45 protein-coding genes and 1 pseudogene (2 of these 46 cut by a window edge) are annotated in these 57,671 nt (G+C 67.0%); 26 read left to right on the forward strand and 20 right to left on the reverse strand.

Going from position 1 to position 57,671, the window contains the following annotated elements; all coding sequences use genetic code 11:
• Nucleotides 1–154, reverse strand: partial view of an AI-2E family transporter gene (locus tag J2X41_RS04405; RefSeq protein ID WP_310079924.1) — the start only. The gene continues 1,004 nt to the left of window position 1, outside the view; only the first 154 of its 1,158 coding nucleotides appear in the window; the start codon lies at nt 152–154; its stop codon lies beyond the left edge, outside the window.
• Nucleotides 155–270: 116 nt separating this feature from the next.
• Between J2X41_RS04405 and J2X41_RS04410 the strand changes: the two genes are divergently transcribed.
• Nucleotides 271–1,815, forward strand: coding sequence for a helicase HerA-like domain-containing protein (locus J2X41_RS04410; protein WP_310079925.1), 1,545 nt, complete (start codon nt 271–273; stop codon nt 1,813–1,815).
• Nucleotides 1,816–2,052: 237 nt separating this feature from the next.
• The gene (locus tag J2X41_RS04415; protein ID WP_310079926.1) at nt 2,053–2,217 is read left to right on the forward strand and encodes a hypothetical protein; all 165 of its coding nucleotides are present in this window, start codon (nt 2,053–2,055) and stop codon (nt 2,215–2,217) included.
• A 69-nt stretch (nt 2,218–2,286) separates the two neighbouring features.
• Here the strand turns inward: J2X41_RS04415 and J2X41_RS04420 are convergent, their stop codons facing one another.
• The 3 genes from J2X41_RS04420 to J2X41_RS04430 all read right to left on the reverse strand — a co-directional run bounded on the left by J2X41_RS04420 (nt 2,287) and on the right by J2X41_RS04430 (nt 6,360).
• Nucleotides 2,287–4,710: an EAL domain-containing protein gene (locus J2X41_RS04420; RefSeq protein WP_310079927.1), complete on the reverse strand. Its 2,424-nt coding sequence runs from the start codon at nt 4,708–4,710 to the stop codon at nt 2,287–2,289.
• A 91-nt stretch (nt 4,711–4,801) separates the two neighbouring features.
• Nucleotides 4,802–5,587, reverse strand: coding sequence for a metallophosphoesterase family protein (locus tag J2X41_RS04425; protein ID WP_310079928.1), 786 nt, complete (start codon nt 5,585–5,587; stop codon nt 4,802–4,804).
• A 179-nt stretch (nt 5,588–5,766) separates the two neighbouring features.
• A complete protein-coding gene (locus tag J2X41_RS04430) occupies nt 5,767–6,360 on the reverse strand; it encodes a polysaccharide biosynthesis/export family protein (RefSeq protein ID WP_310079929.1) in 594 nt (197 codons plus the stop codon).
• A 207-nt stretch (nt 6,361–6,567) separates the two neighbouring features.
• Here J2X41_RS04430 and J2X41_RS04435 point away from each other — a divergent pair, with 207 nt between their 5' ends.
• The 11 genes from J2X41_RS04435 to J2X41_RS04485 all read left to right on the forward strand — a co-directional run bounded on the left by J2X41_RS04435 (nt 6,568) and on the right by J2X41_RS04485 (nt 20,089).
• Nucleotides 6,568–7,149: a hypothetical protein gene (locus tag J2X41_RS04435; protein ID WP_310079930.1), complete on the forward strand. Its 582-nt coding sequence runs from the start codon at nt 6,568–6,570 to the stop codon at nt 7,147–7,149.
• 190 nt (nt 7,150–7,339) lie between these two features.
• On the forward strand, nt 7,340–7,816 hold the full coding sequence (locus J2X41_RS04440; protein ID WP_310079931.1) for a hypothetical protein: 477 nt from the start codon (nt 7,340–7,342) through the stop codon (nt 7,814–7,816).
• Nucleotides 7,782–9,188, forward strand: coding sequence for an outer membrane beta-barrel protein (locus J2X41_RS04445; RefSeq protein ID WP_310079932.1), 1,407 nt, complete (start codon nt 7,782–7,784; stop codon nt 9,186–9,188). Before J2X41_RS04440 ends, J2X41_RS04445 begins: the two co-directional genes overlap by 35 nt.
• A gap of 10 nt (nt 9,189–9,198) precedes the next feature.
• Nucleotides 9,199–10,563, forward strand: a complete 1,365-nt coding sequence (locus J2X41_RS04450; protein WP_310079933.1) for an O-antigen ligase family protein — start codon at nt 9,199–9,201, stop codon at nt 10,561–10,563.
• Nucleotides 10,564–11,007: 444 nt separating this feature from the next.
• Nucleotides 11,008–11,772 (forward strand): WecB/TagA/CpsF family glycosyltransferase, encoded by a 765-nt coding sequence (locus J2X41_RS04455; protein WP_310079935.1) that lies wholly within the window; start codon nt 11,008–11,010, stop codon nt 11,770–11,772.
• Between the two features lie 44 nt (nt 11,773–11,816).
• Nucleotides 11,817–12,905: a glycosyltransferase family 4 protein gene (locus J2X41_RS04460; protein WP_310079936.1), complete on the forward strand. Its 1,089-nt coding sequence runs from the start codon at nt 11,817–11,819 to the stop codon at nt 12,903–12,905.
• Between the two features lie 48 nt (nt 12,906–12,953).
• On the forward strand, nt 12,954–14,276 hold the full coding sequence (locus tag J2X41_RS04465; protein WP_310079938.1) for an O-antigen ligase family protein: 1,323 nt from the start codon (nt 12,954–12,956) through the stop codon (nt 14,274–14,276).
• A 14-nt stretch (nt 14,277–14,290) separates the two neighbouring features.
• On the forward strand, nt 14,291–15,610 hold the full coding sequence (locus J2X41_RS04470; protein WP_310079939.1) for a hypothetical protein: 1,320 nt from the start codon (nt 14,291–14,293) through the stop codon (nt 15,608–15,610).
• A complete protein-coding gene (locus tag J2X41_RS04475) occupies nt 15,607–16,623 on the forward strand; it encodes a glycosyltransferase (protein WP_310079940.1) in 1,017 nt (338 codons plus the stop codon). The genes J2X41_RS04470 and J2X41_RS04475 overlap by 4 nt, the downstream gene beginning before the upstream one ends.
• Nucleotides 16,616–18,562 (forward strand): acyltransferase family protein, encoded by a 1,947-nt coding sequence (locus tag J2X41_RS04480; protein ID WP_310079941.1) that lies wholly within the window; start codon nt 16,616–16,618, stop codon nt 18,560–18,562. Before J2X41_RS04475 ends, J2X41_RS04480 begins: the two co-directional genes overlap by 8 nt.
• A gap of 81 nt (nt 18,563–18,643) precedes the next feature.
• The gene (locus tag J2X41_RS04485) at nt 18,644–20,089 is read left to right on the forward strand and encodes an oligosaccharide flippase family protein (protein WP_310079942.1); all 1,446 of its coding nucleotides are present in this window, start codon (nt 18,644–18,646) and stop codon (nt 20,087–20,089) included.
• Nucleotides 20,090–20,095: 6 nt separating this feature from the next.
• On the opposite strand, the gene J2X41_RS04490 is transcribed toward J2X41_RS04485, so the two are convergent.
• Both J2X41_RS04490 and J2X41_RS04495 read right to left on the reverse strand, forming a co-directional pair.
• A complete protein-coding gene (locus J2X41_RS04490; RefSeq protein ID WP_310079943.1) occupies nt 20,096–21,124 on the reverse strand; it encodes a glycosyltransferase family 2 protein in 1,029 nt (342 codons plus the stop codon).
• A gap of 72 nt (nt 21,125–21,196) precedes the next feature.
• On the reverse strand, nt 21,197–21,958 hold the full coding sequence (locus J2X41_RS04495) for a polysaccharide lyase (protein ID WP_310079944.1): 762 nt from the start codon (nt 21,956–21,958) through the stop codon (nt 21,197–21,199).
• Between the two features lie 239 nt (nt 21,959–22,197).
• Between J2X41_RS04495 and J2X41_RS04500 the strand changes: the two genes are divergently transcribed.
• The 4 genes and pseudogenes from J2X41_RS04500 to J2X41_RS25250 form a co-directional block, all read left to right on the forward strand.
• Entirely contained in the window at nt 22,198–23,370 is a 1,173-nt protein-coding gene (locus J2X41_RS04500) for an acyltransferase (protein ID WP_310079945.1), read from the forward strand.
• Between the two features lie 58 nt (nt 23,371–23,428).
• Nucleotides 23,429–24,499: a glycosyltransferase family 4 protein gene (locus J2X41_RS04505; protein ID WP_310079946.1), complete on the forward strand. Its 1,071-nt coding sequence runs from the start codon at nt 23,429–23,431 to the stop codon at nt 24,497–24,499.
• Between the two features lie 166 nt (nt 24,500–24,665).
• Nucleotides 24,666–26,693 (forward strand): acyltransferase family protein, encoded by a 2,028-nt coding sequence (locus J2X41_RS04510; protein WP_310079948.1) that lies wholly within the window; start codon nt 24,666–24,668, stop codon nt 26,691–26,693.
• A 691-nt stretch (nt 26,694–27,384) separates the two neighbouring features.
• Nucleotides 27,385–27,849, forward strand: a pseudogene (locus J2X41_RS25250) (O-antigen ligase family protein); the annotation flags it as partial.
• A gap of 240 nt (nt 27,850–28,089) precedes the next feature.
• Here J2X41_RS25250 and J2X41_RS04515 read toward each other — a convergent pair.
• Nucleotides 28,090–29,172, reverse strand: coding sequence for an acyltransferase (locus J2X41_RS04515; RefSeq protein ID WP_310079949.1), 1,083 nt, complete (start codon nt 29,170–29,172; stop codon nt 28,090–28,092).
• 251 nt (nt 29,173–29,423) lie between these two features.
• Between J2X41_RS04515 and J2X41_RS04520 the strand changes: the two genes are divergently transcribed.
• Nucleotides 29,424–30,563, forward strand: coding sequence for a glycosyltransferase family 4 protein (locus J2X41_RS04520; RefSeq protein ID WP_310079950.1), 1,140 nt, complete (start codon nt 29,424–29,426; stop codon nt 30,561–30,563).
• A 12-nt stretch (nt 30,564–30,575) separates the two neighbouring features.
• Here J2X41_RS04520 and J2X41_RS04525 read toward each other — a convergent pair whose 3' ends face one another.
• The 3 genes from J2X41_RS04525 to J2X41_RS04535 form a co-directional block, all read right to left on the reverse strand.
• A complete protein-coding gene (locus tag J2X41_RS04525; protein ID WP_404979873.1) occupies nt 30,576–31,109 on the reverse strand; it encodes a glycosyltransferase in 534 nt (177 codons plus the stop codon).
• Complete coding sequence (locus J2X41_RS04530) at nt 31,052–31,507, reverse strand: glucuronosyltransferase (RefSeq protein ID WP_310079953.1); 456 nt, start codon at nt 31,505–31,507, stop codon at nt 31,052–31,054. Before J2X41_RS04530 ends, J2X41_RS04525 begins: the two co-directional genes overlap by 58 nt.
• 203 nt (nt 31,508–31,710) lie before the next feature.
• The gene (locus tag J2X41_RS04535; protein ID WP_310079954.1) at nt 31,711–34,023 is read right to left on the reverse strand and encodes a hypothetical protein; all 2,313 of its coding nucleotides are present in this window, start codon (nt 34,021–34,023) and stop codon (nt 31,711–31,713) included.
• Between the two features lie 438 nt (nt 34,024–34,461).
• Between J2X41_RS04535 and J2X41_RS04540 the strand changes: the two genes are divergently transcribed.
• The 5 genes from J2X41_RS04540 (at nt 34,462) to J2X41_RS04560 (ending at nt 40,858) form a co-directional block, all read left to right on the forward strand.
• Nucleotides 34,462–36,666, forward strand: a complete 2,205-nt coding sequence (locus J2X41_RS04540; protein WP_310079955.1) for an AAA family ATPase — start codon at nt 34,462–34,464, stop codon at nt 36,664–36,666.
• Between the two features lie 162 nt (nt 36,667–36,828).
• Complete coding sequence (locus J2X41_RS04545) at nt 36,829–37,308, forward strand: hypothetical protein (RefSeq protein WP_310079956.1); 480 nt, start codon at nt 36,829–36,831, stop codon at nt 37,306–37,308.
• Nucleotides 37,309–37,530: 222 nt separating this feature from the next.
• Nucleotides 37,531–38,400 carry a transglutaminase-like cysteine peptidase gene (locus tag J2X41_RS04550; RefSeq protein ID WP_310079957.1) on the forward strand — a complete coding sequence of 290 codons (870 nt, stop codon included), beginning with the start codon at nt 37,531–37,533 and terminating at the stop codon, nt 38,398–38,400.
• Nucleotides 38,401–38,557: 157 nt separating this feature from the next.
• Entirely contained in the window at nt 38,558–39,865 is a 1,308-nt protein-coding gene (locus J2X41_RS04555) for a UDP-glucose/GDP-mannose dehydrogenase family protein (protein WP_310079958.1), read from the forward strand.
• Nucleotides 39,866–39,889: 24 nt separating this feature from the next.
• Nucleotides 39,890–40,858 (forward strand): NAD-dependent epimerase/dehydratase family protein, encoded by a 969-nt coding sequence (locus J2X41_RS04560; RefSeq protein WP_310079959.1) that lies wholly within the window; start codon nt 39,890–39,892, stop codon nt 40,856–40,858.
• An 82-nt stretch (nt 40,859–40,940) separates the two neighbouring features.
• On the opposite strand, the gene J2X41_RS04565 is transcribed toward J2X41_RS04560, so the two are convergent.
• The 4 genes from J2X41_RS04565 to J2X41_RS04580 all read right to left on the reverse strand — a co-directional run bounded on the left by J2X41_RS04565 (nt 40,941) and on the right by J2X41_RS04580 (nt 44,250).
• Complete coding sequence (locus tag J2X41_RS04565; protein WP_310079960.1) at nt 40,941–41,828, reverse strand: glucose 1-dehydrogenase; 888 nt, start codon at nt 41,826–41,828, stop codon at nt 40,941–40,943.
• Between the two features lie 107 nt (nt 41,829–41,935).
• Entirely contained in the window at nt 41,936–42,133 is a 198-nt protein-coding gene (locus J2X41_RS04570) for a hypothetical protein (protein WP_310079961.1), read from the reverse strand.
• Complete coding sequence (locus J2X41_RS04575) at nt 42,130–43,047, reverse strand: WecB/TagA/CpsF family glycosyltransferase (protein WP_404979874.1); 918 nt, start codon at nt 43,045–43,047, stop codon at nt 42,130–42,132. The genes J2X41_RS04570 and J2X41_RS04575 overlap by 4 nt, the downstream gene beginning before the upstream one ends.
• A gap of 204 nt (nt 43,048–43,251) precedes the next feature.
• Nucleotides 43,252–44,250 (reverse strand): NADPH:quinone oxidoreductase family protein, encoded by a 999-nt coding sequence (locus J2X41_RS04580; RefSeq protein WP_310079964.1) that lies wholly within the window; start codon nt 44,248–44,250, stop codon nt 43,252–43,254.
• A 71-nt stretch (nt 44,251–44,321) separates the two neighbouring features.
• Here J2X41_RS04580 and J2X41_RS04585 point away from each other — a divergent pair, with 71 nt between their 5' ends.
• Nucleotides 44,322–45,200 (forward strand): isoaspartyl peptidase/L-asparaginase, encoded by an 879-nt coding sequence (locus J2X41_RS04585; RefSeq protein WP_310079965.1) that lies wholly within the window; start codon nt 44,322–44,324, stop codon nt 45,198–45,200.
• Nucleotides 45,201–45,294: 94 nt separating this feature from the next.
• Here J2X41_RS04585 and J2X41_RS04590 read toward each other — a convergent pair whose 3' ends face one another.
• The 6 genes from J2X41_RS04590 to J2X41_RS04615 all read right to left on the reverse strand — a co-directional run bounded on the left by J2X41_RS04590 (nt 45,295) and on the right by J2X41_RS04615 (nt 54,544).
• Complete coding sequence (locus tag J2X41_RS04590; RefSeq protein WP_310079967.1) at nt 45,295–48,159, reverse strand: TonB-dependent receptor; 2,865 nt, start codon at nt 48,157–48,159, stop codon at nt 45,295–45,297.
• Between the two features lie 371 nt (nt 48,160–48,530).
• Nucleotides 48,531–49,331, reverse strand: a complete 801-nt coding sequence (locus J2X41_RS04595; RefSeq protein ID WP_310079969.1) for an IclR family transcriptional regulator — start codon at nt 49,329–49,331, stop codon at nt 48,531–48,533.
• A 97-nt stretch (nt 49,332–49,428) separates the two neighbouring features.
• The gene (locus J2X41_RS04600) at nt 49,429–50,685 is read right to left on the reverse strand and encodes a DUF2264 domain-containing protein (RefSeq protein WP_310079970.1); all 1,257 of its coding nucleotides are present in this window, start codon (nt 50,683–50,685) and stop codon (nt 49,429–49,431) included.
• Nucleotides 50,686–50,693: 8 nt separating this feature from the next.
• The gene (locus tag J2X41_RS04605) at nt 50,694–51,905 is read right to left on the reverse strand and encodes a glycoside hydrolase family 88 protein (protein WP_310079972.1); all 1,212 of its coding nucleotides are present in this window, start codon (nt 51,903–51,905) and stop codon (nt 50,694–50,696) included.
• A 70-nt stretch (nt 51,906–51,975) separates the two neighbouring features.
• Nucleotides 51,976–52,827 carry a 5-dehydro-4-deoxy-D-glucuronate isomerase gene (kduI, locus tag J2X41_RS04610; RefSeq protein ID WP_310079974.1) on the reverse strand — a complete coding sequence of 284 codons (852 nt, stop codon included), beginning with the start codon at nt 52,825–52,827 and terminating at the stop codon, nt 51,976–51,978.
• 346 nt (nt 52,828–53,173) lie between these two features.
• On the reverse strand, nt 53,174–54,544 hold the full coding sequence (locus J2X41_RS04615) for a BNR repeat-containing protein (RefSeq protein ID WP_310079976.1): 1,371 nt from the start codon (nt 54,542–54,544) through the stop codon (nt 53,174–53,176).
• Between the two features lie 559 nt (nt 54,545–55,103).
• Between J2X41_RS04615 and J2X41_RS04620 the strand changes: the two genes are divergently transcribed.
• Together J2X41_RS04620 and J2X41_RS04625 are read left to right on the forward strand one after the other, a co-directional pair.
• Nucleotides 55,104–57,311, forward strand: coding sequence for an ATP-binding protein (locus J2X41_RS04620; RefSeq protein WP_310079978.1), 2,208 nt, complete (start codon nt 55,104–55,106; stop codon nt 57,309–57,311).
• 33 nt (nt 57,312–57,344) lie between these two features.
• A protein-coding gene (locus J2X41_RS04625) for a lysine--tRNA ligase (RefSeq protein WP_310079980.1) crosses the window boundary here: on the forward strand, nt 57,345–57,671 show its 5' portion. Its footprint extends 1,329 nt past the window's final position; the window shows 327 of its 1,656 coding nt (coding positions 1–327); the start codon lies at nt 57,345–57,347; its stop codon lies off the right edge, out of view.

The raw sequence follows: 57,671 nt of genomic DNA on the forward strand, positions 1-57,671 counted from the left end.
GCACGCGGGCGAAGCTGTCGATCATCACCGCCAGGAACGCGGCCATGGCCAGGGGCGTGAGGATGCCGCGCATCCAGTACAACGCGGCGGCTCCGGCGATGACCGCCAGGAACACCAGGGCGTTGCGGCCGGTGATCGACGGGGAGATGGACATCGGCGGGGTCTCTTTCCTGGAAGGTCTGTAAAAGACTGTCGCCACATTGCGCGAGGCGATTGGCGCGGCGCAAGGCCGGGTCTAGGCTTAAGCTCTCAAGGCAAAGGACGTTGCGTATGACCCTGACGATCGGCGAAGGCGAAATCCTCATCGGGCTGGCCCAAGGGAGCGTGGAGAGCGGACCGGTGACCCAGCGTCTCGATCGATCCAACCGTCACGGCGTGGTGGCGGGCGCGACGGGAACGGGCAAGACCGTCACCCTGCAGGTCATGGCCCAGGCCTTCTCAGACGCCGGCGTGCCGGTGTTCGCCGCCGACGTGAAGGGCGACCTCTCGGGCGTCGGCGCGATCGGGGTCCCCAATGACAAGATGCTGGCCCGCGCCGCGTCCATGGACCTGACCCTGACGCCGGCCGCCCCGCCGGTGGTGTTCTGGGACCTGTTCGGCAAGAAGGGCCATCCGATCCGCACCACCATCTCCGAGATGGGCCCGCTGCTGCTGTCGCGGCTGCTGGAACTGAACGACGTGCAGGAAGGCGTGCTGACCGTGGTCTTCCACGTCGCCGACCAGGACGGCCTCCTGCTGCTGGACCTGAAGGACCTGCAGGCGGCGCTGAAATATGTCGCCGACCACGCCGCCGAGATCGGCACCCAGTACGGCAACGTCGCCCCGGCCACGATCGGTTCGATCCAGCGCAAGCTGCTGACCCTGCAGAGCCAGGGGGCCGAGAACTTCTTCGGCGAACCGGCCCTGAAACTGGCCGACCTGATGCGCACCGACGCCGCCGGCCGCGGCTACGTCAACCTGCTGGCGGCCGACCAGCTGATCCAGTCGCCCAAGCTCTATTCGACCTTCCTGCTGTGGCTGCTGTCGGAGCTGTTCGAGGAACTGCCCGAGGTCGGCGATCCCGAAAAGCCCAAGCTGGTGTTCTTCTTCGACGAGGCCCACCTGCTGTTCAACGACGCCGAAAAGCCGCTGCTGGAGAAGATCGAGCAGGTCGTACGGCTGATCCGATCCAAGGGCGTGGGCATCTATTTCGTCACCCAGAACCCGGCCGACATCCCCGATGCCGTCCTGGGCCAGTTGGGCGCGCGGGTGCAGCACGCCCTGCGGGCCTACACGCCGGCCGACCAGAAGGGCCTGAAGGCCGCCGCCCAGTCGTTCCGGGTCAATCCGGCCTTCGACACCGCCGAGACCATCCAGGCCCTTGGGGTCGGCGAGGCCCTGGTCTCGACCCTGGACGCCAAGGGCGCGCCCTGCGTCGTCCAGAAGACCTTGGTCCGACCGCCCGCCTCGCGCCTGGGCCCTCTGACCCCCGAAGAGCGCGCGGCCCTGATCGCCAAGAGCCCTGTCGCCGGTCTCTACGACACCGCGCTGGATCGCGCCTCGGCCTACGAGACCCTGCAAGGACGCGCCGCCCAGGCCCAGCAGCAGGCCGACACGGCCGCCGCCCAGGCCGAGGCCGAGCGCCAGCGCGTCGCCGCCGAGAAGGTGCGCGAACGGGAGGAGGCGCGGGAGACGCGCGCCGCGCCGCGTCCACGCGCGTCCAGCCGCCAGTCGATGGGCGAGGCCTTCGCCACCTCGCTGCTGCGGACGATCGCCAACCAGGCTGGCCGCGAGATCATGCGCGGCCTGATGGGCGGCATGAGTCGGAGACGCTAAATCAAAGGCAAAGCTTGCGGCGAACCGGGCCGACGCTTCGGATTCGCCCGAGAAAATCGAAGCCTGTCCGCGGGAAAGGGCGACATTCAGCCAGGATTGCGCGAATTTGACGCATTTTTCCACGCCCTATGCGTGTGTATGCCTTGCGCTAGAGCTAATCTGGGCCTCTTATCTATGAGCGTACACGGCGGGCGGGGCAGAGACCCTGGATCAAGCTGGGCGCCGGAGGAAACGCAAATGAAGTTCGGTCCCTCGAACGTTCAAACGCACACTCCTTTTCTGCGCGCGACCCGGCGTACGCCGCCGCGGTACAAGATCCGATGGCCGCTGATCCTCTGCGCCGGCTTCAGCCTGGCGGTTTGGGTGGCGGTGATCTTCGGCTTCATCGTCATGGGCCGCTGAACCGACACGGATCTGTGGTCTCGAATTAGGCTCGCCCGCGCACGAGGTGCGTGAGACGGTCTTCCACGATCAGGCGCGTTTGCGCTTCACAGTCTTCCTGTCCGCCCCGGCCAGGGATGGCTTCGTCGCGGCCTCGCTCGCCAGCGTCCAGGCGGAAAGCGTGTCGACCGGGGCGGGACGACCGATCGCATAGCCCTGCAGCTCCGCGCAGTCCTCGCCGCGCAGGAAGTCGATCTGCTCCTGGGTCTCCACCCCCTCGGCGACGCAGGGGATATCCAGGCTCCGACCAAGGCCCAGCACGGCGCGGACGATCACCGTCGCGCGATCGTGACGGTGGATGTTCTCGACGAAGCTCTTGTCGATCTTGATCTTGTCGAACGGGAACGACTGCAGGGTCGAGAGCGACGAGAAGCCGGTGCCGAAATCGTCCATGGCGATCCGCACGCCCAGGGCCTTCAGCCGGCGCAGGTTGTCGAGCGCCCGCTGGTAGTCCTTGAACAGGGCGCTCTCGGTGACTTCGAGCTCCAGCCGCCGGGGCGACAGGCCGGTCTGGACCAGCACCTCGTGCACCAGGGCCGGCAGGTTCGGCTGGTTCAATTGCAGCGGAGACAGGTTCACCGCGATACGCAGCGGCCGTTCCCAGCTGACCGCGTCGGCGCAGGCCCGGCGCAGGACCCACTCGCCCAGCTGGGCGATCAGGCCGTTCTCCTCGGCGACCGGGATGAATTCCAGCGGCGGAACCATGCCGCGCACCGGATGGTTCCAGCGCACCAGGGCCTCGAAGCCGCAGATCTCGCCGTCGGACGCCCTGGCCAGCGGCTGGTAGTGGACGGTCAGCTCCTCGTCGGTGATCGCCTGGCGCAGCTCCCGCGCCATGGTCCGGCGCTCGCGGATCGACTCGTCCATCTCGCGCTTGAAGAAGCGATAGGCGCCGCGGCCGCCTTCCTTGGCGCGGTACAGCGCCATGTCGGCGTTGGCCAGCAGCGCCTCGGCCGTGCGGCCGTCGTCGGGGAACAGCGAAACGCCCAGGCTGGCGCCCATGGCCAGCTCCTGGCCCTCGTACGTCGCCGGCGTCGACAAGGTCTCCAGCAGTCGGCCCGCCAGTTCGGCGGCGGCGGCGGGCTGGTCGCCGGCCGCCACCTGAACGACGATGAACTCATCGCCGCCGAGACGCGCGGCGAAGGACGAACCGGTCAGGCTATCCTGGAGCCGGCGGGCGGTCTCGACCAGCAGGGCGTCGCCGGCCAGGTGGCCGTGCAGATCGTTGGCTTCCTTGAAGTGGTCCAGGTCGATGCAGATCAGCGACAAGCTCTCGCCTGAAGCCTCGACGCGATCCAGGGCCGCGGCCAGGCGCGCCTGCAGCGAATTGCGGTTGGGCAGGCCGGTCAGGCCATCGTGTTCGGCCAGATAGCGGATCTTCTCTTCGGCCGAGCGACGCTCGCGCAGGTCGCGGACGGCCAGCACCGTCAGGCCCGAGGTTTCGGACCGGGCGCCGTCGTCCATCAGGCGCGAAAACACCTCGACCGGGATCGCGCGGTCACCGTCGGCGGGCTGCAACACGCCTTCGCGTCGCACGCCCTCGCGGGTCGGGGCGTCGCTGTCGAGGGTCAGCAGGTCGGACAGCGGCGTGCGCAGCAGGGCGTCCAGCTCGGCGCCGGCCAGGTCGCAGAAGGCGGCGTTGGCGTCGTTGATACGGCCGTCCTGGACCACCACGATGCCCTCATAGGCAGCGTTGGCCAAGCGGCGGATGCGGTCCAGGGCCGAGCGGCTGGTCGAGGACTCGATGGCCACCGCGCCCAGTCCGCCCAGGATGATCATGCCGGTGATCGAGGTCACGGCCAGGGTCAGGACGCCGCCCGACAGCATCTGGTCGGGCACGTTGATCGACGGGTCGGGCACGATGGTGATCGCGCCCATGCCGATGAAGTGCAGGGCGCAGATCCCGAGGGTGAGGACCAGCCCGCCGCCCAGTTGCTTGGACAGGCTGCGCGCGCGTCCGGCCAGCTGCAGCGCCCCCGCCGCGCCGACGACGCCGGCCAGCACGGAGAGCGCGATCGTCGCCTGCTCCCATTGCACGAAGCCCTGGGTCACGAAGGCGGACATGCCCGTATAGTGCATGGCGGCCACGCCCATGCCCAGGATCAGGCCGCCGGCGAAGTCGTTGGTGCGCGTGCGCTGGGCCGAGGCGACGGCGAAGCCGCCGGCCATGAACAGCACCGAGATCATCAGCGACAACAAGGTGCCCGACGGGCTGTAGCCGGTCTTCAGGCCGGGATTGTAGGCGACCATGGCGATGAAGTGGGTGGCCCACACGCCCGAGCCGGACACTAGCCCGGTCAACAGCAGCCACGCGGCCCGCACCACGCCCTTGGCCCCGCGCATGCGGGAATAGAGGCGGAACGCCGTGAAGCAAGCGGCGAAGCAGATCAGGCCGGCGACCACCACCAGCCGCAGATCATGCTCCGTCGTCAGGCAGGTCAAAACCTTGAGCAAGCGCAGGTCCCCCAGGGCGTCACCTGCAACCTGTAGCGGCCAAGATGCAAAAAAAGGGTTTCGCTCCGGACGTACGAAGAAGAGCGCGCGGCTATCTCGCCGAGCGTTTCGCGCCCTTGCTGGTCTCGACCTCGCTGCGCCAGAGCTCCACGCCCGAACCCGTCATGGCGGTCTGCAGCGCGGCGCGTTCGGCGCCTTCCAGGCGCACGGCGGTCAGCACGCCCGTGGCGTAGGCACCTGTATCCAGGCCGATCCGACGATGATCGGACTGGATGTCGTCGGTCGGCGTGTGGCCGTGAACGACGATCTTCTCAAAGGCCCGGCCGTCGTCCAGGAAGGTCTGCCGGATCCACATCATGTCGTGCCGGGACTGCTGGTCCAGCGGTACGCCGGGTCGCGCGCCGGCGTGCACGAAGAAGTAGTCGCCGACGCTGACGCTGAACCGCAGGTCCCGAAGGAAGGCTCGGTGGCGATCACTGACGGCGGCGTTGAGTTCGGCCGACGCCGCGGCCCAGGCGTCCTTGTCGGCGCGATCGGTCGGCGCCGTCACGCCGTATGACCGGAGCGCCTCGCGCCCGCCGTAGTCGCACCAGGTTGGGCCGATGCTGGGATCCTCAAGGAAGGCCGCCATGCGGTCTTCATGGTTGCCGCGCAGGAAGATGGTCTCGACCGGTCCGTCGTCGGCCAGGCGGCACAGAAGATCGATCACGCCCTTGGACTCCGGGCCCCGGTCGACGTAGTCGCCAAGAAAGATCAGCACCTTTCGGGTCTCGGCGCTGCGGTCGAAATCTTCAAGGATGGCGCTGAGCAGGGGGCGCAGAAGATCCAGCCGTCCATGCACGTCGCCGACCGTCCACACCAGCGTGCCGAGCGGCACGCTGGCGGTTGGGCCGGCGTTCGACGTTTTCCGACGCCCTAACCAGTTACCGATCATCCCCCATCCAATCCGTCATGACCCCATCGAGACGCGCTCGCCCCGACAGGCGACCAGGCGCGTGGCGGGGCGAGACGTTGGTGCGGAGCAAGGGTAACGATCCAAAGTTAAAATGCTGAAGCCTAGAAATAACGCTCGCCGATCCGGATGGTGTCGCCGGGCGCGACCTTCGTCAGCGGCGTCAGCGGATAGGACTGCTCGGCCTGATCCTCGGCGCGCTTGATGAAGACCACGCGCTTGTTGGCGCGATAGGTAAAGCCCTCGGCCGTGGCCACCGCGTTCAAAACGGTGAGATTGTTGGTGTAGGGATACTCGCCGGGCTTGTTCACCTCGCCCAGGATGTAGAACGGGCGATAGGTCAGGACCTCGGCGCTGACGCGCGGCTCCTTGATATAGCCTTTGCGCAGCTCGTTGCTGATCTCTTGCTGGAATTGCGAGATCGTCAGGCCGGCCGCCTGCACCTCGCCGATCAACGGCAGCGAGACCTTGCCGCCGCCGCCGACCAGGAACTCGCCGGTGAGGGCTTCCTCGCCGAAGACATTGACCCGCACCTTGTCCGCCACGCCCAGCCGATATTCCGGCACCACCCGGATGACGGCGTCGGGGCTGGCCGCGGCCGAGGCGGTCGTGGCCGGGGCGGCGGGTGTCTGGGCGCAGGCGACGCCTCCGAAGGCCAGAACAAGGCTCATGGCGAAGAGACGCAAGAAGTGCCGCATTATCGAAATCCTCTTTCCGACCGTCGAAACCATAGCGGTGTGGCGATAGCTTGTTCAAAAGCAGACAGGCCCGACTTTAGCAAGGGGCTGGGCTGCACGGCCACGCCCGCGATATGAATTGCTCGCCGCCGCGAGCCCGCGATCATAATAGAGTAGCAATATTGCGCGACGCAGATGCCGGCGCATCGACCGATGAAGAGGCCAGGAATGGCGTGGATGACGCCCAGGACATTGAAAACGACCGCCATCGCAATCCTGGCGATTGCGACCGCAGGCGGCGCGGCGCTCACCACCGCGGGATTGGCGTGGCCGAACGCGATCAGCCCCGACCTTGCGCCCGTCCACGAGATGCGCGCGGATCAGGCGCTCCTGGCGCAGTATCCCCAGACCATCAAGGCCGACCGGGAAAGCCAGGCGGCGCTGGCGCAGGCGCCGACCGCGGCGAACGCCTGGCTGCGGCGGGCCTATGTGCGGCAGCTCGGGACCCGGACGCTGGACGCCCAGGCCCTCGACTATCTCGACAAATCCTACCAGGCCGCGCCGCTCGGTCCCGACGTTACGCGCTGGCGCCTGCGTTTCATTTTCGAACACTGGACCGAAATGACCCCCGCCTTGAGGATCCGCGCGGTGGGTGAAATGAGGAATTTCGCCCGCTACCATAGTGGCGGCCCCGACATTGTTCGCGCCATCCACAATCCAGCCGGGCGCTGGGCGGCCGCTTTGGTCGAGCGTTCAGGTCACAACGATGCGCTGAGAGATCACGGCCTGCTCGCAAAAGCGGCAGAATAGTCGATTATTCTTCGTGTTCTCTGCTTACTCGTGGATGTTGCGTTGGTTTTGAAGTTATAGTAAACGCCCAAGTCGTAGATTTACACGTTTTGCGGCAGTCGGGCTTACCACTATCGAGAGGGGATTGGCGCCGCCTTTGCTGGTGGGCCGATGAGCCGCGAACTGAGCTTCGCGGTGAGGGGGATTTGGAATGAACAGAAACACATTCGTGGCCATCGCGATGCGTGCGATGGCGGCCACCGCGGCGATGGGCTTCGCAGTCTCGCCGCTTATCGCTGTCGCCCAGGCGCCGGCGCCGGATCCCGGCCCTCTGGCGTCGGCCCTGGCGATCGCGGCGCAGGCCGCGGAAGCCAGCGCCAAGTCGAAGTCGCTGCCGGCCGACGCCACTCAGGCCGTCATCGTGACGGCCCTGGAGCAGACCATCGCCACCAGCGGCGTCGAGCCGCTCACGGCCGTGGCCGCGCTGCAGCTTACCCAGACCAACATGCAGGCCGCGGGAACCCTGACCCCCGCGATCGCCGCCGCCATCGCCGAGGTTCTGGCCAAGGTTCAGGCGGCCATCAAGGTGCAGGAAGGTCCCGGCGCGATCGGCCCCACCGGCGGTCCGCCGATCTCGGCTCCGGGCGCCACGGGTGGCGGCGGCGGTTCGGACTACCGTGCGGCCTAACGGCCGACAAAAAGCTGATCGAGGGTGCAAAGTGACTGAACGGAACGAGGGACTTGGCCACATGCGGGCGACCGACATCAAGACGAACGCCGCCAAGGCCTGCTTCATTCTCGCCGTTGCGGCGAGCGCCTGCCCGACGATCTCGTTCGGCCAGGCGCTCGATTCGGCCCAGGCGCGCACGAGCGACCTGTTCGCCCGGGATCGCAGCGTCGCGGTCCTGGACCGTCCGCACCCCGAATATGAAGCGCTCGGCACGTCGATCGGCACGTTCTCGCTGTTTCCCCGCCTTCAGCTCGACAACGAAAACAGCGACAACGTCTTCGCCGTCGAGACGGGGCCGGTCAGCGACTGGGCCTTTCATGCTCGCCCCTCGGCCACGCTCAATTCGAACTGGTCGCGGCATCAGCTGAACGCCTACGTCCGCGGCGACTTCATTCGCAATGAGAAGTACCACACCGAAAACGCCAACAACTGGAGCATCGGCGGCACTGGTCGCGTCGATGTCCTGCGCGAGTTCAACATCGCGGCGGGCGCGGACTACATCAAGGCGATCGAGCCGCGCACCTCGTCGAACACGGCGGTCTCGGCCCGCGACCCGATCAAGTACGACCAGGCCCAGGCCTACGCGTCGGCCACCCGGATCGTGGGTCGCACCAAGCTGACGACCCGCGCCGACATCCAGTCCTATAATTACAAGGACGGCTTTGACCTTAACGGCGCCGTCATCGATCAGGACGCCCGCGACCGCGTCAACAGCAGCCTGCAGGGCCGCGTGGACTATGCCGTCAGCCCGGCGACGGCGATCTTCGTCGCGGCGACAGGCAACAAGCGCAACTACGATACCAGCACTGCCGCCACGCCATCACGGGACTCGAAGGGCTATGAGCTGCTCTCCGGCGTCAACTTCGAACTGGGCGCCGTCGTCCGCGGTGAAGTGGCGGTCGGTTACATCAGCCAGTCGTTCGACAACGCCGCCTACGGCGACATCCACGGCTTCGGCTCGCGCACCCAGGTGGAATGGTTCCCGACCGAACTCACCACCGTCACGGCCACGGCGGCGCGGGGCATTGAAGACGCCGGCGTCGTCGGCGCGGGCGGCTATCTGTCCACCGACTTCGGCCTGAGCGTCGACCACGAACTGCTGCGCAACGTGATCCTGAGCGCCAGCGTGAAGCACGCCAACGACGATTACAACGGCATCGACCGCAAAGACAACCGGACCGAGTTCGCGCTCGGCGGCAACTATCTGGTCAATCGCAATCTGGGCCTCACCGTCCGCTATTATCGCACCAAGCAATCGTCCGACGGAACCAGCAGCGGCCCCAACTATACGGTCGATCGGGTCGCCCTTTCGCTGACGACCCAATTCTAGCCGATTCGCCATGGCCTCCTGGCAAGCGCGGCGTCGCCATCGGCGCCTCCTGGCTCCGCGCGCGCCCGCCTCGGCGGGGACACGGTGGCGGAGGCTGGCCCTGGCCGCGGCGCCCGCCGGGCTCTACCTGACCCATCTGGCGGCCGGAGCGAACCAGACCGCCATGGCTCAGGGGTTCTCCCTGATGCTGGCCTTGGCCCTATGCGCCGTTCTGACCCGGCCGCGCGTCCGGAACGAACTGGTCGAGTTGGGCTTCGTCTGGCCTCTGCTGGGGCTGTTTGCGACCGTCCTGGCCGTCGCTCTCTTGACGCTCTATCTCCCGGCCTCGCCGGCCTCCGCCCCCGTGTGGGCGCTGGCGGGCGCCCCCGGGGTCCTGACGATCAACCGATCGGCGACCTGGCTTGAAATCGTCAAGCTCTGCGGCCTGGCCTGTGTCTTCGCCGTGGGCTGCGTTCACGGCGCGCGTGGCGAACGGGCTCGTACGAGCATCGATTGGATCGTCCTGCTCGGCGGCGTCTACGCCGCCTTGTCGATCGCCTTCTTCCTGGCCGGTCTCCAGGTCAGGGGTCGGCTATCCGGCGGCTTCCTGAGCGCCAACAGCGGAGCGACCGTCTTCGGCATAATGGCGGTGATCACCACCGCTTTCCTCCTTCGGCAGCTGCGGCGAACGGCGCGGCTGGACCAAGGGGACCGGCTGCGCAAGCTGGCGACGCCGGCCGGAAGCCTCCTATTCATCGCCACCTGCCTGGTGCTGACCGCCTCCCGCATGGGCCTGGCCGCGACGGGCGTGTCGATCCTTGTCCTGCTGGCGTGGGATCTCGCCTCGCAGCGCAAGATCCGCATCACGATTCGTCCGCGCGACCTCGCTCTGGCCGCGGCGGCGTTGGCGGTCGTCGGCGTCGCTTCGATTCCCATGTGGACCCGCGTGGACGAACTGGATTCCGACGCCACGATTCGCGGCCTGATCTTCTCCACCCACTGGAACGCCTTCCTGGCCTCGCCCGTGTTCGGACATGGGCTTGGATCGTTCAACGACGTCAACGGCCGGGCCCTGACGACGGAGAACTATTCGGTCCTGTGGTCGATCCGCGCCGCTCACAACGTCTACATCCAGTGGCTGGAGGAAGCGGGCGTCGCCGGAGCCTTGCCGATGTTCGCCCTGGTGGCCGCGATCACGCTGATCTCCGCCCTCCATGTCTCGAAGATGCGCTCCGGCAAGACGCTGGCGCGGGGACTGGTGGCCTCCAGCGCAGTCGTGCTGCTTCATGGAACCACCGACTACGCGCTGCAGGTGCCCTCCATCGCCGCGTTCTGGGCCTTTCTGCTCGGCCTGCAGTTCGCGTTCACGCAATGGCGAAGCGAGCCTCGGCGTTGATAAGGCTTAACCATTGCCTGATAGGTTTGGTTTAATCTGACCTCTTGAGCGGCGCCTGCAAATCTCCGACAAGGTCTTGGATTTGGGAACGCGGCCAAGGCCCGCCCGAGTGCGCTCCGAACGCGTCGGGCGTTATGAGGTGGCAAAAAATTGATCGAGACCACAAGGACATATCAAAAACGACACGATACGCTTGTGTATGGGGCGGCCTTTCGGACATGTAGATCCGGCGACGTCGTCTCGGAAGTGTTGGTCTCGAAAGCCTTTTGATTTCACTCGCTCTGTCTTCGCGATTGCGCGTCAGAGTCGTGATCCGGACAGAAAATGCGACCTCCGAGCGGACGCAAAGGATATCGACCGAAGTCATGGCGTTGAGTCTGTTCAGGATTGGCGAACTGCATGCCAGATAGGTCGGGGGCGTTGCGCACTCTCCTGGTGGGCGGAGTGCCCACCACGCGCCTGACCCGCGCGGAACTCGCGGCCGTGATGCTGGAAGACAGCCGGGCGGCGCGGGCGGGCAGGAAGGGCTATCCACGCATAGTGGTCTCTTCGAACGGCGCGGTCATTGCGGACTTCCATCGTAGCCCCGCGTTTCGCGACCTGATCCTCGAGGCCGACATTGTCGACGCCGACGGCATGCCGCTGGTCATGGCCACGCAGTTGCTCTGCGCCGAACCGTTGAGGGAACGCGTGGCCACCACCGATTTCATCAACGACGCCGCGGATGTCGCCGCACGCGAAGGCCTGAAGTTCTATTTTCTCGGGGCCAAGCCCGGCGTCGCCGAAAAGGCCGCCGAACACTTTCGCGCGCTTTATCCGGAGCTGGAGATCGTCGGCGTCCGCAACGGCTACTTCACCCAGGAAGACGAGGCTGAGATTTGCGCGGAGGCCGTGGCCCTGAAGACCGACGTGATGTGGGTCGGGCTCGGCAGCCCGCTGCAGGAAGCCTTCGCCCACAGGAATCGCGAGCGCCTTTCGGGCATCGGCTGGATCCGGACTTGCGGCGGAATGTTCGACCACTATTCCGGCAAGTTCAAACGCGCGCCGCGTTGGATGCAGATCATCGGCCTGGAGTGGCTGCACCGGACGATCAACGAGCCCCTGCGTCTGGGCGGGCGGTATTTCAGAACCAACTTGCCGGCGCTCTTCTATCTGGCGACCCAGACCACCGATAGCGCGCCAGCCTTGACGGACGCCAAGACGCCGTGACCGCGAGGCCGATCGAAAACGTTTCTTCCGGGGCCCGCCGGATCGTGCTCCTGGTCTCGCATTCGACCTCCGGCGGCGCCCAGGAGATCTGGGCCAATCTGGCGGAGGGCCTGCGCGCGCGCGGCCATCAGGTCATGCTCGCGGCGCTCTATCCCGGCGACTCTCCCGCCCAGGAGCTCGCGCCTACGGCCGCCTGGACCTACGCCGTGCCCGAAAGGCCGGCGTCGCTCGGCGCCAAGCTGGCCATGGTCCGCGACCTGGCGCGCCTGTTCGACGGGTTCGAGGCCGACATCGTGTTCACGGCCCTGCCGGCCGCCAATGTCCTGGCGCCGGTCGCAGCCACCCTGGCCCGCCGCCGGGTTCGCGTGGTCACCTCCCACCATTCGCCGTCCGAGACCTACAATCGCGTCCTCAACCTCGTCGACGGCCTGACCGGCTCCCTTTCCAGCGTCGCTCACATCGTCGGGGTGTCCGAAGCGGTGCGGCGCACGCACCAGGGCAAGCCGGCTGCCTATCGCGGCAAGTTGACGACGATCAAGAACGCCCTGCCGCCCGATGTCGAGGCGCGGATCGCCCGCCTGGCCAAGGCGCGCCTGGGTCGGCGGACCGGGCGCCAGGTCGTCGCCATCGGCCGCCTGGCCGAGCAGAAGAACTATCCGGTCCTGATCCGCGCCGCCGTTCACATGCCGGACGTGGTCGTGCGCATCGTGGGCGACGGATCCGAAGGGCCCGCCCTCAAGGCGCTGGCGGCCGAACTCGGCGTGACCGACCGCGTGCAGTTCCTCGGCTTCCATCCCCGCACCGAGACGCTGGAGATCCTGGCCGGCGGCGACGTCTTCGTTCAGCCCAGCCTGTTCGAAGGCCATAGCCTGGCCCTGATCGAAGCCGCCAAGCTGGGCATGCCGTTGGTGGTCTCGGACGCACAGGTCCAGATCGAGGGCGTCACCGCGCCCGACGGCGCGCTTTGCGGCGTGGTCGTGGGCTTGCACGATGATCGTTCGCTGGCGCGCGAAATCCTGCGGCTGCTGGACAACCCCGTCCACTACGCCGCCGCCGTCTCGCAAGCGACCGCCCTGGGCGCCGCGGCGACCTACGACGCCATGATTACGTCTTACGAACAGCTCATGGGCTGAGCATGGCCTGCATTCATCGAAACCCCAGCCGCAACAGGAGGGCGTGACATGACAGAAACCGGCGAGCGTCGACGCAGGACGGGCCCCCGGCCGTTCCTGACCCCGGCGGCCTATATCCTGTTCGTGCTGCTGACCCTGATGGTCGTCGCCCCGATCATCACCAGCGGCGGCCCGATGACCGGCAACGGGAACGCCTTCCGGCAGGTCACCTACGCCATTCTCTTCGCCGCTACCCTTTGGGCGGTAGGCGTTCTCCAGCAGTGGCGAAAACTGCTGATCGTGCCGATGACGCTGATGGTGGCGATCGGCTGGTGCTGGCTGAGCCTGACCTGGGCGATCGACCCGATGATCAGCTTTCGCCGCCTGCTGCTGACCACGATGATCATCTGGACGATCTTCCTGGTGATCGACGATTGCGGCTACGACCGGACGATCAAGGTCCTGATGATCTTCCTGACCGCGCTTCTGGCCGCCAACTACGTCGCGATCGCGGTTTCACCGTCGGCCGTGCACAGTCTCGCGGATTCGATGGATACGGGTCTGATCGGCGATTGGCGCGGCCTGCTCCCGCAGAAGAACTTCACCGGCGCCATCTGCGCCATGACCATCCTGATCTTCACCTTCGGCGGCCAGCGCATGTGGCTGGCGCTGCGGCTGGCCATCATCGTGGCCACGGCCTACTACCTGTTCCGCACCCAGTCGAAGACGTCGATGGGCATGCTGATCACCGCCCTGGTCTCAGGCGCGATCGCCCTGCGGTTCAAGCCGAAATATCGGATCGCCCTGATCCCGATCCTGCTCATCGGCAGCATTTTGGCGATGTTGAGCTCGCTTAAATGGTGGGACGAAATGCTCGGCCCGTTCCAGCGCAAGGACGCCCTGACCGGCCGGGGGGAGATCTGGCCGTACCTGTTCAACTACGCCAAGGACCATCCGTTCACCGGCTCGGGCTACGGTTCGTTCTGGAACATCGGCGAAAACAGCCCCGTCTACCAATACACCAAGAACTGGGTCAGCGAGCTGGGCAACGGGCACAACGGCTATATCGACCTGTTGGTCCAGATCGGCGTGCCGGGCCTGGTCCTGGCGGTGGTCGCCGCGATCATCGCGCCGGCCGCAAGACTGCTGAGCACCAGCGTCGCCGGGCGGTCCCAGTTGGCGCTGCTGATCGCCATGCTGGTGTTCTGCGCGGGCCACAACATGACCGAATCCAGCTTGCTGGAGCGCGACACGATCATCGAGGTCTTCCTGATGTTCACCATCGCCCTGACCGGCGTGATCACGCGCCGGTCGTCCAAGCCGGCGCGGGCGCCGTCGCCGGAACGGCGCGAAGGATCGTCTTCGCGCCGCAGGTCGACGGCCCGCGCCTGATCCAGCCCGACGCCATGCCTGCCCCTGATTCCGCATCGCCGCGACCGGAGCGGCCGCCGCTGGCGCGCCTGGTCGGCAAGACCCTGCGCTACGGACTGGCGTCCATCGGACCGGTGGGCAGCGCCGGCGCTCAGTTCGTCGTCTCCGTGCAACTGCTGCACATGCTGGATCCCGGCGCCTTCGGAGCCTTCTCGTTCCTGTTGGTGGCCTCCCAGTTCAGCCTGGGACTATGGAGCGCGCTGTTCTGCGCGCCCATGCCGATCCTGCTGTCGGGCGAGGAAGTCCGTGACGGTCCGATGCGCCGCTGCCTGATGTCGACGAACCTGGCGCTGGCGTTCGTCGCCCTCGCGGTCTTCGCCGGGCTGGGCGCGATCCTGCACGCCGATCTCGCGGCCAGCCTGCTGTTCGCCGCCTACGCGATGGCGATGCTGCTGCGCTGGTTCGCCCGGGCCTACGCCTACGCCACGGGCCGGCCGTGGCGGACCATGACGTCCGACATCATCTACACCGTCGTGCTGCTGACCGGCGTCGGCCTGGTGGCCGTCACCCACGCCGCCTCCGCCGCGCCGGCTTACGCCAGCCTGGTCGCCGGGGCGGCGCTGAGCCTGGCGCCGTTCGGCCTCGGTTACCTCAAGCAGCAGTTCGGTGAATTCTCGCTCAAGGCCGTCGCCGACTACACGCGGGTGTGGCGCGAGCATTCCGGCTGGTCCTTGACCGGGGTGCTGACGACAGAGGCCACCGCCAACGCCCACGCCTACATCGTCACCCTGATCAGCGGCGCCACGGCGTTCGCGCCGTTGGCCGCCAGCGCCCTGCTGATGCGGCCGATCAGCGTGGTCACCAACGCCCTGACCGAATTCGAGCGTCCACAGATGGCCCGCCAGCTGGCGCGGGACGACGGACGCGAGGCGCTGGCCACCATGCGCTTCTTTCGGATCATGCTGATCGCGGCCTGGGCGGCGACCGTGCTCGCGGCGCTGGCCCTGATGCATTATGGACCGACCCTGCTGTTCCCCAAGCACTACGACAGAAACTATCTGATGATCGGAACCCTGCTGTGGCTGGCCATCGCCGGCGTGCGCACGGCCCGGACGGCTGAAAGCGTCCTGCTGCAGGCCGCCGGCCAGTTCAAGCCGCTGGCCCACGCCAGCATGATCTCGTGCGGCGTTTCCCTGGTCGGGGTCCTGGCGCTGCTGATCCTGGGCGGCCCGCTCTATTCCTTGGGGGGCGTGCTGCTGGGCGAGGCGGTCTTCGCATTGTGGATCTGGCGCGAGACAGCGCGCTGGCGAAACGGAGCCGGACGGGCGGTCGCCCTGGCGGAGCTCCAGCCATGAAGCTGACCATCGGCGTCAAGGCTCTGAACGAGGAACAGCGCATCGCCGAGGCGCTGACCAGCGCCCTGCGCGCGGCCGAGCCGTTCGGCGGCGAGGTGGTCCTGGCCGATTCCGGCTCCACCGACCGGACCCTGGAGATCGCCTCGACCCTGCCCGTCCGCATCGTCCAACTGGCTGACCCGTCCGAACGCTCGTGCGGGGCCGGCGCGCAACTGGCCTTCCAGCAGGCGGATGGCGACTATTTCTATCTGCTGGACGGCGACATGGTGCTGGACCCCGGCTTCCTGCCCGCCGCGATCGCGCATCTGGAGGCCAATCCGGACCTGGCGGCGGTCGGCGGCCTGGTCCGCGAGATGAACGTCGAAGGCCACGAGTTCCAGATCCGGGCGAGCGCCGTGAACAACGATCGCAACTGGCGACCGGGCCCGGTCGATCGGCTCGACTGCGGCGGCCTCTACCGCGTGGCGGCCGTGCGCCAGGTCGGCCATTTCGCCGATCGCAACCTGCACGCCTTCGAGGAGTTCGAGTTGGCCGCCCGCCTGAGCGCCCAGGGCTGGAAGCTGGCGCGGATCGACCATCCCGCCGTCGACCACTACGGCCACCAGACCGAGGGCTATCGCCTGCTCTGGCGGCGGTTGAAGTCGGGCTATGCGGGCGCGGCCGGCGAGGTGCTGCGCGGCGCGCTGGGCCGACCGCACCTGCCGCTGGTGCTCCGCCGCCTGGGGCACATCCGCAACAGCCTGGCGGTGATGGCCTGGTGGGCGCTGCTGATCGCTTGCCTGGTCGCGCCCTTCCCACTGGCCACCCGCGCCGCGGCCTTCGCCCTGCTGCTGCTGGGGCCCTTGGCGCTGCTGAGCTGGCGACGCGGATCGCCCAGCCTGGGACTCTATTCGCTGGTCGCCTGGAACGTCGGCGCCTGGAGCCTGATCACCGGCTTCTTCCGGCGACGGGTCGCGCCGGCCCAGGCGCTCGAGGCCGTCACCCTGGCCCAGCCCGCCAGCCGGCATGACTAGTCAGGCCGCGGCGTCTCCGCCTTCGATCATCCGCCCCGACATCCAGGCGTTGCGCGCCCTGGCGATCCTGCTCGTCGTGGTGGACCACGCCCACCTGATCTATCTGCCGGGCGGCTTCCTGGGCGTCGACATCTTCTTCGTCATTTCCGGCTACCTGATGATGCGCATCATCGAGGGAGAGGCCGAGGCTGAACGGTTCAGCTTCCGAGACTTCTACGCGCGGCGGATCCGCCGCCTGATGCCTGCCAGCTATGCCACCCTGGTTGTCACTGCCGCGGTCGCCCCTCTCCTGCTGGATTCGTTCGAATACGCGAAGTTCGTCCAGCAACTGGCTGGATCCTTCACCTTCACCACCAACTTCATCCTCTGGCGGCAGATCGACTATTTCGATAGCGGCGCGGCCCTCAAATCCCTGCTCCACATGTGGTCCCTGGCCATCGAGGAGCAGTATTACCTCATCCTGCCGCTGCTGACGGTGATCTGCCCGCGCCGGCTGCGCCCCATAGCCGGCGTCCTGTTGACGGCCGCCAGCGCCGCGCTCTGCCTCTACGCCGTCCAACGCAGCCCGTCGGCGGCGTTCTATTTCATGCCGACCCGCGCCTGGGAGCTGGGCCTGGGGTCGGTGGCCGCGATGATCGTCCGGCGCGGCGTCACGCTGGACAAGGCCGGTTTCTGGCTTCGCCCGCTGTGCGCCCTGACCTTGCTGGTCATCCCCTTCGTCTTCGACCAGCGCGGACATCCTGGTCTCGCCGCCAGCGTCGCCTGCCTGGCGACCGCCAACCTGCTGATCAGCGGCCAGATCGTCCGACCGGCGCGCGCCCTTGCCCCCTTGATCCCGATCGGCGACCGTTCGTACTCGCTCTATCTGGTGCACTGGCCGCTGTTCGCCTTCGCCAACAACGTCTTCGTCGGTCCCGTACCCTGGGTCGTCAACGCCCTGCTGGTGGTCCTCGCCCTGGTGCTGACCGAGATCCAGTACCGCCTGGTCGAGCAGCCGCTGCGACGGTTCAAGGTCGACGGACGCGCCATCGCCATCCTGATCGCCATCCCCGTCGTGGTCGTCGGCGCCTCGGTGCTGTGGGCCCGCCACGCGCCGCACCCGAACCTGCCGGACCGGGACTGGAATGTCGGCCTGAACGAACGCTGCGTGTTCAAGGACGATTTCCAACGCGAATCCGCCTGCCAGACCGCGCCTGGCTCCAAGACCCTGGTGTGGGGCGACTCGTTCGGCATGCACCTGGCCGGCGGCCTGGCCGAGACCGCGCCGGGCGGCGTGGCCCAGGCGACCCGCACCGTCTGCGGACCGTTCCTCGACATGGCTCCGGTCAACGGCGCGCTCTACCACCGCCCCTGGGCGGAAAGCTGCATGCGCTTCAATCGCCAGGTGCTGAACGATCTGGGCCGACGTCCCGAGATCGACACCGTGGTCCTCTCCAGCGCCCTGACCCAGTACGTGGCCGGCGCCGAAGACGGAGACTGGCGCGTGCTGGCCCAAACGCCAGGCGGGCTGGAAGAGTTCGCCCAAGACGACACGCGGCTGCTGGCCGGCCTCGCCCGCACTGTCGAGGCGCTGCGTCGGCAGGGCAAGCGCGTGGTGCTGGTCGCCCCGCCGCCCTCGGCGCCGTATAATATCGGGCGTTGCGTCGACCGGCTGCACGCCGGGCTGTGGTCGGTCTTTCCGACCGCCAACTGCGCCATCGACCGCGACGAGTACGCCCGGCGCCGCGCGCCCGTGCTGAAGTTCCTGGCGGAGGTGGAAAGGCGGGGAATCGTCCCGGTCATCGGCTTCGACGAGGTTCTCTGCGACGCCCGGCGCTGCCAGGTCGTGAGCGCCGGTCGCTCGCTCTATCTCGACAACGATCACTTCAGCCAGTCGGGGTCGCGGGTCGTGGCGCGGCGGATGAATCTGGGCGTCGAAGTCCGGAGCCAGGCCCGATGACCTCGACGGCGCATCGCGGCCGTCCTATGCCCGGCCTGGCGTCGCCCACCGGCGGGCGCGCGCAATCGGAGCCCGCGCTCGATGTCCATTAGGCGCAATCTGATCTGGAGCGCCGGGGCGCAGCTCCTGTTCTTTGGCCTGCAGTTCGGCACCCAGATCGTGGTCACCCGCCTGCTTTCGCCCTACGAGGTGGGCGTCTACGCCGTGGCCCTGTCCACCAACGGCCTTCTGGCCACCTTGCAGACCTTCAGCCTGCTGAGCCTGCTGGTGCGCGAGCCGGAGCTGGACAAGGCGCTGGTCGACACGGTGTTCACGGTCAACGCCGCGCTGAACACCCTGCTGGCCCTGCTGGTCTACGCCGCCAGCTTTGTCGCCGCGCGGGTCTATTCCGAGCCGGGGGTCGGATCGGTGATGGCCCTGATCGCTGTCGCCCCGCTGGTGAGCATCTTCGAGCTGCGTCCATCGGGCCTGCTACAGCGCGAACTTCAGTTCTCCAAGATCGCCATGGCCTCGGCCGGCAAGGCGGCCGTCGCCTCGGGCGTCACGATCCTGGGCGTGCTGGCCGGCCACAGCTACATGAGCATGGCCTGGGGGAATCTGGCGGGCGCGATCACCGCCGTGGCCATCCTCAATGCCTTCGGCTTTCGCCACTTCGCGCTGCGCCTGAGCCTGGCCCGCTGGCGAACGGTGATGACCTTCGGCCTGCGGATGGTGGCGATCGGCGGGGTCAACACGCTGTCGACCCGCCTGGGCGAGCTGATCCTCGGGCGGATCCTGGGCCTCGGCGCCCTGGGCCTGTTCTCGCGCGCCGCCTCGCTGCACAGCGTGATCTGGGACAACATCCACACGGTCTTCACCAAGGTGGTCTTCGCCGACCTGGCCGAGCAGCAGCGCAAGGCCGGCTCGTTGCGCGACGCCTATCTGGGCATACTGGCCAACATGACCGCCTTGCTCTGGCCCGCCTTCGCCGGCATCGCCGTGCTGTCGGGCCCGCTGGTCCACCTGCTGTACGGTCCCAAATGGACCGGGGCCGCCCCGCTGCTGTCGATGCTGGCGCTGGCCGGCGTGCTGTTGACCTGCGTGACCATGACCTGGGAGGTGTTCGTCATCCGCGACGAGACCAAGCTGCAGGTCAAGATCGAGTACCGCCGCGCGGGCCTGAGCTTGGCCTATTTCACCGGCGGCGCGTTCTTCGGCGGCCTCCTGGGCGCAGCCGCGGCGCGCCTGGCCGATGCGGCGACGGCGATCCTGATGTACCGGCCGCCCCTGGCGCGTCTGACGGAGACCGCGACCGCCGACATCGTGCCGATCTACGGCCGCTCGCTGCTGCTGGCCCTGGCGGCCGTCGCGCCCGCCGGCGCGTTGATGCTGGCCGTCCATGGCGATCCAGCCGTGCCCCTCTGGCAGGTGGCCGCCGCCGTCGCCCTGGGCGTGGCGCTTTGGGCCGTCACCCTGGTGCTGTGCCGTCACCCCCTGGTGGAGGAAGGTCGGCGCCTGAAGGGCCGGTTCGCGCGCTCCCGCGCCTGATCCCGCTCAGCCCGGCGAATAGCGCCCGCCCGCCGCGGCGACCAGCAGGTTGCGGGCCCGGTCGCGACGGCCGGCCCGCAGCTCGCGGAGCACCGCCCGACCCAGGTTCGGCAAGGCCAGGACCACCAGCCCCGGATAGTGCCGCCGCAGGAAGCGGAACTTGCTGCGCGTCAGGTAAAAGTCCGACAGCATCGAGGACTGGCCTTCGTCGCTGGTGCCGATCGACATGCCGACCCGGTGATAGACCTTGGCGGCGTCGCAATAGCCCAGGCGGAAGCGGCCGGCGGCCCGGACCGCCCAGTCGATCTCCTCCCAATAAAGGAAATAGCCCTCGTCCATGTAGCCGACGGTCTCGATGAGGCTGCGCCGCACCAGGGCCGCCGCGCCGTTGACGTAGCTGAGACTGGCCTCGATGGCGGCGGCGTCGACCGGGGCGTCGGCCGGGGTTCCCTTGCCCAGCAGCTCGCAGCGGGCCCGGCCGCGCAGGAAGCGCCCGCCCCCCAACGATTGCACGCGATCCGGCGTCTCGAGATAGACCACCTTGGCGCCGCAGATGCCGACGGTCGGGTCCTGGGCCATGCGCTCCAGCAGCTTGGTCAGGGCGTCGGGCTCCACCAGGGTGTCGTTGTTGAGGATCCAGACGTACTCGACGTCGGGTTCGGCCAGGGCCAGGCGGGCGCCGACATTGTTGCCCGCCGCATAGCCGCCGTTGCGCCCGGTCTGGACCACCCAGAGCCGGCGAGTCGCATCGTCGCCGCGCGGCGGGGCGGCCAGGGTCGAGGCTTCCAGCGCCGCCTGGACGAAGGGCCGCATGCCGCGGGCGACGCGCTGCTGGTTCACCGCGGGGAGCTGCTCGGCCAGGCCGGACTGAATCGCCTCGAAGGAGCCGTCGCCGGAGGCGTTGTCGCAGACGATGATGTCCAGGTTCTCGTGGTCCAAACCCGCGGCGCTCAGCGCGCACTGGACGGTGTCGGCGGGGGCCCGCCAATTGAGGATGATCGCGGCGACCCGGGGATTGGCTTGGCCTTGCGTCACGCGAACTCCACCGTCATCTCGACCTTCCACCTCGTCTCCGATGCGACACCGCGCAAACCGCGCCAGGCTCGCCTAGAGCGGCTTGATGCTCAGATTCCTGAAATTGGCGGCGAAAGGCTCCTTGGCCGCCTCCCGGTAGACGCCTTGCTTCCAGTAGGGGCCGACGATGTCCTCGAAGCCCAGGGGGCCTTGATAATCGACCAGTCGCTGGCCGTCGCGGAAGACCTGCAGGAAGCCGTCGCCGGACGGGCCGAACTTCACCCGAATGCGCATCCTGTACCAATGGCCGCGCTCGATCGGTTGGCTGTCGGTGTAGTGCGCGTGATAGGTGGTGGTCTCGCGGCTGGCCACGCGGCTGGGATCGTCGCGCGTGATGATCCGCATGCGCTCGCCGACCATCTCGATCGCGAACGGCGGGCTATGTCCCGGCTCGCCCGGATCGGGCGTGGACTGGATCTGGCTGAGGGTCATCCACCGCGCCGTGTTTGGCGGCCCCGGCTCGATCATCAGATTGAAGGAGACCTCATAGGGTTGGCCGGGCTTCATCCGCAGGGAGGTCGCGATCTCGGAGCGCTCCTTGATCTTGCCGTCGCCGGGCAGGCTGTCGCCGGGACGGACCTCGAAGCGGGCCGAGGCGCCCTTGACGGCGTAGTTCCACGGCTGGCCGGCGTTCTGCACCTGGAACCGCGGGTTCTCAGCGCGGATCAGTTCGGGATTGCTTTCGGTCCGCAGGTGACGCGGCACGGACTTGAGCGCGTCGGCCGCGTCGACGACCACCTCCCGCCCCTCCTGCGTGGACATCGCCGCCGCCGCCACGATCGAACCCAGGGCCAAGCTCCCGCCCAAAATCAATGCGATCCACCGGCGCCGCCGCTTCCGTTCGGCGGCATGAGTCTTGAAGTCAGACATGGGGCCTCGCCTGAAAAGGGGCGCGAACTGTCCCTATCGGAACTTCGTCTAACCCGCCGCTAGACACTACAACGTACGACTTTCGCATATACGATCTTAAAAACGAGCATCGCTGGATGAACGGGCAATCACCGCCGGGCTCGACTGAGGGACGGGGATCTATAATGGCGCGCTCCGGCGGCAACAAATTGATTTCCCTGGAGGCTGGGCGCTTTTTCGCCGCCTTGGGCGTCATGTTGTTCCACTACACAGGCGTGATCGCCGACTTTCGCGGCGTGACGGTCTTCGGCGACATCTTCCGGCCGGGCCATGTCGGCGTCCCATACTTTTTCGTGCTGAGCGGCTTCATCATCTATCACGTCCACCGCGCCGATTTGGGACAGGCCGGCGCTGTGGGGCGGTTCTTCGTGAAACGGGCCGTGCGCCTGTTTCCGATGTTCCTGGCCGTTTCCCTGGCCATGCTGCTGGCTTTTCTGGTCAGCCCGTCGATGGCCGGCCAGCGCGAACTGACGCCCCTGGGCGTGGCGGCCGACCTGTTGCTGCTGCCTCACGCCAACGCCATCCTGTCGATTTCCTGGACCCTGCGCCACGAAATGGTGTTCTACGCCCTGTTCGCCCTGGCCCTGTGGTTCGGTCCCAAGGCGTTCTGGGCCATCGGCGTCTGGATCGCGATCAGCATGGCCGCCGGTCTTTACGCCTTGGCCGCCGGCGTGGACACCGTGCCCTGGATGGGGTCCTGGTCGGTCCTGACCAGTACGCTGAACCTGGGCTTTGGCCTGGGCATGATCGTGGCGGCCAACGCCGGCGCGCCCGGCGCCTCGCGGCCCTGGCCGCTGATCGGCCTGGGCGGCGGCCTTATGCTGCTGCTGTGCGGCATCGAGTGGATGTTCGGCCGGGGCGTACCGCACGAGGTCGATGTCCTGGGTCCGCTCGGCGCGATCGGGCTGTTGTTGGGCGCAGCGGTGCTGATCGGCGGCCTGGTTCGGCTCGAAGCGACCTGGACCATGCCCGCGCCCGGCTTCTGGAAGGCCGCCGGCGGCTCCTCGTATGTCCTCTACCTGATCCACCAGCCTCTGGCCTCCCTGGCCCTGCGCGTTTTGAAGCGCCTGCCCCTTCCGGCCGAAGCGATGTTCGTGATCCTGGCGCTCTCGGCCGTGGCGACGGCCCTGGTCATCCACCTGACGGTCGAAAAATGGCTACTCGGCCGCCTATCCGCCTTCGGCCGCCGGAGCGAGCCTAGAACGGTGATCACGGACGCGTCGCTGGCGCTGGCGCCGGCCCCGAGCGCGGGCTTGTCCTTGACGACCCCGCAGCCGCCCGGGCAAAGCCAAGGATAGGTCAGCTGTTCACGCCTTCCCGCCGAAGACACGCCCCGGCCAAAGCACGGACGCCCTGGTGAAAAGAAAACGAGTTGCGATCGTCATTCCCGAAGGTCTTTCGGGCCACGGCGGGATCGTGCGGGTGACGGCCTATCTGACGCGTCATATCCGGGCGCACATTCCCGACATCGAGACGCATGTCTATCGCTCGCGATACAGCGACAACGCCGTGCTCAAGCACCTCACCGCCCCGTTCGCCCTCGCGGCCTTCGCTGTGAAATGCGCCGCCGGACGCATCGACGTCGCGCACCTCAATGTCGCGCCGCGCGGATCGACCTTGCGCAAGCAACTCTACCAAGGCGTGGCCAAGGCCCTGGGCATGCGAACGGTCCTGCACCTGCACGGCAGCGGCTATGACGAGTTCTACGCCGACCTGCCGACCAAGCATCAGGCCGCGGTGCGGGCCTTCTTCGCGCGGGCCGACGCGGTCGTGGCCCTGGGCGACCATTGGAAGCGGTTCATGCTGACCGAACTGCGGCTGCCCGCCGCCAAAGTGGTCGAGATCCCCAACGGCGTGCCGGCCGCCCCCGCCGTCGCGCGCCCGCCGAACGCCGTGCCGGCGATCGCCTTCCTGGGCGAGGTGGGCCACCGCAAGGGGGTGGACGTGCTGATCGACGCCCTGGCCCGGCTCAAGGCCGACGGCCTGGCCTTCACCGCCACGATCGGCGGCAACGGCGACCTGGAGACGGCCCGCGCCCACGCCCGGCGCGCGGGCGTGATCGACTGGATCGCCTTTCCGGGCTGGGTCGACGAGGCCGGCGCCGACAAGGTGCTGCGCGGCGCCGACCTGCTGGTCCTGCCCTCCCGCGCCGAGAACCAGCCCGTGGCCATCCTGGAAGCCATGGCCCGCGGGCTTCCCGTCGTGTCCACCCGGATCGGCGGCATTCCCCAGCAGGTCCTCGACGGCGAGACCGGCCTGCTGGTCGAGCCCGACGACGCGGCGCAACTGGCCCAAGCCTTGGCCGCCCTGATCCTGTCGCCCGAGCGACGCGCCGCCTATGGCCAGGCGGGACTGCGGCGGTTCGAGGCGCATTTCTCCGTGGCGGCCTGCGCCGAGCGGTTCGCCGAGCTTTACAGGTCGCTGTGACCGTGTCCGCCGTCCAGGCCAGGCTTCGCGTTCCTGGCGTTGCGCCCAACGGGCGGGCGGCCGCAGGCGATTTCCGCCTCGCTGGGGCGTCGTGCGTGGCCCGCCCGCGCCGCGGAGCTCTTCACGCCTTGCCTCGCGCCGGCCGAGCGAAGACAACCGGACCCGCATGATCCAGGAAGCCGCGCCCAACGCCGTCCGCGCCCCCGAGCCCGCCGGTTCGCCAACTGCTTTGACCGGGGCCTACAGGCCGGACATCGACGGCCTGCGCGCGATCGCCGTGCTGGCCGTCGTGGTGTTCCACGCCGGCTTCCACGGACTGCTCGGCGGCTTCATCGGCGTGGACGTGTTCTTCGTCATTTCCGGCTACCTGATCGGCGGCCAGGTCTTCCGCGAAGCCGTCGCCGGCGAGTTTCGGTTCTCGCGGTTCTACGCCCGGCGGGTGCGGCGCATCCTGCCTGCCCTCTACGTGCTGCTGACCATCCTGTTCGGCCTGGGCGCCTTGCTGCTGACGCCGCTCGAGCTGCGGGAACTGGGCAAGGAGGCCTTCGCCGCCGTCTTCGGCGCCTCCAACCTCCTGTTCTACACCGCCGGCGGCTATTTCGACCCGGCCTCCGACCACCTGCCGCTGCTGATGAGCTGGTCGCTGGGCGTCGAGGAGCAGTTCTACATCATCTTCCCGATCCTGGTGCTGCTGTGCCTGAGGATCAGGCCGCGGCTGTTCATGCCGATCCTGATCCTCGGGACCGTGGTCTCGTTCGCCGGCTCGATCGCGCTGACGCACCTGAACCCGAAGGCCGCCTTCTACCTGCTGCCGACCCGCGCCTGGGAACTGGGCCTGGGCGCGATCCTGGCGCTGTCCGAACGCCGGGCGAACACCTGGACGATCCCGCGACCGATCGCCGACCTGGTGGCGATCGCCGCCGTGGCGGCCCTGGTGGCGGCCATGGCGCTCTACCAGCCCACCTACGCCTTTCCCGGCTGGTACGTCCTGATCCCAACGGTCGCCACGGCGATCCTGATCGCTGCGCCCGGCAGCCTGTTCAACCGCCAGGTCCTGTCCTGGAGCCCCTTCGTCTTCATCGGCAAGATCTCCTATTCCTGGTACCTGTGGCACTGGCCGCTGTTCTTCCTGAACCGGATCCTTGCGCCGGACGGCAAGGGCCTGCCGCCGATCGCGCTGCTGGTGCTGTCCCTGGTCCCGGCCGTGGCCTCGTGGCGATGGGTGGAACAGCCCTTCCGTCGCCGCGTCCTGGGGGAGAAAGCCGTCCTCGCGCGCTACGGCGCGGTCGCGGTGCTGATCGCGCTGCCCGCCCTGCTCTTCTTCCTGACCGACGGCTGGCCGGGCCGGTTCTCGCCGGCCGTGCGGCAAATGTCCCGGACGGTCAGCGAGGCCAGGGTCGATCCCTGCCTGGCGCCCTACGGGGCCGTATCGCCTCGGAACCCGGCGACCTGCCTGCCGGCCTCCGCAGGTCGCCGTGTCCTGGTGTTGGGCGACAGTCACGGCAGCGCGATCGCGCCCGGCTTCAAGGCGGCGGCGGCGCGCGAGGGTTTCGGCTTCGGGCAGATCACTAAGTCCTCGTGCCCGCCGCTGTGGGGCTTCGCCCGGGAGGAGCCGGGCCGCACGGGTCACCTGGCGCAGTGCCAGGCCTTCCAGCGCGAGGCCTTCGCCTATGTCGAGCGCCATCCGGAGATCGAGGTCGTCGTGCTGGCCAGCTATTGGCCCTCGGACATGACGCTGACCGACGGCAAGGGCGCGACTGTTCCGCTGGCCGGCGCCCTGGACGCCACGGTGGCGCGCCTGACGGCGGCCGGGCGGCGCGTGGTCCTGGTCGACGACGTCCCGTCCTTCCGGTTCGATCCCTACAGCCGCGTCGTCGGCGACATGATCCCCGCCAGAGCAACGGCGCAGCACTGGTTCGCACGCACGCCCGGCGTGTTCGCCGCCCACGGCCAAGAGATCTTCGAGGATCCCGCCACGCCCCTCCTGCGCTCGGTCGCGAATGTGCGCCCTGGCGTCACCTTCTTCGACACGAAAGCGCGGCTGTGCGGACAGGAAGGCTGCCGCTACGGCGCGCCCGACACGCTCTACTATTTCGACTTCCAGCACCTGACCGCGACGGGGGCCGGCGCGGCCACGGAAGGTTTCAGCTTGCGCACGACGCCGACGGCTCTGGAGCGGATCGAGCGCCGTTGACCCGGCGGTGCGCACCGATTGGACGACGCGACCATCGCGGCGACCTGAAGGCGCCCCGATGTTGCCTGACTTGATGCGCACTGATACCAATTCGCCGCGATCGGAAGCGATCGCCGCGCCGTCCTTCAGCCACTCCAGTAAAGCCGATTTCGTGCAAACGACCGCCACACCGAAGCCATGGCTGGCCAGGCTGGCGACAACGATCGCGCTGGTGATATTCCTGATCGCGTTCGTAGCGCACCAGGGCCGGATCAGCTTCTACGCCGGTCCCAACGGTCGCACGGTCGCCCTGGGCCTGGAGCTGCTGACCCTTGGCCTGGCCTCGGCCATCTGCATCGTCCATCGCCAGTACGGCATCGTCCTGTGGAGCGTGGTCGCGACCATCTACGCCGCCTCGCAGGTCTATTGGTTCTCGACCGCCTGGGGGCGCGACGCCAACCTCAACGCCATATCCGTCTATATTGGGCTGTTCTCCTCGGTCATCTTCGTCGCCGCCCTGGTCAACCTCGAGCGCAAGACCCTGATCAACGTCCTGTTCGGGGTGGCGCTGGTCTACGCTCTTTTCTATCTGGCGCTTAGTCTCGGCCTCGGAGGCCTGAAGGCCCCGACGGATCCCGGCGCGGAAAAGCTGTTCATCGCCGCCGACCTGCGGCTTGGCCGTCCCTCGCGTTTCGCGATGATGTCGTCCCTGATGGTGTTCGGCCTATGCCTGTCGTTCACCCGAGCCTTCGTCGCCAAGAAGTGGCTCTATCTGTTGACCTTCGGCCTGTTCGCGGCCGGCATCTGGCTTTCCTACTTCCGCGCGGTCACCGCGGTCACGATCTTCGCCCTCGTCACCTACGTCGTGCTGCGAAACACCAGGCGGGTCGGAGTCCTCTGCTTCCTGGCCTTCTTCGTCGTGTCCCTGGTGTTGATCATCGGCCTGAACGATCAAGCGTTCCGGCCCTACGACATGTTCGGCAGCAACGACTCCTCGGCCACGATCCGCTCGCTGTCCTACGAGGCCACCAAATACTTCGCGCGGGACTACTGGCTGTTCGGCGTCGGGCTGGCCAGCAGCCGCGACGACACCATCAACCTGATGGCGACGACCACCTTCTTCTTCTCGGATATCGGCGCGGTGGGGGTTTTCTACACCGGTGGCGTCATCGGGCTGATCATCTTCATGGTCATCAGCGCCATCAGCGCCTTTTCCGGCTTCTTCCTCCAGGCCCTGGGCTTCGAGCGGGCGGACGCCGACGGTCTGGCCTTGGCCGGTTGCGCCTGCACCCTTCTGGGCGTCATCGCCCCAGACCTGTGGTCTGGATCCTCGACCGTGCTGTCGGCGATCTTCATCGCCGCCTACTATGTCTATCTGAAGAAGCGGCCGACGCACCCGCCGCGGCTCCTGCCCTGGCTAGGGGGCGGAGTTCGGTACCCCTCGTTCGCCCCGCGCGCGCTTGCCCCAGAGATCCTGGAAACGCCCCTTCAAGCGCAGGAAGGGTTGCTCGATCAGCCCATAGGACAGGTGCGCGGCCACGAGTGAGGCCACGACCGTCACGACGTCGGTGAGCCGCGAGCGCATGCCCGCGAACGAAAAGATTATCAGGATCGGATAGTGCCAGAGGTAAAGACTGTAGGACCTCTTGCCTATCCACAGTGCGAACGGCGACTTGAGCCACGGGACGAACGGGGCGCGATCGTCCACGGCCAGGGCCACCAGCCAGGCCGCGCAAAGCGCCACCAAGGTGAAACCGCCATACGCCAGGAGCGGCGCGGACCAGGGCGTCGAAACCGCGACCACGGCCAGGCAAAGCAGTGGAACGGGCCAGAGCTTAAGCAGGATGGCCGGCAGGCGCCGCACCCCCGACAGGGCCAGGGCCGCGCCCAGCAGCAGGCCGTCAGCGCGCGTGTCTGTCCCATTATACAGGCGATCGGCGCTGGCGCCGTCCCAGGCCAGGAAGCCTCGCCAGGCCGCCAGGGCCAGCATCGCCCCGATCAGCACCATCGCATATCGCCGGCGATCGAGCCGTCCGGCCGTCGCGTTCAACAGCAGCGGCCAAACCAGGTAGAACTGCTCCTCCACGCTCAGCGACCAGGCGTGGCCCAGGAAGCCTCCCCCCGTCCAGCCGGCCGCCCTGGCCCAATTCATGATGCTGGCCAAGGTGTAGAGCACGTTGCGCAACTCGCCCCAGAGGTCCAGCCGCCTGGCCACAAGGGATCCGGCCAGCAGCGCCGCCACGACGAAGAGCGACACCCCGAGCAAGGCCGGCATGATCCGCAGGAAACGCCTGAGATAGAAGTCGCGCAGCGATGCGCGTCCGTCGCGATCGATTTCCTCGACCAGCAGGCCCGTGATTAGGAAGCCGCTGATGACGAAGAAGATGTCGACGCCGATGTGGCCGCCGACCAGGATCCGCGGTCCGAAACAATGGTCGATCACGACCGCCGACACCGCCACGGCGCGGAGCCCGTCGATCTGCGGCAGGTAGCGTCCCATTCGGGCTCCAACATCAGGGAAGAGGTTTCTGACTATCGCGCCCAAGGCGTGTTGGAAAGCGATGGCGCCCGCTGGGACGCCCTGACGGTCGGACCACGCCGGGAATGCGCGGTTCAAAGGCCGCCCGTGCGTTCCCGCGCGATCGAGGCGACGGATTATTGGCGGAAGCCTTCGTCGCGCGATAAGGCTCTGGCGCCGGCCCAGTCCGACTGGGCCGGCGCCATTCCATTCGAATATCGGGGTCGCCACCGTTGAAGCCGATCGTCGTCTATACGCGGGCCTGGCGCTCGGGGGTCGGCCTCTACGCCCAAGGGCTTGTGGAAGGCCTGGCCGCGGCGGGAAGCGAGGTCTTGTTCATCGCGCCGGCGGGCTATCCGGAAGACCGCACCGCCCGTCTCGGCAATGTCCGCCGCATCCGCCCGGTCCGGGAACTGATCGACGGAGGCTCGCGCCCGCGCCGTGCGTTTCTTTCGCTCGCCCGCGTGGCAGGGGGCCTGGGTGCGCTGCTGGCGGCGCGCTTCGCCAGCAACCGTTTCATCGTCAGCATCCCCGACCCCTTCGTCTTCGCGATCTGGCCGCTGATGTTGCTGCGGCTGACCGGCGCCAAGGTCGTCTTCGTCTGCCACGACCCCGAGCCCCATTCCTGGAGCCTGCCCGCGCGCTGGCGTTGGCTGGAGCGCACGGGGTATCGGCTCGTCTACGGCTGCGCCTCGGTGATCGTCGTGCTGTCGGAAGCGGGCCGGGCCCCGCTGGTCCGGTCATTCGACGTGCCCACCGACAAGATCGTGGTGACGCCACATGGCGCCTTCGACGTTCCGGCCGCGGGACCGGCGCCGGGCTCAAACCTGCTGTTGGCCTTCGGCACGATCCGCCGGAACAAGCAGGTCGCCCTGGCGATGGAGGCTGTCATCGCCGCGCGCTCGGCCGGCTGCCCCGTCCGGATGATCGTGGCCGGAGGCAGGGACCCCAACGATCCGACCTATCTCGACGAATGCCAGGCGATCGCCGCGCGCTGCCCCGACGGCCTGATCATGGAGACGGGTTTCATCGCGGACGAGCGGGTCGATGAACTTCTCGCGGCCTGCGACGCCCTGCTCATGCCCTACACCGACTTCAATTCGCAAAGCGGCGTGGCCGTGATCGCGGGGATGGCGGGTCGACCCGTCATCGCGGCGCCGGCGGGCGGCATCGCCGATCTGATCGCCGCCGGCCTCGCGGCGGTCGAGATCCCCACGCCCGTCGACCTCGATGGCGTCACCCGGTCGATCCTGGCCTTCTACGCCACGCCCAAGGCCGAGTGGTCCGATCGGGCGGCTCGCGGCCGCGTCCTGCTGGGCCAAGCCCTCGCCTGGCCGCAGATCGGGCGACAGCTGGCCGAACTGTTCGACTGACGCCGTTGCCGTTCAGGGGCGAAGAATAAAGTCGCGCAGCCGATCCGTGAAACTGGCCGGCGCATGCGGCGACAATCTCTCCGAGCCCGTCAACTCGGCCAGGCGGGTCAGATGCTCGACCAGGCTGAATTCGTCGGACGCGACATAGATCCCTGGAACGGCCTTGAAACGCTCGGCGGTCGCCAGCTGGTGCCCATTGCGATGTTCGCCGCGCCGGTGATCGCGGGCCATGATGATGATCGGCTTGCCGTATTCCAACGCCGTCAGGATCGACCCCATCCCCGCGTGGCTGATCATGATCGTGGCGTTCAATTGCAGTTCCTGAAAGGCCTGGGGGGCCAGGAACGGGAAGGCCTTCAGCGAGCGCGGCACATAGGTCGAAGGACCGATCTGCGCGACCACGTCCGACCGCCCGGTGGCGATCGCCCAGTCGTCGACCGTCCGCACCAGCCTGTCGAACGGAAGTTGGGTGCCTACGGACAGCAGTATCAAATGACCGACCCGAAGCATTGCACGTCCGGATAGGCGTCCGTGAGGTGGGGCCATTGGGTCAAGCACAGGTCCACGTGCTTGCGCACGAGCCGGCCGGACAGGGAAAGCTTCTCGGAATTGGCGATGCTGTCGATCCAGATGGTCCGCGCGCCCAACAGCTTGCCCAGCCGCACGGCGAAGACGCCAGGCGCGGCGCCCGTGGTCACGATCGTGGACGGGCGGAACTTCAGCACGATGAACAGCACCTGCGCGAACATGACCAGCAAGGCCATGGGATCCGTCTGGGACCCGTCTCTCACGATGGCGACCGGCCGCCCGCCGCAAGGCGCGCGCGCGCCCTTGAGCGTCGTGACGCATTGTACGTCAAAGCCTTCGAAGGCCGCGACCAGCCGCGAAAGCTGGACCCAATGCCCCCCGGCGGACGCGACGAGAAGGAGTCTAGGCGCCGTCATGGGCGCAGGGGCCCTGTCGGGCTCGACCGGCCCAACCCCAATCCTGCCTCCGCACGCAGCGGGCGGTCGATCATGGCCTCATCATTCCCCAAAGGTGTTCTGCGGACCCGATGCCAAGCCTCCCCGCCGGCGAGTATAAGCAAGGCTCGGCCTTAAGAAATGCCATTGAAACATTTTGGCTCGAAATTAAGGCCAAGCACGCTTCACGATCCCAAAAAATAGCACTCTTCATCGCCTCCAAACGTGTAAGGCTCAGCTTTACACGCGGAAGGCTGCCCAAACCGCCAGCCGGACCCCTTAAAGCCGAGATAGACACGACCGAACACGTCCTTGTCTGCGTCCATGACGACGACTTCATCAAGAGCGCCGACGGGAAACTCGCCGATCCGCACCCAGTTCACCGCATTGTCTATCGATCGCCACACACCGTAGCGACCGTCAATCCGCCCTGTAACATAAATGGCCGGATAATCATGTTCAGGCGCAGCCTTGCCGAAGGCGATGTCATGCGCCGCCTGCACGCGACGCAGCGCGACCCAGGTCCGACCGCCGTCGACGGACCGTCGCAGGGCTCTATCGCCCGGGTCGGATACGCCTGAAGTGAAGAAAAGATGGCCCGCATGGCCTGGAACAACCCTGAGCTTGGCGCTGTAGCGGCTGCCCGGCGCGATCTCGCCCTTGTAGATCCTCGACCAGTCGGCGCCGCCGTCCCGGGTGAGCCACAGGCCCGCGAGACCCGGATTGAGACCATCGCCGCTGTGGACCAGGTAGAAGGTCCTGGCCAACACCTTGTCGGCGGCCAGCGTCTTGCGGTGGAAGTAATAGTCGGCGTGCGAGCCGGTGTCGGGCAGCCGTTCGCCGGGCAAGACCACCCGTCGCCAGGTCCGCCCCATGTCGGTGGTGTAGAAGGGCGACCGGTTGTGGGTGGGCGCCCAGACGATGTTGCGGGCGTCGTCGGCCGCGACCGCGATCGTTCCGAACGCCATGCGCCAGGGATCGGACAGCGCCGTTCCGGGTGGTCGCGGCAAGGTCGCGAACTTCGACCAGGTCTTGCCGCCATCCTCGCTGTAGCCCGCCAGCACGGCGTCGCCGTCCTCCGAGCAGCAGTCGGTGCGGGTGTCCGAGGCGTTCGTGACGAAAAAGCCAGGTTGGGCCGGCGTCCAGTCCAGCTGCTGCGCGGCGATCAGCACCCGCTCCCTGGGGCCGTAGCCGGTCGAAAACTTCCCTAGATCGTCGCGTCGATGGATGCCGAAATCCCAGGCCGCGAACAGCGGCAGCTGGCCTGGCGCGGCGCTGACGTCGTTGGCGACCAGTTCCTCGATGCCTCGGGCCTGGCTCTCCCAGGTGATGTTTCCAAGGGGCTTGGCGATATCGCCGAAATAGACGCCTGTGCCGGCGGCGTTCCAGAGCCGACCTCGGACCACGGGATCGAACACCACCTGGCCTGTGGCGAAATAGCCCTGGTCGGCCACGCGCAGCCAAGGCGGGTCACCCTTCCCGACCCGCGCGCCGGTGAGGACGCGAGACCACCGCCGCCCCCCATCGTCGCTGCGGATCGCATGACCGCCTTCGTCGAAGACGTAGATCGAACCATCGGCCGGGTTGACGGCGACGCTGCCGAACGGCGCCGGGGTCACGCCGGCCGTCCGCGTAAGGTCTTCCCAAGCCCTTCCCGAGAACTTCCAGATTTTCTTGTCGTCGTGATCGACGCCGTAGAACGCGCCGTCGAGGCCGAAGGCGCCGTGGCGCAGGCTGGTCGGCTGAGGATCTCGTGGTGAGACCAGGGGCGCGAAGGTACGGCCGCCGTCAAGCGAACGCGAAACCCCGTTCCCGGCCGACATTGCCCAGATCTGCGCGCCGTCCGGCGAGAACCACACCACCAGCCCTGGCCTGGGCGCCACCGCCGCGCGCCCGGGGCCGAGCCCGCCCGGCGCCGTCGCGACCCTGGCCCAGTCGCGGCCGCCGTTTTCCGATCGCCACAAGCCGTCATTCGGGGAGCCCAGGAGCACGAGGTCGCGATCCCGGGGCGACACGCTCATGAATGGGCCATAGTGCCGAAACGGACTATTGGCGTCGAAGGTCACCGGCGGAAGGCCGGTCCGAACGAAGCTGCGTCCGCGGTCGCTCGACCGATAGACCCCGCCGTGGATCGCCATGTAGATCCGATCCGGATCGGAGGGCGCGACCGCGACTTCGTAGACGCCTTCGTTCAGCGTCATCGGCTTGTGATCCTCCGAGGGCATGCTCGCCGTCGTGACCAGTTGAAGCCAGCGGTTCGCCTCGGGTTGCCAGAGATAGGCGCCATAGACGTCGGTTCTGACGGTGCGGGTCAAACCCCTTGCGTCGGCGCTGTATCCCGTGATGAAGCCCCCGCCGCCGATCGCCACCGGGCGCCACGAATAGGCTTGGGCGGTCGCCTCGGCCACCGGCGGCGCGACAACCTTCGTCGAAGCGGCGCCAGGACCCGATTGATCCGCGGCCAAGGCGAGAAGAGCCAGGACGAGCGCCGAAAGCATTATGCAACTCCTGAACACACTCGTCCCCGGGCTTCCAAGCGCGTCTTGGCCGGGGCTGTACATCAGCCCGCCGTCTAAAGGCTTTTCCCAGTCATCGGTCAACGGAACCCCATGGCAAGCTTCACCTGTACAGAGCCTACACGGCGCCCAGCGCGTAGGCGCTTTTTCATTTCGAAGCCCGGCCGCCAGAATCCTGACGCGCTTGTTGTTCAAACTTGGTTGACTTCGTTTTTACCCCTTCGCTTGCGTTCGGGGGGTGTGCTAGTGGAGCCCGGTTTGGCGTGCGCCATGCGATGAGATCGAAAAAACAGAGAAACGCTTTCGAAAGGTGGTTTGTGAACTATGCATCCACTGTCCGGAAGCCGCTCACGCCTTCACTGCGTATTTGTTCACAGCGACTAAACGCAGCCCTTTAGAAAATGGATCTGGCGAAGATTAATGGAAAACAGTGTTGATACGCAGCCGCTGACGAACCGCGCCCGCGGGTCTTCTGGCGAGACCATCGATGTTGAACGCCTGATCGCCGCATTCCGGCGTCGCTTGTGGCTGTTCGTGGCCGTGGCCGGGGTGATCGCCGCCGCCTTGATGTTCGTGATGCTTCGGCAAACGCCGATGTACACGGCGACCGCCAACGTCATGATCAACACGCGCACGGAGAAGGTCGTCGACTCCCAAGCCGTCCTGTCCGGCCTGACGGCGGACACCGGCACGGTCGACACCGAAGTCGAGGTCATCAAGTCGCCGCAGCTGGCCGAAACCGTCGTCGACACCCTCAAGCTCGACAAGGATCCGGAATTCAACGGCGCCCTCAAGTCGCCAGGTCTGATCGGCAGCATCCTGGGCGGCAAGAAGGCCGAGCGCGCCGTGCCCGGCGCGGCCGAAGCCGAGCGGCAAGCCGTCATCGCCGCGGTCGGCAAGCAGCTGACGGTCCGTCGCGTGGGCCTCACCTACTCGATCACGATCAGCTTCGAGTCGACCTCGGCCATGAAGTCCGCCACGATCGCCAACGCGTTCGCCGACGCCTACCTCCAATCGCAACTGACTGAGAAGTTCGACGCCACCCGCCAGGCCAACAGCTTCCTGAACACCCGTCTCGACACCCTGCGCACCCAGCTGCAGGAGGCCGACGCGGCCGTCTCCAATTACCGTGTCGCCAACAACCTGCTCAGCTCGGAGGGCACCACGCTCACCGAGCAGGAAATCTCGGCCTACAACCAGCAGCTGGCCCAGGCCCGCGCCCAACAAGCCGAGGATGAGGCGCGCCTGCGCACCGCCCGCGCCCAGCTGGCGGCCGGCTCCAACGGCGACGACGTCGGCGAAGCCCTGAGTTCCCAGGTCGTGCAGAACCTGCGCGCCCAGCGCGCGGTGGTCAGCGGCCGGGTCGCCGAGATGTCCGGCCGTTACGGCGAGCGCCACCCCGACATGGTGCGGGCCCAGCGCGAACTGGCCGATATCGACCAGCAGATCCAGGCCGAAATCCGCCGCATCGTCTCCAACCTCGAGGCCCGCGTCCGCGTCTCGCAGCAACGCACGGCTTCGGTTGAAGCCAGCCTCGGCGGCGCCCGCGGAACCCTGGCCGCCAACAGCGCGGCCTCGGTCCACCTGAAGGAGCTCGAAGGCAACGCGGAAGCGGCCCGCAACGTCTACCAGAGCTTCCTGGACCGCTATAAGCAAACCGGCGCCCAGCAAGGCGTCGAGCAGGCCGACGCCCGCATAGCGTCCCGCGCGGTCCCGCCCTCTCATCAGAGCTCGCCCAACTTGATGCTGGCCGTGGCGCTGAGCATCGTGGTTGGCGCCGGCGCGGGTCTGGCGGCGGTCATCATCGCCGAGATCATGGACGCCGGCTTGGCGACCTCGGACGACGTCGAACGCAAGATCGGCCTCGCCAGCGTCGCTTCGATCCCCTTGATGTCTTCGGTCGCCGAGGCGAACGAGCGCGGTATCCAGCCGATCGACTACGTTCTTCGCAAACCACTATCCGGCTTCGCGGAGGCCTTCCGCTCGCTGCGCACGTCGATCCTCTACGCCGTGCCCGGGCAGCAAGGTAAGATCGTGGTCCTGACCTCGGCCCTGCCGGGCGAAGGCAAGACCACCACGTCGATCTGCCTGGCGCGCGTCGCCGCCCAGGCCGGCAGCAAGGTGCTGCTGCTCGACTGCGACCTGCGCCGCCGCGCCGTCACCCGCACCCTGGGCTTGACCCCGGAAAACGGCCTGGCCGAAGTGCTGCACGGCACGGCGACGCTGGAGAGCGTGGTGCTGCTGGACCAGGCCTCTGGCGCCTACGTCCTGCCGCTGGCCCACACCGCTTCGTCCACCGAGGACGTCTTCGGCCTGCCGGCGATGGACCAGCTTCTGGCGAAGGCCCGCGCCTCGTTCGATCTGGTCATCCTCGACACCGCCCCGGTGCTCGCCCTGGCCGATACGCGGATCCTGGCGGGCAAGACCGACGTCGTCGTGCTGCTGGCGCGCTGGCGCAAGACCCCGGCCCGCGCCATCGGCGCCTCGGTCCGCCTGCTCCAGCAGGCGAACGCCCAGATCGCGGGCGTGGCCCTGACCCAGGTGGACATGAACGCTCAGTCCAAGCATGGCTACGGCGACGCCGGATACTATTACGACGAATACAAGAAGTACTACGCGAGCTAAGAAACCCGCAGGGTCTCTGGGAGAGCCCGTCGCCACCTGGCGACGGGCTTTTCTTTTGCGCTGCCGAGCATTTTTCTTAAGTATTAGCAAGCATTAAGCATACGAATTTACCAGGAATTGAAGCTGGGCAGTCGAAGGTGCGCGGGTAAGGAGCACCCCACAATGTTGACGCCGCGTACCCTGCAACGATGCTTCAAGGCCGTCTTCGCGATCGCCTTCGCCAGCCTGATGGTGGTGATGCTCGGCCCGTTCCAGGACCTTGAGCTGCGGTTCGGCCTCACCGACAAGGAAGCCCACGCCATCGCCTTCTTCGCGGTGACCAACGCGCTCTTCATCATCGCTCCCCGCCGTCGGCGAACCGACCTGGCCGTGGTCGCCGCGGCGCTGGGGCTGGCCATCGAAATCTTGCAAGGCCTGACCGGCCGGGACATGTCGCTCGCCGACTTCGTGGCCGACGCGGCGGGGATCACGGCGGCCGTCCTGCCCGGCGTGGTCGAGCGCCTGCGTCACCAGCTTCGCGTCCATCCCGACCTCAGCGTCCGGCAACTCCGGGCGATGGACAGGCGCAAGCGCCGCCGCCGTCCCGCACCCGAGGCCGCTCCCGAGGTTCAGGACGTGGCCCCTTCGGCCAACCCGGCCTGACCAGCGTCATCCAATTTCAGGCCGGCGACGCCCAGCGTCGCCGGCCTTTTTAATCGCGCTCCGCACGGTCAAGTTTATTAACTAGATTACTTCATCTAAGGGAAATCACTTACTTGGTTGATGGGAAATTTACTACATCTGTATACTTACATTTACCCATTTATCTACGGCCGTTATTATAGTTTAATTGCGATATTGATCCCGAACAGGGGATGAATATCCATGCGCATCCGGTCCGCTCTCAGCCTTCTGGCTTTCGCGTTCGCGCCCGCTCTGGCGGTCGCGGCGCCGATGAAGGTCGTGCCCGCCATGCCGCTGGGCGCGCCGACCGCAGCGCCGGTCGGTTTCACCGACCTCTGCCAGCGCCAGCCCATCGAGTGCGTGGACGGCATCCGCGGCGGCGACATCGACGCCAGCCAGGCGGCTAGGCTGGCCGAGGTGCGCCAGTGGGCCGGCCAGGCCCGGTGGGCCGCCTTGTTCGGACGCACGACCGCCGAACTCAGCGAAGCCCCCGCCTCGGCCTCGGCCTACCCGGGCTATGTCAGCCGCCCGCTTGCGCCGCGGTCCAGCGCCACGCTGTTCGAACCCATCGCCCCCACCTTGGTGGACGAGGAGGCGACGGAAGAGATGGACCCCGCGGTGATCGACGCCGCCGTCCCGCCAGCGGAGGAGGAGCCCCCGCCGCCGATCGTCAGCCAATTGAGCGAACGCGAACTGGAACGGATCAACACCCAGATCAATCGCTCGATCCGCCGCTCCGACGACTATGCCGCCTACGGTCGCGCCGACTACTGGGCGGCCGGCGTCGACCACGTCAAACGCGGCGACTGTGAGGACTACGCCTTGGCCAAGCGGCGCGCCCTGATCGACGCCGGCGCGCCGGGCGAGGCCCTGTCGATCGCCATCGTCCGCACCTTCCACGGCGAAATGCACGCCGTTCTGCTGGTCGCCACCAACGAAGGTGAGGTCGTGCTCGACAACCTGTCGCCCTGGATCGTGCCGTGGAACGAAGCGCCCTATCAGTGGCTGGATCGCCAGGCGCCCGGCGCGCCCACCAAGTGGGTCCATGTCGGCGTCGGCATGCGGTCCTAGAGCGTCTCGGGTCGCGCTCTCAGGCTAAGGTGGGCGTTCTCTTCCGGCATTGCTCCAAGCTCGACCCAAATTGGCTGCGGGCGGGACGCCCTCTTGGCTTGTGCCGACATTCTTGTTCACCTACTGACGGCGAACCCAAGTCAGACGGTGGAACTTCATGCGCGTAGCGATGATCGGGACGGGCTATGTCGGCCTGGTGTCAGGGGCCTGTTTCGCCGATTTCGGCCATGTGGTGACCTGTATCGATAAGGATCCCCACAAGATCGATCGCCTGACGCGAGGCGAAATCCCGATCTTCGAACCCGGCCTCGACGATCTGGTCGCCCGCAACGTGCGTGGCGGACGCTTGTTCTTTACCCTCGACGGCGCGCAAGCCATTCGGGAGGCGGACGCGGTGTTCATCGCGGTGGGAACGCCGACCCGCCGAGGCGATGGCCACGCCGACCTGTCCTATGTCTACGCCGCCGCCGAAGAGATCGCCGTACTGATAAGCGACTTTACCGTGGTCGTCACAAAATCAACGGTTCCGGTCGGGACCGGCGATCAGGTCGAGGCGATCATCAAGCGCACGAACCCCAACGCCCAGTTCGCCGTCGTATCGAATCCCGAATTCCTGCGCGAAGGCGCCGCGATCGAAGACTTCAAACGCCCCGACCGGGTGGTGGTCGGCAGCGACGACGAACGCGCTCAAGCGGTGATGCGCGAGCTCTATCGTCCATTGTCGCTCAACGAAACACCGATCGTTTTTACCGGACGGCGCACCAGCGAGCTGATCAAATACGCCGCCAACGCCTTCTTGGCGATGAAGATCACCTTCATCAACGAGATGGCGGACCTCTGCGAAAAGGCGGGGGCCGACGTTCAGCAGGTCGCCAAGGGCATCGGCCTGGACAAACGCATCGGGGCCAAGTTCCTCAACGCGGGCCCGGGATATGGCGGCTCCTGCTTCCCGAAGGATACTGTCGCCCTGGTGCGAACCGCCAACGACTATGGCGCCCCCACCCGGCTGATCGAGACCACCGTAGCGGTCAACGAAGCGCGCAAGAAGGCCATGGCGCAGAAGGTGGCGGACGCCATCGGCTCCAACGACCTCCGCGGGAAAACCATCGGCGTTCTGGGCGTGACCTTCAAGCCGAACACCGATGACATGCGCGACGCACCCAGCCTGGATATCCTACCCGCCCTGCAAGCCATGGGCGCCAAGATCCAGGGCTTCGACCCGGAAGGCGGCCACGAGGCCGAGAGGCTCTTGCCGGGTGTGGACTTCAAGACCGGTCCCTACGAAGCGGCGGAGGGCGCTGATCTGCTGCTGATCATCACTGAGTGGGATCAATTCCGCGCGCTCGACCTGGATCGATTGAAAATCCTGATGAACGCGCCGGTCGTCGTCGATCTGCGCAACATCTATAAACCCGGCGAAATGGTGCGCCATGGCTTCACCTACACCAGCATTGGACGTGGTTGACGCACGAGAGTACAGAGTCGGCGCATGACCGTCATCGTGACCGGCGCGGCCGGCTTCATCGGCGCCCAAGTCGCTCATCGCCTCCTGGACCAGGGCGAAACGGTGATCGGGGTCGATGTTCTCACCGACTATTACGACCCGGTCCTGAAGAACGCCCGCGTCAACCGACTGGAGGCACGGCCTGGGTTTACGATGGTCCGGCTCGATATTGCCGACGCCGAAGCGTTCATCGCCTTGGTCTGCACGGCGGGCGTCAAACAGATCGTCCACCTCGCCGCCCAAGCGGGCGTGCGGTACTCGATCGACCATCCCTTCGCCTATCAGCATGCGAACCTGGCCGGCCATCTGTCGGTGCTGGAGGCCGCACGTCGTGGAAGGGTGGACCATCTGGTTTATGCCTCGTCCAGCAGCGTCTACGGCGATCGTCCGGCATCGGACAGGGGCTTCAAGGAAACCGACCCGGTCGATGCGCCCGTCTCCCTCTACGCCGCCACCAAACGTGCCGACGAGCTGATGAGCATCAGTTATGCCAAGCTGTACGGCTTTCCCATGTCGGCGCTTCGTTTCTTCACCGTCTACGGACCGTGGGGCAGGCCCGACATGGCCTATTTCAGCTTCACTCGGAAAATACTCGCCAACGAGCCGATCGAAATCTACGGCGAAGGACGAATGGCCCGGGACTTCACCTATATCGACGACATCGTCGATGGCGTCCTCGGCGTCCTCGACCATCCCCCCTCGCCTGGCGCCCACGAGATCTACAACGTGGGCGACAATGAGCCCGTAGGGCTGATGGCGATGATCAACACTCTGGAATCCGCCCTCGGGCGAGAGGCGGTGAAGATCATGCGCCCCATGCAGCCGGGCGACGTCACGGCGACCTACGCGGATATCTCCAAACTCCACGCGCTCATCGGCTACAGGCCCAAGGTCAATCTCACCGAGGGTTTGGCCCGCTTCGTCGACTGGTATCGCGGATTCTATCCGGCCTGAAGGACGTCCCCGCAGGCCTCACGCCAAGGAACTCCGCCAGGTGAGGCTGAACGCCCGCTGGCGGCGAATCCGTGCGATTGGATCATTGCCCCTGCGCCGCGATCAGCGCCGCCCGCATCTGCTCGGCCTGTTCCGGGGTGATGCCCATGGCCGACAGCAGCGGCGAGGGGGACGCGTGGTCCCAGGCGTGCCGGCCGCCGACGGTGATCCCGCCGTCGACGACGATGTGCGTTCCGGTCACGAACTCGGAATCGTCGCTGGCCAGGTACAGGGCGGCCCGGGCGATATCGTCGGGCAGGCCCGCCTTGGGGATCGGCTGGATCTTCGGTCCCACCTCGGCCACGCGAGCGGCCATCTGGTCGGCCACCTCGCGCGGCAGGCCCATCGACGCGCCGAAGATCGAGGTGGCGATCAGGCCGGGGCAGATGGCGTTGACCCGGACCTTCAGCGGCGACAGCTCGGCCGCCGCGCACTTGCTCATATGGATCACCGCCGCCTTGGCCGTCGAGTAGGCCAGCGGCCCGAAGCCGGCTTGCAGGCCGGCGATCGAGGCGGTGTTGATGATGCTGCCGCCGCCGCGTTCCAACATCAGGGGCAGGGCGTGCTTCATGCCCAGCACCGGCCCGCGCAGCAGCAGGGCGAAGGTGGCGTCCCAGCCCTCGGCGGTCATGTCGGCCACGCCGTTGGGCGCGCCGCCGTGGCCGGCGTTGTTGAACAGGATGTCCAGGCCGCCGAACGCGTCCTGGGCCAGGGCGACAGCGGCGGCGACCTGGCTTTCGTGGGTGACGTCGCAGGGGGCGAAGCGGACCTGGCCGGGGAAACGCCGCTCCAGCATCTCGCCCTTCTCGGCCTGCAGGTCGGCGGCGACCACCTTCGCGCCCTGGGTCGCGAACAGCTCCACCGTTCCCAGCCCGATGCCCGAGCACCCGCCGGTGATCACCGCGACCTTGCCGTCCAGACGTCCCGTCATGCGCCGCTCCCTTGGCCGCGCGCGACCTCTGGAGAGCGGGCCGCTGCGTCAGGCGCGGCTATCCTGGCGCGGCGGGGCCCGCCTGGCCAGGACTAAGTGAACAGCGTTCAGGCTTGTTGACGGGCCGGCGTTGGCTGCGGCCGGCTGAACACCAGGTTGAACAGCAGCCAGACGGCGCACGGCAGCAGGACGACGGCCCAGGCCAGCACGAGGCCGGCCAGGCCGAAGATCGCCCCGATACGTTGCGCGATATTGGGTTGCTCGGCCTTTCGGCCGGGCGACGGCGCGTGGATCTTCAAGCTCATCGTCCCCCCAGACTATCAGAGCGGGCCAGGTCGGACGCTCGCACATATTCCTTGCGGGCGACCTCCGAAGCCGTACCGGAAACAACCTGCCGCGCCAAGGCGCGACGCACGTCCTGCAGGGCGGGCCCCATCAGATGCCACGGTTCTACGCAGTAGCGCGTGAACAGGCGCTGCGGATCGACCATCAGCCGGAACAGCCACTCCATGCCCACCTGCCCCATCCAGCGCGGCGAAGGTCGCTGGACGCCAGCCTCGTAGTCGAACGCCCCACCAACGGTGAAGGTCACGCAGGGGCCCAGCTTGGCCTGGTTCTCCAGCACCCAGACCTCCTGGCGCGGCATGCCCATGCCGACCAGCACGATGTCGGGCCGATAGTCGTTGATCGCATCGACCACCGCCTGGTTCTCGGCCGAACCGGGCGTGACGTCGAAATAGCCGTGGTGGGTGCGGATCCGAGCGCTCGGCCAGTCGGCCTGGATGCGCGCGGTCGCCTTCTCCCCGACCCCCGGGGCGCCGCCGACGAAGAACACCTTCCAGTTCTCCTGGATGGCCCGCTGCCAGAAGGCGTCGCGCCAGTCCAGATAGGTGCAGCGATGGAACCGGCGACTGGCCCGGCCGACGATGCGCGCCCAGAAGATCAGCGGCACGGAATCGACCTCGATCAGATCTGACGTGCGGAAGAACTCGGCGATCTTCTGGTCCTTGCGGATCAGATAGAGGCTGTGAAGGTTATGGTTGGCGACCACGGCGCTCTCGCGCGCGGCGATCTTTCCGGCCACGAAGTGGAAGACCTCCTCCGGTCGGACCAGGTCCATCGACCCGCCGAGCACCTGCACGCGCTCTTCGGGGCGGCGGCTCATACGAAAGTTCTGACGTACCTCTGGAGAGGAGGCATCTCTCGCTGGAAGAAACATCTTACCCGACTCCGACGACTTGGAGCACAGGTCTACAGGAACAGGCTTAGCCTTTTGCCAAGAAGGATGATTAGCGAGACTTAACCTTGAAGTCGTCCGCTGGACTACGATTCACCATTTAAGCGACTGACGACACACACGGACCGGCCTCCCGAAGACTTCAGTCCGGAGAACGCCAATCCGCCTGTGTCGCGATGTCGCGGACTATTCGTTGACGACCACGACCTTGCCCATGGCCTTGCGGCTGGCCAGGTGAGCGATGGCGTCACCGGCCCTCGCAAGGGGGAACCGCTCGGAGACATAGGGCCGGATCTTGCCCGCCGCGTAGAGGTCCATCAGGTCCGCGACGTTCTGGGCATGACCCTTGGGATCGCGCGCCACCGCCGCGCCCCAGAACACCCCGACGATGTCGCACGACTTCAGCAGGGTCAGGTTCAGCGGGATCTTCGGGATGCCGGACGGGAAGCCGATCACCAGGAACCGGCCGTTCCAGCCGGCCGCGCGGATCGTCGCCTCGGAATAGTCGCCGCCGACCGCGTCATAGGCCACGTCCCAGCCGCCGGGGCCGCAGGCGTCCTTGATCAACGTCGCCAAGGCCTTCTGGCCGTCCTTGTCGAATGGGCCGCGCGGATAGACCACGCCGGCGTCGGCGCCGTGCCGGATCGCCAGGTCGACCTTCTCCTGACTGGAGCAGGCGGCGATCACCCGCGCGCGCGCCGCCTTACCCAGTTCGACCGCCGCCAGCCCCACGCCGCCGGCCGCGCCCAGCACCAGCAGGGTCTCGCCGGCTTTCAGGCGGCCGCGGTCCTTCAGGGCGTAGTAGGAGGTGCCGTAGGTCAGGATGAAGGCGGCGGCCTCGTCGAACGGCATGGCGTCGGGGATCGGCGTGCAGCGCGCGGCGTCCAGCGCCACCCGCTCGGCCATGCCGCCCCAGCCGGTCGAGGCCAGCACTCGCTGGCCGACCTTCAGCGTCGTGACGCCCTCGCCCACCGCCGCGACGAGGCCCGACACCTCGCCGCCGGGCGCGAACGGCCGCTCGGGCTTGAACTGGTACTTGTCTTCGATGATCAGCACGTCGGGATAGTTGACGCCGCAGGCCTTGACCTCCAGGACCACCTGGCCCGGGCCGGGCCGCGGGTCGGGCAGGTCTTCCAGCACCAGGGTCTCGGGTCCGCCGACCGCCTTGCTGAGCACCGCCTTCATCTCGCCTCTCCCTGCGTTTGTCTTTATGAGCGGCCGGACGCTAGCGCACGCCGGACGGCCAAGGAAGCAGAATGTCAAACAAACGTTTTACTCTCGCCCTGCACGGCGGCGCGGGGGCCAAGCGCGGTCATGACTACGGCGTGGAGATCGCCCACATGCGCGGCCTGGTCGAGGCGGCGCGCGAGCGTCTGGCGGCGGGCGCCAGCGCCTTGGACGTGGCCGTCGAGACCGTGGTCGCCCTGGAGGCCTCGGGCCTCTACATCGCCGGCAAGGGCGCCTCGCCGAACGCCGACGGCGAATACGAGCTGGACGCCAGCCTGATGGACGGCGCTACGCTGCGCGCCGGGTCGGTCGCGGCCCTTCAGGGCTTCGAGAGTCCGATCCTGGCCGCCCGGGCCGTGATGGAACGCACCCCGCACGTGATGCTGGCCGGCGAAGGCGCCATGGCCTTCGCGCGCGAGCAGGGGCTGAAGACGATCGCCGACCCCGCCGCCTGGTTCACCCAGGCCGGGGCCTTCGAAGCCAATCACGCGGCGAACGTCCTGCCCACCGGCACAGTGGGCTGCGTGGTCCACGACGGCGAAGGCCGGCTGGCGGCGGCGACCTCGACCGCCGGGGTGTTCGGCAAGTTGCCGGGTCGGGTGGGCGACTCCCCTATTATCGGGGCCGGCGCGTGGGCCGACGGCCATGCGGCGGTGTCCTGCACCGGCCAGGGCGAATATTTCATCCGCACCGCCGTGGCCGCCCAGATCGCCCATCGGGTGCGGTTCGGCGGCGAGAGTCTCGAGACCGCAGCCCAGGCCGCCATCCAGGGCGTGGCGGACCTCGGCGGCCACGGGGGCCTGGTCGCGGTCGACCGCGACGGGAACGTGGCCATGCCGTTCGCCTCAAGCGGACTCAAGCGCGCCGCCCTGCTGCCGGACGGGACGATCGTGGCCGAAGCGTTTTAGGGCGTCCGGCGACGGAACTGTTCGTCGCCGGATAGCTGTATTCCGCGCCTCAACGGGGCGTCGACGGGAAGGCCGAGGCCTTCCCGTCGGATAACTAGAACTTGCCGCGTACGCCGAACTTGATCGTCCGGCCGTCGTACTTGGCGTAGTCGAGGCGGGTCTTCTTGCCGTTGCCGTAGCGACCCGCGACGTCTTCGAAATAGTCGAAGCCCAACGTGTTGGTGAGGTTCAGGACATCGAGACGCAGCTCAAGGGCGTCGTTGATCTTGTAGCTGACGTTGCCGTCGAGGTAGCCGGCTCCAGCGTGCCACCGCTCGAGGTCCGAACCATCGGGGTTGGTGTCGATGATGTTCCGAGCCTTGTAATTGTAGGTCAGCCGCGCCCCCAGCGGGCCCTTTTCGTAGTAGCCGGTCAGGCTGTACGAGTATTTCGGGATGCGGTTGACCATATCGATCGACCCGTCCTGCTTACGATACTTCAGATCGTTGCTCTTCGAATTGACCTTGGTGTAGCTGGCGAGCGCGCCAAACCCGTCCCACGGGGCTGGCAGGAAATCGAAGGACTGCTGGTAGGCGAACTCGAGACCATCGAGATTCACCGTGCCGCCATTGATGAAGGTGTCGACGTCGATTGGGAGGTTGGGGTCGACGTGCCCGTTCTGCGTCTGCCAGATGATGGCCAGCGACTGGTCGGGGAGGCCGAGGCTGGAGAACGGCACGACCGAACGCTGGGCGATCGTCGTGTCCTCCAGCTTCTTCTTGAAGTAACCCGCGCTCAGAATGCCACCGCGCCCGAAGTACCACTCGGCCGTCGTGTCCCAGTTCGTCGAGACCTCCGGCTTCAGGTCCGGGTTACCCGAGGTCGCATAGGTGTTGTAGATATTGGGAATGACCGTCTGAGCGGCGATCCGCGACAGCGAGGCTCGCGTGATGGTCTTGCCCCAGGAACCCCGCCAGACTACGTTGGGGATCACGTCGTACGCGAAGCTGACCGAAGGCAGGGTGTTGTTGTAGCTGCTCTCCTCGGTATTGGGCTGGTAGGCGCCGCCGGCCCCCGTCTTCTTGAAGTTGTCGATAGTCATGTCGGTTTGCGAATAACGCACGCCGGCGTTGATGCGCAGTTCGCGGTCAAGAACCTGTCCGCTGAAATCCGACTGGATGAAGGCGGTGCTGACCTGTTCGTCGGCGGTGAAGCTGGTGGAGAGATCGATCGGCGAGGCCATGGCCGCGCCGACCGGGTCCAGCACGCTGATCATATAGTCGCGCGAGAAGGTGGCCCATTGCTGCGGGTAGTTGTCGCCGATGACGAGGTTGTCGAGCGGCACGTGATGCAGCATCGAGGCGCGCAGCCCCGCGGCGCCGATCGCGGCCAGACGGGCCTGGACGATCGCGGTTCCGTTGCGCTTGGTCTTTTGCTTGGTCGTATCGACGTAGGACAGGCCGGCCTTCAGGTGGCCCTTCCAGTCGCCCAGCCCGTAGTCCCAGTCGGCCACCAGCTTGGCGACCCGCTCCTTGTCCACTTCGCGATTCCAGTCCACGGCCGTGCTGAAATCTTCGAAATTGGCCGGGTTGGTGAAGTCGACGCCCGGCGCCGAAAGGCCCGGATAGACCCGGTTGCTCCCCCAGTCGAGGGTGGAGGTCACGCCATAGATGTTCGAGACGATCCGCTTGTTGTCGTAGAACGCCCGGCTGTCCGAAGCCGCGAGCTGGCCGGTCAACTTCAATGAGTCGTTGACCTGGTACTTGGCGTTGAGGCCGCCGTACGCGAACTTCGTCTCGGCGTTATAGTAGTAGCTCTCGCCCAGATAGGACGTGTTCCCGAACGTTCCCTGGAGCAGATTGCCGTCGACGATGCTGACGTTGATGGGCACGAGGCCGTTGTGACCGGCGGTGCCCGGACGGGCGGCCACATTGGTGGTGGCCGAGTTGCGGATCGGCAGGCCGAAGGTGAATTCGTCCCGCGAGTCTTGCAGGTGCGACAGCAGCGTGTCGAAGCTCACGTCCAGCTTGCCGTTCTTGTACTGGAGCGAAGACACCAGGCCGTCGCGATCGCGCGTATTCTCGGCGCCGTAGTAGCGGTAGAAGCGCGACAGATAGGCGTTGTCGATCGCCGTTCGATTGCCAAGCATGCCCGCCGCGCGCGGATCGGCCCAGTCCAGCGCCATGTTGAAGGGACCATTGCGTAGGGTCGGCGGCGTCTTGGTGTCGACGGGGACGGGGTGGCCAGCCAGATAGTTGCTGTTGTAGCCGCCCGTCGCCTCGAAGCCCGACTTCATGTTGACGCTGGTCGAGTGGGCGACACCGATCAGGAAGCCCCAATTGTTCCAGGTCTTGGAGAACAGCCCAAAGACGTTGGGGTCCATCTTCTTGGACGCGGTATTGTAGGAGGCCACCGCGTTGAAGCGCAGAACCTGGCCGCCGGCGCCGTCGAACGGCCTTGGCGTTTGCAGATCGACCACGCCGCCGACCCCGCCTTCCTCCAGTTCGGCCAGGGGCGTCTTGTAGAAGTCCACGCGGCCGAACAGCTCGGAAGCAAAGACGTCGTAGTTGAAGTCGCGCGATGAGCCGCCGACATTGGTCGACGAGGTCGTATGGACCGGAGCGCCGTTGAGGGTCGTCACCGTATATTCGGGACCCAGGCCCCGGATGGCGATGCGCTGGCCTTCGTTGGAAGCGCCATCGCGGGTCATGTAAATACCGGGGATGCGCTGCAGGGCTTCGGCGACGTTGGCCTCGGGGAATTTGCCGATGTCTTCGGCGACGATCGAGTCCCGGACGGCGATCGCGTCGCGCTTCAGCGTCAGCGCCTTCTCCAGCGAGGAGCGGAAGCCGGTCACCACGACCTCTTCGACGGTGTCGCTGGCGGCGGCGGCTGGCGTCGCCGCGTCCTGGGCCCAGGCCGCGGTGGCCCCGCCCATTCCCATGGTCAAAATCGTCGTCAGCAGCAGTTGCTTCTTCATGGTTCCCTCCCCTCGCGGCCCTTTGGCCGCGCAGATCCCGTCCCCGCTCGACGAAGTCGAGGAGGCTGCCCGCTCACGGGCGGCGCGTTTCAAAAATCGAAGACAGACGCTGTCCTAGCGTCTAGGCGGTCGAGCACCGCATCATCGGTCCTGGCATTTTTCCTCGGTCGAGCTTTTCGCTTCTGATCCAAGGCGTAACACATAGCGAAGCGATGCAACACATATGGGAACGTCATTTGTATGATTTTTCAGGCAGGCTGGCGTTTCGGAAACCAATGTTGCGTGACGGCAACATGAAAATCCGCATCCGGACGCACGGAAGCGAGGTCCGGATCCTGTCGCGGCGCTCCTAAACCGCGAATCGCCCCGGTTCAGCGGTAGCCGAACTCGGCGCTGATCTTCTGAGTGGTTTCCTTGACGTAGGCGGCGACCGTCGCGATCCGGGCGTCGTCCATGTACTGGGCGATCGAGGACACCGAGACTGCGGCGACGATCTTGCCGCCCATGTCTCGGATCGGTGCGGCCACGCACCGGATGTGATCCTCGTTCTCGTCAAGATCGAGGGCGTAGCCCAGGGTCCGGTACCGGGCCATGATCTCCAGCCACTGACGAAGGTCGTAGCGATAGCGGGGAAAGACCGCGGCCTCGCGCAGGAACACCTCGCGCAGGACGTCCTCGCCCTCGTCCAGCAGCAGCGCCTTGCCCAGGCCGGTGTGCCGCAAGGGCTGGCGCTCGCCGATGACGCAACGCACCTCGATGCGCCGCGTCCCGGGAATCTTGTCGATATAATGCACCTGGTCGCGATCCAGCACGCCCAGATTGACCGTATCGCCGGTATCGATCGACAGCTGGCGCAGGTGATCGTGGCTCACGCGGGTCAGGGTGATCTGCTGGGAGGCGGCGTAGCCCAGTTCCAGAAGCTTGGTCCCCAGCGCGTAGCCGTCCCGCGGCGAGAAGGACAGGAACCCTGCCTCGACCAGGGTGGAGGCCAGGCGATGGACGGTCGTCTTGTTCAGGTCCAGCGACTTGGCCATCTTGCCCAGCGTCGTGTCGCCCTTGGCGACCCGGCTGAGCACCTCCAGCCCCTTGAAGAGGGTCTGGGCGCCAGCGCTGGTTCGCGACGCGCCGGCCTCGTCGGTGTCCGTCGGGACGATGTCCTTCATGTCAGCCATTCAGCGGGCGCCCCGGCGAGATTGCCGTGGGCCGTACCGGATAGTGATACGATCCCGCCGGCAAAATGCAATGACCACCCAAGCCCGCCGTTCCGGTTCAATAGTCGACGGCATAGTCTTTCTGGAACGGCTGGCCCGCGAAGGCCAGCTTCTGGGTCCACGGCTGCGTCGGCGCCGTCCAGAAACTGTCGGAGGCCGGGAGCCCCAGGGCCAGGAAGCCCTCGGCGGTGATATACATGCTGCCGTTGTTCGAATACCAGTCGCCCAGGGCCGGGTTGTGCCCGGCGAATCCGATGGTCAGGAAACCGTCCTTCGTGAAGTTGCTGGGCTGGCTGAAGATCGCCTTGTGCGCGGCGACCAGCGCCGAGCGCACCTGCCCCTCGGACAGCTTGGCCGGCAAGGTCTTGCGCCAGGCCAGCAGGGCCAAGGGCTGGAACACCGCGGTGCGATAGGTCAGCGAGCGGCCGAACGGCGGGAAGGTCCCCTCGGGCGAGACGAACCGCTCCAGATGCTCGCTGTAGCGCTGGGCGCGCTTGACGGCCAGTTCGCGCCACTTGGTCAGGTCGTCCTTCCAGAACGGCGCCTTGTTGGCCTCCATGACCTCCAGCACCTGGATCATCATCGGGTGCATCACGAACGAGCCGTAGTAGTCGAAGTGGAAGGTCGAGCCGTCCTTGATCCAGCCGTCGCCGATGTACCACTCGTCGATCTTGCGTACCGCGGTGTTGAGCCGCATCGGGTCGGATTCCTCGCCGATCTGCAGCAGGAAGGCCTCGTTCATCGCCGCGAACAGCAGCCAGTTGATGAACGGCGGATTGACCCGGCGCAGGCCCTTGATCTCCTCGACGATGCGCTTCTTGGTCGTCGCGTCGAGCGGTTCCCACAGGGCCTTGGGCGCGCGCAGCAGAGCCTGGGTGAAATAGGCCGAATCCACCAGGGCCTGCCCATGGCCGCGCCAGAGCAGGTAGTCCGGACTGCTCGGATCGACGGAATGCACGTAGGCCTGCAGGGCCTGCTCGGTCAGCCGCTTGCGGACCTTGCCCTCGGCCGTGGCGTCCTCGGGCAGGCTCAGCCACGGCGACAGGCCCGAGATCATGCGACCGAAGCACTCGAGATAGGCCACGCCGGACTCCCGCCCGTCCCAGGTGGGACTGAGCTCGAGCGGGAAGGTCTTCTTCAGTTCGCCCTTCGACATCGCCGACAGGACGGGGCTGGCGATCTTCTCCAGCAGGCCGGCCATGTAGGCGCGGTCGTCGATCGACGACGGGGTTGGCTTGGCGGCGTTGGCCGTCCCGCCGGCGCCCAGGGACGCGGCGCTCACCAGGGCCGCCTTCATGAAGTCGCGCTTGTGCATGGTCGCCCCTATCGAACCGGCTTGAGGTCGAGATCCGCCATCGCCGTCGCCGCCAACAGGAAGGCGCCGACGCCGTAGAACTGGGTGTCGTCGTAGCTGACGCTCTCCGGACGGTCGGAGACCGGCTGGACGTAGCCGAACTTGCCGTCAGGGTGCACTGCGCGGGTCAGGGCGGTCCAGCCCTTGCGCGCGACCGGCTCGTAGGTGGGGCGATCAAGCAATCCCGCCTTCAGGCCCCAGGCCATGCCGTAGGTGAAGAAGGCCGTGCCGCTGGATTCCGGCGGCGACTTGGCCGGGTCCGACAGCAATGACGGCGACCAGTAGCCGTCGGGCTTCTGGATCGTCTTAAGCTTGCCGGCCATCTCCTTGAAGATGGTCTCCATCCGGACGCGGTCGGGATCGCCCGGCGGCAGCAGCGGGATGATGCGCGCCAGGCCGGCGAACACCCAGCCGTCGCCCCGGCTCCAGAACACCTTCTCGCCGTTCGGGCCGCGACGGGCGAAGAACCGGGAGTCTCGGTAGTAGAGATGCTCGTCCTTGTCGTAGAGGAAGTCGGTGACGGCGGCGAACTCCTTGCGGGCATAGGCCGCGTAGCGCGGGTCGCCGGTGACCTTGCTCAGTTCGAACCAAGTGGCCGGGGCCATGAACAGGGCGTCGCTCCAGCACCAGCGCTGGTCGCAGTCGACGCCGCGCGGGTCGGTGTATTCGGCGTGCTCCAGCCCCACCTTCGGCGGATAGGCCAGGATGGCGTCGAAGCGTTGGCGCAACGGCCCGATCGCCGCGTCGCCGCCGCCATGGCGCGAGGCCCAGAGGTAGGCCTGGCCGATCACGTGATCGTCGGCGTGGTAGAAGCGCTTGCCCAGCTGCCACTGGTTGGCCAGGCCGCGCGCCAGGATCGCCTGGCGATAGGCGGTGTTGTCGGACCGGTCGGCGAGGTCCCGCAGACCGACGAACAGAGCGCCCTGCACCCAACCCTTCGGATCGGCGGTGTCGCCCGAGGTGTTCGGCGGAATGTAGCCTGCGGCCATGGTGGCCAGCTGGTAGTCCGCCGCCTTCTCGGCCAACCGCAGCACCTCGGCGCGGGCATAGGGAACGGCCGCGGCCTTGGTGGACGCGGGTTGGGCGGACGCCAGCTCCCCCTGGGCGGCGGTCGCGGCCAGCGGCGCGAGCGTCGCCAGCGAAACCACGACCCCGACCGCCGCGTGGAAAACAAACTTCATCGCTTCCTCCGTACAGGCCGGGTTCGCCCCCGCCTCCTTGTTGCTTCGCCCGGTCCTGGACGCGTCATCGCTATCGCAGCTGACAGATGTCGAGCACGTTCATGTCGTCATAGTCGAGATTTTCGCCGCCCATAGCCCAGATGAAGGCGTAGCTGCCGGAGCCGACGCCGCTGTGAACCGACCAGGGCGGGCAGATCACCGCCTGTTCGTTGGCGACGACCAGGTGCCGCGTGGCGTCGGGCTCGCCCATGAAATGCAGCGCCCGCTGGTCCGCCCCGAGCCTGAAGTAGAAATAGGCTTCGGAACGGCGGTCGTGCAGGTGCGGCGGCATGGTGTTCCAGACGCTGCCCGGCTGCAGGATGGTCAGGCCCAGCAGCAGCTGGGCCGAGGCGCAGACGCCCGGCACGACCAGTTGGTAGATGATCCGATGGTTGGCGGTCTCGAGCGCCCCGCGTTCTAACGGGATGGCCGCCGCCGTCGACAGGGCCTTGGTCTGGAAGGCGGCGTGGGCGGGGGTCGAGGCCAGGTAGAAACGGGCGGGAACGGCCGCGTCGAGGCTCTCGAACCGGACATCGGCCGCGCCCCGCGTGATGTAAAGGGCGTCGAGGGGTTCCAGAACGAAGACCTGTCCGTCCACGACGACGCGGCCGGGTCCTTGGCCGACATTGACCACGCCCATCTCCCGGCTGGCCAGGAACGGCTGTCCGGCAAGCGACGGCGGCTCGGTCTGGGTCGGGAGGGCGACCGGCGCGTCCAGCGGCGCGGCGCCGCCGATCACCAGCCGCTCCTGATGCAGGTAGTTGAGCTTCACGGCGCCGGCGACGAACAGGCCCTCGATCAGGTACCGGTCGCGGAGATCCTGATTGCTGGCCCCGGCCATCATGTCGGGATGCGTGGCGTAGAAGACCTTGTCGTACGTCAAGGCCGACGCTCCCGGGCCCTGTTCGACAAACCGCCGGGACGCTCCGCGCCCGGTGCGATATGGACCGCCGGCATAGGCCTCCCCCCAACTGAATTGTCCCGACCTTATCGCATTTATCTGACAAATAGATTTCTGAAACGCAAGTCCGCAAATCGGAACGGATCTCTTTGATCCCGGGAATTCAGAGCCCAGACGCGCCATGGCGGACATCCTATGTGGGCAAAAGCCGATATGGACGCCGTTTCAATTCACGAAGCTCGAAGTGTCTATCCGGAACGGATCATCGCCAAGCCACGGTGACGCAAACGCTCGTCACGCGTACCGCGGAGACCTTGGAAGGATCCGATCAGGGCCGCTCGGCCTTGAGGCTCAGCAGCCGCAGGGTGGTCGGCGCGGAAATATCCTCGGTAGGCTGGTCGCGGTTCGGAGGGCGCGTGGGCCAGGCCAGGGCGTAGGCCTCGGTCGATCCGATCGACAGCGGCAGTACGTTGAACCGCATGTCGGCGGACAGCGGATACTTGCCGGCCATCTGGTCGGCGAGACTGGCCACGGGACGCTCCTCGACGAACGCCAGCGAGGCCTCGTCCACGACCAGTTCGAGTGATCGCCCCTCGCGGACCACCGGTACGACGAGTCGCCCGGCTCCGGCCGGTCGAGCGCCGCCGACCGACACCTGGCCAGCCAGGCTGCCGGCGCCGCCGAAATCCCACCGGAATCCTTTCCAGCGGCTGACCGGAACGCTGCGCCAACCGCCGGCTTCACGCCGAGCCAGGTAGACCTGCGTATCTCCGGCCGCATCGAACTTGTGGTAGGTAATGACCGGCCGCCCCGCGGAATCGAAACCCAGCACCGTGTTGTTGTTGATCATGCCGCCCCGCACCGGAACCGCATCTACGATTTCAGCCTGGCCCAGCGTGATGGGCAGGGCCAGGGGAGCGCCGTCCGATCGCTCCCAATGGACCAGGTCGCGGCTGCGGGCGTAGCTCAGATCATGGTTCGTCGCGGCGTCCGGCGAATCCCGCCAGACCCAGACGACATGGAACATGCCGTTGGGGCCGAGCACCGGCCCGACGAAATAGGCGTTGTGCTTGCCCTCGCCGCTGGTCAGCGGGGTGTCGAGCAGACGTCGCCAGGCGTCGGTGGCAGGGTCGAAGACATTGTAGATCTCATCGCCAGACCCGCTTCGTCCGGAGCGATATTTGACGATCAGCCGCCCGCCGGCGTCGTGCAGGAAGGTCGGATAGGTGACACGGGCCTCGTCGTCGGGTCCGATCATGTTCGGCCGCCGTCGCAGATCGCGAGCGTCGTCGCTTCCGGTGGTCCGGAAGTAGATCAGCGGCTCGGAGTGCATGTTGGCCATCACATGCAGCTGCCCGGCCGGATCGACCGCCATGGCGACGTAGTTGTGACTGTCCCACCCCAGCCAGGTGTCGAGCTTGACATAGGTCCAGGCGGTCCCGGCCCTGTCGCGCTGGGCGATCGTCAATTGCCGGTTGGCGTCATAATAGCCGACATAGATCCGCTTGGCGCCGGCGGCCAGGGCGAAGCCGACCTTGTGGCCCGACCAGACCTGGTCGATGGCTTCGATGGACTTGATCGGCAGGGCGCGAACGGGATGGTCCGCTTCGGGCGCCTGGGCGAACGTCCTCGCTGGGCTCAAAACCAGGATCGCGCCGGCGAGCGCGGAAGCCACGGCGCGCGGCCAGTCAGGATGCATGAAAAGCCCCGTCGGAGACCAGAGATGCGGCCAGAAACGCCACGAAGACCTCGACAGTCAACGCAGCCGATCGCGTACGCTTGGCGATCACGGCGTCGAGCCGCGGCTCTGCAAGGCCTCTTCGCGGTCTGAACGGGCGGCCGCGCGGTGCGGCAAGACGTCGCCAAGGCAATGGCCGCATTGGAGTTCCAAAGCCTGCCCCCGCCGCGAATTTCACCGTGATCGCCCGCCTTTTCCAATCTCCACGCGCAAAACACGCTTAACCGCGAGGGCTTTACCCGCTTTGAGCGTAACCCGCGCCAAGCCAGATGCGACAAGCCGGATCGTCTGGTTTTACCGTTCCTTGACCTTGCCGCCATTCTCCTGCGCCATGGATCTTGGCTGGGGACGGACGATCGACTTACGCAATCGCTTGAGCAATCGACGACTCGACGCGTCGGTGCTGGCTCGGTGCTGAAATTCCTCTTTCGAAACCGCGGGGCTGAACCTCCAGTTCGGCAGGACGGACCTTCGGAATCCGCGGCGCCTGCCGCGCCTCGGGCCGAAAGGAGGCCTGCGCATGACCGCTCGCCTTCGCCTCTATCGACCGGCCGATCCGCCGCAAGGCCTATCCGCCGCCGCGGCGCTGTTCCTGGCCTATGTCGCCATCGAGCTCTGCATCTGGCTGTTCTGTCGCGACATCAGCGACGCCGTCGCCTTCTTCCCCTCCAACGGCGTCTTGCTGGCCGCGATCCTGGTTCTGTCGCCGCGGCTCGGCCTCGGTTTCTGTCTCGCCTGCTTCAGCATCGATCTCGCCCATAACTGGATCGGCCGGATCGACCTGGCGCACGCTGTGCTGTTCAGCAGCCTGAACCAGGCGCTGGCGTTTGGCGGAGCGATGCTGACCCGGACCTTCTGCGGGGCGGCGCTCGACCTTTCGCGCGCCCGCCGCCTGTTCATCTTCACCTTGATCGCCGCCACCGCCGCGGCGATCGAAGCCCTTGTCGGCCAGCTCCTGGTCGGACTGATCGATGGATCCTTCGCCGATTTCGCCCACGCCTGGCTGCAATGGGCGCTGGAGGACGGTCTGGGTCTGCTGATCGCGACCCCGGCGGCCCTGCTGCCGTTCAAGCAGGAGCGGCTGTTCCATGCGGCGGCCGGGCCGCGCCTGGAACGCTTCCTGCTGCTGGCGCTCACGGTCGCCCTGACGATCGTGTCCTTCACCTCCGACCAATTCATCGCCCTGACACTGGTCATGCCCGCCCTGGTGCTGACGGCGTTCCGGGCCGGACCAGGATGGGTCTACGCCTCGGTGCTGACGGCCGGCGTCGTCGCCATGGCGCTGACAGCCAACGGCCACGGCCCGATCGCCTTCATGGCGCCCGCCGATCCCTATCGCCAGCAGTTCATGGTCCAGCTGTTCATTGCCTCGGCCTTCGCCGCGGCTGTCCCCGCCACCGCCGCGCTCAGCGTGCGCAACCGCAGCGCCCAGCGACTGGAGCGCGCCTACGCCTCGGTGCGCAAGGCCAAGGAGAAGGCTGAGGCGGCCAGCCGCTCCAAGTCGGAATTCCTGGCGAACATGAGCCATGAGATCCGCACGCCGATGAACGGCATAATCGGCGTCGTCGAGGCGCTCGCTCGCACCGACCTGGCGCCAAGACAGCGGGAGATGGTCCAACTGGTCGAAACCAGCGCCGATTCCCTGCAGGTCTTGCTCAACGACGTCCTGGATCTGGCGCGAGTCGAGGCCGGGGAGCTGGCCATCCATGCTGAAAGCTTCGATCTTCGGGCGACCTGCCGGGCGATCGTCGAACTGTTCCGGGCCAAGGCCGAGGAGAAGGGGCTTGCCCTGGAGCTTCGCATCGCGCCAACCGTCGCCGATCGGCACGTCGGCGACGCCGCGCGCCTGAAGCAGATCCTCGGCAACCTGATCTCCAACGCCATCAAGTTCACCGATCGCGGCCAGGTCGAGTTGAGCGTCGAAGCCGGTCCCGAGACCGACGGCGGACAGGCGCTCAGCCTGACGATCGCGGACACCGGCATTGGTTTCGACGCCGAGACCGGTCGCCGCCTGTTCGCGCGCTTCGCCCAGGCCGACGGCTCGATCACGCGCAGGTTCGGCGGCACAGGTCTTGGCCTGTCGATTTCCCTGGCCCTGACCCGCCTGATGAACGGGGAGATCGAGGCTGTTTCCGTCCCAGGCGAAGGATCGCGCTTTACCGTGAGCCTGTTTCTCGCCGTCGCGACGGCGGACGATCGCCCGTCCTTGCCCAAAGGCCTTGTCGAGCCGATCCTGAACGCGGGGCGAACCTTGAAAATCATGCTGGCCGAGGACCACGACATCAATCGGCGGGTGGTGAGCCTGATGCTCGAGGGCCTGGACGTGGACCTGACCATGGCCGTCGACGGGCGGGAGGCCGTCGCGCGCTTCCGGCCCGGTGGTTACGACCTGGTGCTCATGGACATGCAGATGCCCAACATGGGCGGCCTGGAGGCCATCGGCCATATTCGCCAGGCCGAACGCGAGGTTGGCGCGGTCGCGACCCCGATCGTGATGCTGACCGCGAACGCCTTGCCCGAACACGAGACCGCCGGGCTCGGCGCGGGCGCCGACGCATTTCTGACCAAGCCGATCGTCGCGGGCGATCTCATCGAGACGATCGCCAGGTTACTGGGGCCGCAAGGCGACCTTCTTCCCGCAAGCCCCGCCGCTATTCGAGGCGGCCCGCTCTCGGCGAACCGAGCGTCTCCAGACCAAAAGCCAGGCCGTCTCTCACTGGAAACCTAGCCTCGGCCGCCTACACCGCTTATACCCCGCGGCATGTTTGAAGGCCTCTCCCCCCTCGCCCGCGACGCTCGATCCTGGCCGTTCGAGCAGGCGCGCGCCCTGCTCACCCGCATCCTGCGCTTGCGCCTATCCGACGCCGAGCGCGACTTGGCCTCGGTCCTGATCCATTCGGGCAAGGCCGACGATGCGGTGAAGACCTTCCCCGCCCTGGCCCGACCGGTGATCCTGGAGACCGGCTATGGCCCCTCGGGCCTGCCGCACCTGGGCACCTTCGGCGAGGTGGCGCGCACGACCATGGTCCGCAGCGCCTTCCGCGCCCTGACCGACGACGCCATTCCCACGCGGCTGATCGCCTTCAGC

It is taken from the genome of Caulobacter sp. BE254 (genome assembly GCF_031457295.1).
Taxonomy (GTDB): Bacteria; Pseudomonadota; Alphaproteobacteria; order Caulobacterales; family Caulobacteraceae; genus Caulobacter.

Bases quoted from the DNA above. Each gene is read 5' to 3' on its own strand.
- J2X41_RS04410 (WP_310079925.1), top strand. From the start codon at position 271: ATGACCCTGACGATCGGCGAAGGCGAAATCCTCATCGGGCTGGCCCAA.
- J2X41_RS04415 (WP_310079926.1), top strand. From the start codon at position 2,053: ATGAAGTTCGGTCCCTCGAACGTTCAAACGCACACTCCTTTTCTGCGC.
- J2X41_RS04430 (WP_310079929.1), bottom strand. From the start codon at position 6,360: ATGCGGCACTTCTTGCGTCTCTTCGCCATGAGCCTTGTTCTGGCCTTC.
- J2X41_RS04435 (WP_310079930.1), top strand. From the start codon at position 6,568: ATGGCGTGGATGACGCCCAGGACATTGAAAACGACCGCCATCGCAATC.
- J2X41_RS04440 (WP_310079931.1), top strand. From the start codon at position 7,340: ATGAACAGAAACACATTCGTGGCCATCGCGATGCGTGCGATGGCGGCC.
- J2X41_RS04450 (WP_310079933.1), top strand. From the start codon at position 9,199: ATGGCCTCCTGGCAAGCGCGGCGTCGCCATCGGCGCCTCCTGGCTCCG.
- J2X41_RS04465 (WP_310079938.1), top strand. From the start codon at position 12,954: ATGACAGAAACCGGCGAGCGTCGACGCAGGACGGGCCCCCGGCCGTTC.
- J2X41_RS04470 (WP_310079939.1), top strand. From the start codon at position 14,291: ATGCCTGCCCCTGATTCCGCATCGCCGCGACCGGAGCGGCCGCCGCTG.
- J2X41_RS04475 (WP_310079940.1), top strand. From the start codon at position 15,607: ATGAAGCTGACCATCGGCGTCAAGGCTCTGAACGAGGAACAGCGCATC.
- J2X41_RS04480 (WP_310079941.1), top strand. From the start codon at position 16,616: ATGACTAGTCAGGCCGCGGCGTCTCCGCCTTCGATCATCCGCCCCGAC.
- J2X41_RS04485 (WP_310079942.1), top strand. From the start codon at position 18,644: ATGTCCATTAGGCGCAATCTGATCTGGAGCGCCGGGGCGCAGCTCCTG.
- J2X41_RS04500 (WP_310079945.1), top strand. From the start codon at position 22,198: ATGGCGCGCTCCGGCGGCAACAAATTGATTTCCCTGGAGGCTGGGCGC.
- J2X41_RS04510 (WP_310079948.1), top strand. From the start codon at position 24,666: ATGATCCAGGAAGCCGCGCCCAACGCCGTCCGCGCCCCCGAGCCCGCC.
- J2X41_RS04515 (WP_310079949.1), bottom strand. From the start codon at position 29,172: ATGGGACGCTACCTGCCGCAGATCGACGGGCTCCGCGCCGTGGCGGTG.
- J2X41_RS04525 (WP_404979873.1), bottom strand. From the start codon at position 31,109: ATGGCCCCACCTCACGGACGCCTATCCGGACGTGCAATGCTTCGGGTC.
- J2X41_RS04530 (WP_310079953.1), bottom strand. From the start codon at position 31,507: ATGACGGCGCCTAGACTCCTTCTCGTCGCGTCCGCCGGGGGGCATTGG.
- J2X41_RS04535 (WP_310079954.1), bottom strand. From the start codon at position 34,023: ATGCTTTCGGCGCTCGTCCTGGCTCTTCTCGCCTTGGCCGCGGATCAA.
- J2X41_RS04540 (WP_310079955.1), top strand. From the start codon at position 34,462: ATGGAAAACAGTGTTGATACGCAGCCGCTGACGAACCGCGCCCGCGGG.
- J2X41_RS04545 (WP_310079956.1), top strand. From the start codon at position 36,829: ATGTTGACGCCGCGTACCCTGCAACGATGCTTCAAGGCCGTCTTCGCG.
- J2X41_RS04550 (WP_310079957.1), top strand. From the start codon at position 37,531: ATGCGCATCCGGTCCGCTCTCAGCCTTCTGGCTTTCGCGTTCGCGCCC.
- J2X41_RS04555 (WP_310079958.1), top strand. From the start codon at position 38,558: ATGCGCGTAGCGATGATCGGGACGGGCTATGTCGGCCTGGTGTCAGGG.
- J2X41_RS04560 (WP_310079959.1), top strand. From the start codon at position 39,890: ATGACCGTCATCGTGACCGGCGCGGCCGGCTTCATCGGCGCCCAAGTC.
- J2X41_RS04565 (WP_310079960.1), bottom strand. From the start codon at position 41,828: ATGACGGGACGTCTGGACGGCAAGGTCGCGGTGATCACCGGCGGGTGC.
- J2X41_RS04570 (WP_310079961.1), bottom strand. From the start codon at position 42,133: ATGAGCTTGAAGATCCACGCGCCGTCGCCCGGCCGAAAGGCCGAGCAA.
- J2X41_RS04575 (WP_404979874.1), bottom strand. From the start codon at position 43,047: ATGTTTCTTCCAGCGAGAGATGCCTCCTCTCCAGAGGTACGTCAGAAC.
- J2X41_RS04580 (WP_310079964.1), bottom strand. From the start codon at position 44,250: ATGAAGGCGGTGCTCAGCAAGGCGGTCGGCGGACCCGAGACCCTGGTG.
- J2X41_RS04585 (WP_310079965.1), top strand. From the start codon at position 44,322: ATGTCAAACAAACGTTTTACTCTCGCCCTGCACGGCGGCGCGGGGGCC.
- J2X41_RS04590 (WP_310079967.1), bottom strand. From the start codon at position 48,159: ATGAAGAAGCAACTGCTGCTGACGACGATTTTGACCATGGGAATGGGC.
- J2X41_RS04595 (WP_310079969.1), bottom strand. From the start codon at position 49,331: ATGGCTGACATGAAGGACATCGTCCCGACGGACACCGACGAGGCCGGC.
- J2X41_RS04600 (WP_310079970.1), bottom strand. From the start codon at position 50,685: ATGCACAAGCGCGACTTCATGAAGGCGGCCCTGGTGAGCGCCGCGTCC.
- J2X41_RS04605 (WP_310079972.1), bottom strand. From the start codon at position 51,905: ATGAAGTTTGTTTTCCACGCGGCGGTCGGGGTCGTGGTTTCGCTGGCG.
- J2X41_RS04615 (WP_310079976.1), bottom strand. From the start codon at position 54,544: ATGCATCCTGACTGGCCGCGCGCCGTGGCTTCCGCGCTCGCCGGCGCG.
- J2X41_RS04620 (WP_310079978.1), top strand. From the start codon at position 55,104: ATGACCGCTCGCCTTCGCCTCTATCGACCGGCCGATCCGCCGCAAGGC.